Source organism: Pseudooceanicola sp. NS-SX8 (assembly GCF_057380755.1).
On the sequence record NZ_CM170819.1, the window covers coordinates 3,607,501 to 3,663,257 of the forward strand.

The following is a 55,757-nucleotide window of genomic DNA, read 5'->3' on the forward strand; positions in this document are numbered from 1 at the left end:
GAGAATTCGATCACGTCGATATGCAGGCCCATGGGTTCGGCCACCTTGGCGACCTCTTCCATGATCTCGCCGTGTTGGCCCGGGGAAACACCCACGCGGATATCCCAGTCCTCTGCTGCGGCGGCACCGGCGGTCAGCGCCAGGACGGAGGCAAGCGTCATCAGTTTTTTCATTCGAAGAACTCCTCTCTCGAAAGGGTTGGATCAGGCGCCGCGATTGCGGGGCGCCCGTTTGTCCACGCGGCGGGCAATCCATTCACCAATGGTCTGGACGAGCTGCACGAGGACGATGAGGATGAGAACGACCAGGCCCATGACTTCGGGCATGAAGCGCTGGTAGCCATAGCGGATGCCCAGATCGCCCAGGCCTTCGCCACCGACGGCACCGACCATGGCCGAGTAGCCCAGAAGGCTGACCACGGCGAGGGTCAGGCCAAGCGTGATGCCCGGCAGGGCTTCGGGGATCAGGACCTTGCGGATGATCTGCATCGGCGTCGCCCCCATGGAGCGCGCCGCCTCGATCAGGCCGCTGTCGACTTCGCGGATGGCGTTTTCCACCAGGCGGGCGATGAAGGGCACCGCGGCGATGGTCAGCGGCACGATGGCCGCCGTGGTGCCGATCGAGGTCCCCGCCACCAGTCGGGTGAAGGGAATGATCGCCACCACGAGAATGATGAAGGGCACGGAGCGGGTCGCGTTGACGATGATCCCCAACACCTTGTTCACCAGCGGCGCCGAAAGCAGTTCGCCCTTTTGCGAGCAGGCCAGGAAGACACCGATCGGCAGACCGCCAAGCGCCCCCAGCAGGGTGGAAACGGCGACCATGTATATAGTCTGCCAGGTCGCTTCCATCAGCATGTGGATCAGGTTAGCGGACATAGCCAAGAACCTCCGTGCGTTGTTTATGCTGCGCGAGGAAGGCGTGAACCTCTGACGCGCGGTCGGCCTCGACCGAGATCAGCAGGTTGCCGAAGGGGCGCGGGCCGATTTCCTCGATGGCGCCGGCGAGGATGTTCACCTGCAACCCGAGCTCTGCACTCATCCGTGCCAGCAGCGGGTCGGTGGCGTTTTCCCCGATGAAGGTGATGCGCAGCACTTCGCGTGCGGCACCTTCGGGCCTGTCGGGCAGCATCTGGCGGGCGATGAATTCCGGCACGGTCACCCCGGTCACGCTGGACAGGAAGCTTTTCGTCGTGGCGTGCTGCGGTGCCGTGAAGACATCGTAGGTAGGGCCTTCCTCGACGATATGGCCGCCGTCGATTACCGCGACATGGCTGGCGATATCGCGGACAACCGCCATTTCGTGCGTGATCAGCAAAATCGTCAAACCGAGGTCGCGGTTGATGTCGGCCAGCAGGCGCAGCACCGTTTCGGTGGTTTCCGGGTCCAGGGCCGAGGTCGCCTCGTCCGACAGCAGGACCTTGGGCTGGGTCGCCAGCGCCCGGGCGATGCCCACACGCTGCTTCTGCCCGCCAGACAGTTCGGCCGGATAGCGGTTGCGGAAGTCCTGCAGCCCGACGCGGGCAATCAGATCCTCCACCCGGGGTTTGATGTCACGCCCGGGGGTGCCCGAAATTTCCAGCGGCAGCGCGACGTTTTCATAGACCGTGCGGGAGGCCAGAAGGTTGAAGTGCTGGAAGATCATGCCGACCTCGCGGCGGATGCCGCGCAGCGCCGCGCCCGTGGCCGCGCCGACGTCGCGACCGCCGACCAGGACCTGGCCCGAGGTCGGCTTTTCCAGACCATTGACCATGCGAAGCAGCGTGGACTTGCCCGCGCCCGATCGGCCGATGATCCCGGTGATGGTGCCCGGTTCGACGCTCAGGGAGATGTCTTCCAGCGCCATGACGCTGCCGCCGCCCTTCTTGGGGAAGGACTTCCCGACCTTGTCGAAGGTAATGGCCGCGCCTGTCGTGGTGTCAGTCTGCATACCGCTTCGGTTGCCTCCGGTAATTCCTGTCGGTGAGCGGTAGATAGTAACAGCACGGAAGGAACAACCCCACGGCGGCGCAGAGAGGCAGAATTTTTACAATGCACCGGGCCTGCCGAAACATCAGGCTGCGGCGCGCAATGATGACAACTGCGGGGAGGAGGGGGTCAGCCGGCGCGCGCGCCCTTCCCCGCCGGCGGCGCGCAGGAGCCGCCCGGCACCAGGCGCGGGGCGATGATGTGGCGCCGGGGCGGGATCTGACCCGCCCGGTTCTCTATCCGGTCGAGCAGGAAGCGCGTCGCCATTTCGCCAAGCTCCTCTATCGACTGGCAGGCAGAGGTGATGCGCGGGGTGATGACATCCGCCCAGGGCACATCGTCGACGCCGACGAGGGAGATGTCATCGGGGCAGCGGAAGCCCAGTTCCTGGATCGCGCGCAGGGCGCCCAGGGCCATCATGTTGTTCGCCGCCAGGATGGCAGTTGGCCGGTCGGGGGCCGTCAGAAGCTGGGTCGTCATGTCGTGCGCGCGCTCACCGGAGTATTTCGCCTCGGCCAGCATGGCAGGATCGAGGGGCAGCCCGGCGGCGGAGAGCGCATCCTGGTAGCCCGCCAGCCGCAGCCCGGCGGCAGACATGCGAGGGTCCCCGCCGAGGAAGGCAATGCGTTCATGCCCCATGCGGATAAGGTAGTCCGTCAGCATGCGGGTGCCCTGCCGGTGGTTGGAGCCGACGAAATCCAGCCCCGCCCCCTCGACCTCCTGGTCGATGAGCACGACGGGCATGTCGAGGTCCCGCAGGTAGGCGGCGAAATCCTCCCCGGTGGAGAGCGGCGCCATGATCACGCCGCCGACCTGGTTGCGGCGCAGTTGCGACAGGACCTGCCGTTCACGCTCCGACTGGGAATTGGTGTCGGCCACCACGAGGATGTAATCCTGCTGAAAGGTGTGCGTCTCGATCTGGCGCAGCAGCCGCCCGAAGAAGGGGTTGCCGATGTCACCAAGGACAAGGCCCAGCATCTTCGAGTGACCGCGCTTGAGGCTCTGGGCGAGGGTGTTGGGGCGATAGCCCGTCTCCTCGACCGCCTGCAGCACCTTGCGGCGCGTCTCCTCGCTGACCGGTCCGGTCCCGTTGAGGGTGAAGGAGACCGTCGAAATGGCGACCCCGGCCCGCTTGGCCACATCCCGAATATTCGCCATTCCGCCCCCCCTGGTGCTGCGCTCGAATCAAACTAGCCAGCTCACCCGCGATATAAAAACGTTTTTACAAAATTCGGATACCCCACGCCCTTCGCAAAATCCAAACGCCCAGGTATGCGCACATTTTTTGCCCAAATTCTCGCAAGACCACGCGATCTCCGGCGTTAAGGTGGCTGTTTTATGCTGTTTTAGCGCAGTTTGACGTTGCGAGCTGCCCCGCCGAAACGGATGCCTCTTCCTATAAAAAGGTTTTTACAATCTCGCCGGTCCGCCCCAACCGGACCACATGACAGAGAGGTCACAATGACGAAACACGCGCTCCAATCCCGCTTCGCGGCGTCCCTGCTTCTGGGGGCCAGCCTGTTCGCGGCACCGGCCATGGCGGAAGACATCACGCTGAAGATGTGGACGCTGGACAACGCGGGCTACAAGGAATTCATCGCCGAAGCCGCCGCGAAATTCCAGGAAACCCACCCCAACGTCACGATCCAGCACCAGACCTTCCCGGGCGACCCCTACAAGACCGGCCTGCAGGTCGCGCTGGTGGGCTCCGACGGCCCCGACATCTTCTTCAACTGGTCCGGCGACGATGCAAAACGCCTGGCAGAAGACGGGCTGGCCCTGGACATCACCGACTACGCCAAGGCCGACGGCGGTTTCGCGACGTTCCTCGGCGCCGGCTGGCTGACCGCCTTCGAGGTCGACGACAAGCTTTACGGGGTGCCGGCGGACGCGGTGACGAAGTACTTCTTCTACAACACCGACTATTTCGCCGAACACGACCTTTCCACGCCGGAAACCTTCGATGACATGCTGGGCCTGTGCAAGGCCGTGCGCGAGATCGACCCGGACACCGTGCCGATGCCACTTGGCAACAAGACCCGCTGGAAGGCCGTCCACTGGATGACCACGCTGAACCAGCGCATGGTCGGCATCGAAGGCACTGCCGCCGACTACGACCTCTCCCGCCCGGCGGATGAGCTTTACACCGATCCCGGCTATACGGGCGCCTTCCAGAAGCTGCTGGACGCCCAGGAGGCCGGCTGCTTCGAGGATGCGCCGAACGCGACGGACTACGCCATCGCGGACATGATGTTCTCCAGCCAGGCGTCGCCGATGGAATACTGCGGCTCCTGGTGCACCACGAACCAGGCCAATGCCGGGTTCGAGAACTACGCCATGTTCCGCTTCCCCGCCGTGACCGACGGCAAGGGCGACCCCAATGCCAACTTCCTGGTGCCCGAAGGCTACCAGGTGAGCGCCAAGACCGCGCACCCCAAGGAAGCCGTCGAATGGCTGTCCTTCCTGGTCGACGCCGAAAACTCCGCCCGCTTCACCGAGCTGACCGGGCTGATGTCGTCCAACCCCGAAAAGCTGGACGAGGTCGAAGGCCTGTCCGACCAGTTCCGCTGGATCGCCGACGACGTCGCGACCTTCTCTGCCGGGGTGAACGTGCTTGACGTCCTGCTGCCCAGTGCCGTGGCCGAAGCCTACCTGAATGCCACCGTCGAAGTGCTGAACCACACCAAGACCCCGAAAGAAGCCGTGGACATGGTGCGCGCGGCCGCCCTCGAAGTTCAGGCTTCCAAGTAAGCCCTGCCCCGCGCTCACCGCCCTGCTTTGGCGGTGAGCGCTCCTTCCCAGGAACAAGATCCCCGATGCCCGCCAAAAGCCCTTCCAGAGCGAAAAGCGACCGCACGGCGAATATCGCCATGCTGCTGCCCATGCTCCTCCTGATCGTGGTGTTCATCCACGGCCCCGCCGTGGTGGCCTTCTTCGGCTCCTTCTTCCAGTTCTCGATCACATCGACCAACTGGACCTTCGTGGGCCTCGACAACTACCTGCGCGCCGCGAACGATCCCGTCTTCTGGATTGCCCTGAAGAACAATGCCTTCATCGTCGTGGGCTCCATCGTCACGCAGGTCGGCCTGGGCGCGATCTTTGCCGCGATCCTCGACCGGGGCGTCAAGCGCGGCAACACCGTCTACCGGACGATCATCTTCCTGCCCGTCGTGGTCTCCGCGATCGCCATTTCCTTCATGTGGCTGCTGATCCTGGATCCGAACTTCGGCCCGCTGAACGCCGTGGTGAAGGGCATGGGCCTGCCCACGCCCAAGCTGGGCTGGATGGGCGACCCCCATATCTCCATGTGGATCCTGATCCTGATTGCCGCCTGGCAGAATGTCGGCTTCCAGATGGTGCTGATCCTGGCCGGCATGCAGGCCATTCCCCAGAACCTTTACGAAGCTGCCGCGCTGGACGGATCGAAGGGGGCGCATGCCTTCTGGCACATCACCCTGCCCGGCATCCGCAACGTGCTGATCGTGGGCGCGCTGATTTCGCTCATCGGGGCGCTGAAGGTCTTCGACCTGGTCTTCGTCACCACCGGCGGCGGCCCCGCCAATGCCACCCAGGTGCTGGGCACCTACACCTACCTGCAGGCCTTCACCCTGGGGAACATGGGCTATGCCAACGCGATTTCCGTCGTGCTGCTGGTCATCGCCATGATCTTCGGCTGGCTGCAGATGCGCCTGTCGCGCCGGAGCTGACCCAATGACCGCTTCCCGTTTCAATATCGTCCGCATCGGGCTGCACCTGGTCATGACCATCTGGTCGCTCTTCGTGCTGATCCCGATCTTCATCATGCTGATTGCCGCCTTCAAGTCCCAGGCGGAGATCTTCATGAAACCGCTCGGCCTGCCGTCGAGCTTCGACTTCGCCGCCTTCGAACGCGCCTGGGGCGTGGGCATCGGCCGTTTCCTGTGGAACTCCACCCTGGTGACGACGCTGTCGGTGCTTGCCATCGTGATCATCTCGGGCCTCGGGGCCTTCGTGCTGGCCCGGTCCGAGAGCTGGTACATGAAGGCGCTCTACCTGCTGGTGATCGCGGGCTTCGCCGTGCCGGTGCAATCGGTGCTGGTGCCGCTCTACCAGATGATCTCCTCCGCCGGGCTGCTGAATTCGCGCTTCGCGATCGTGCTGCCGAACGCGGCCTACGGGATCCCCTTCACGACGATGCTGTTCTACGCCTTCTTCCTGGAATTCCCGCGGGAGCTGGAAGAGGCGGCGCGGCTGGACGGCTGTTCGCGGTTTCGCATCTTCATGAAGATCGTGCTGCCCCTGTCGGGCCCGGCCGTGGCTTCGGCCGCGATCTTCCAGGCGGTGTTCAACTGGAACGAATTCCTGCTGGCGCTGCTGCTGCTGACCGATCCGGAGGTGCGGACCCTGCCCGTCGGGATCTACGGCCTTACCGGGCAGTATTCGGCCGACTGGCCCGCCCTGATGGCAGGTCTTGCCATCGCAACGCTGCCCCTCGTCATCGTCTTCATCTTCGCGCAGCGCCACTTCGTGCGCTCGCTGACCGGCCTCGGAAAGTGATCATGCCCAGCCTTCAGCTCAGAAACATCATCAAGCGTTACAATGACTACCAGGCCATTCACGGCGTCAGCTTCGAAGCGGAGCCCGGGGAATTCGTCGTCATGGTCGGGCCTTCCGGCTGCGGCAAGTCGACCCTCCTGCGCTCCATCGCCGGGCTGGAGGAGGTCTCCGAAGGGGAAATCCTGCTGAACGGGCGCGACATCACTCATGTCGAACCCTCCCAGCGGGGGGTCGCCATGGTGTTCCAGAACTACGCGCTCTACCCGCATATGACGGTGGCGGAAAACATGGGCTTCGCCCTGAAGACCGCCGGGAAGCCCAAGGCGGAAGTCCGCGCCGCGGTAGAGGAAGCCGCCCGCATCCTGCGGATCACCGAACACCTGGACAAGAAGCCCAAGGCCCTGTCCGGCGGCCAGAAGCAGCGGGTCGCCATCGGCCGCGCGATCACCCGCGCCCCGGAGCTGTTCCTGTTCGACGAACCGCTGTCCAACCTCGACGCCGCGCTGCGCACGCAGATGCGGATCGAACTGGGTCGCCTGCATGCGGAGCTGAAGGCCACGATGGTCTATGTCACCCACGACCAGACGGAGGCCATGACCATGGCCGACCGCATCGTCGTGCTGAATGCCGGCCGGATCGAACAGATGGGCGCGCCGCTGGAGCTCTACAACCGGCCTGCGAACATCTTCGTCGCGGGGTTCCTGGGCGCGCCGCGCATGAACTTCATCACCGGCACCGTCACCGCGACGGCCCCCGGACAGGTCACCCTGTCCCTGCCCGGCCAGGACAGCCCGGTCACCCTGGACCTGGAGCCGGGCGCGCCGCTGCCGGCTACGGGTGCGGAGCTGCGCCTGGGCCTGCGCCCCGAAGCGATCTACGTCGGCGACGGCCCGGCCTCTGCCTCCCTCTGCATTCCCGCGAAGGTGGCCATCGTCGAAAGCCTGGGCCGCGAGACCGTCCTTTTCGCGGATGCGGGCCCGCTGCGCGCGATCGAGGGGGAAAGCCAGGACGGCTACCTGTCGATCCAGGCCCCCCGCCAGGTCACCGCGCGTCATGGCGACGCCCTGTCCCTTTCGGTCGATCCGACCGCCTTCTTCCTGTTCGACGCCGATGGCCAGACCATCCGTTTCGGCAAGTAATACCGTTTCAAGAAAGACCCCCATGCGTTCCCGCCAGATCCACCTTGATTTCCATACCTCCGGCCTGATCGAGGGTATCGGACAGAACTTCGATGCCGAAGCCTTCGCACAGGCCTTCAAGCAGGCCCACGTGAACAGCGTGACCGTCTTTTCCAAGTGCCACCACGGGCTGAGCTATCATCCGACCGAGGTCGGCCAGATGCACCCCGGGCTGGACTTCGACCTGCTGCGCGCCCAGATCGATGCGCTGCATTCGGTCGACATCAAGGCGCCGATCTACCTGTCCGCCGCCTGGGACGACTACGCCGCACGCACCCATCCCGAATGGCTGACTGTCGGCCTGGACGACAAGCATCACCGGTCGCCCAACGACCCGACCGGCTGGCTCTTCCTCGACTTCGCGTCGGGCTACATCGACTACCTGGGCCAGCAGGTCGAAGAGGTCATGCGCCGCTACCCCGATGGCGACGGCATCTTCATCGACATCTGCTTCAACCCACCTTCGGTGTCCGAGGCGGCCAAGGCCGCGATGACCGCGCGAGGCCTGGACTGGACCAACCCCGAACACGTCGAACAGCACGCGGCCCTGCTTGTGCCCCGCCTTTACGAGGCGGTGAACGAGGCCGTTCACAAGTACGATCCGGAGATGCCGATCTTCTTCAACTCCGGCCACATCCGGCGCGGCGACCGGGAGAAGGTTTCCTCCTACTTCACCCACCTGGAGCTGGAGAGCCTGCCGACCGCGGGCTGGGGCTATGACCACTTCCCGCTGTCCGCGCGCTACGTCGACACCCTGGGCATTCCCTTCCTGGGCATGACCGGCAAGTTCCATTTCACCTGGGGGGAGATCGGTGGCTACAAGCGGCCCGAGGCGCTGCGATACGAATGCGGGGCCATGCTGGCACAGGGCGCGCTGTGCTCCATCGGGGATCACCTGCACCCGACCGGGCGGATAGACGGATCGACGATGAACGTCATCAGCGCGGCCTACGCCCATGTCGAAGCCTGCGAACCCTGGATCGAGAAGACGGTGAACCGGGCCGACATCGCCCTGCTGTCCCGCGAAGCGGTGACCGGGACGAACCTGTCCGGCGCCCCGGAACGCAACCAGACCGCCGACGAGGGTGCCTCCCGCGTGCTGCTGGAAGGCGGTTTCTTGTTCGACGTGGTCGATACTGAAAGCGATTTCACCCGATATGCCCTGCTGATCCTGCCCGACAGCGTGCCCGTCGATGCCGCCCTGAAGGCCAGGATCGAGGCCTTCGCCGATGCAGGTGGTCGCGTTCTGCTCACCGGGTCATCGGGGATCGATCACGAGGCGGGTCCCGTCTTCGACATCGGCGCGACCTGGGAAGGCACCTCTGCCATGACGGGCGGTGACTACCTGAAGCCGGTGGCCGCGCTGCAGGCCGACGGGATCGACGAGCCGCATTTCATGTACCTGCCGTCGGAACAGCTGAAGCTGACGGATGGGACCAGCCTGGCCGACATCCACGATCCCTACATGGACCGGCGACGCGATCACTTCTCCGGGCATATCCACGCGCCCTGCCGGCTGGATCCCACGGGCTTTGCCGGCATCGTCGAGAAGGGCAGTTTCATCCAGGTCGCCCATCCGATCTTCACCGCCTATCACAAGACCGGCGCCGTTCGGATGCTGGAGATCGCGGAGAAGGTCATCGCACATGCCCTTGGCCGCGCGCCGATGGTGGCGACGAGCCTGCCGCGGGCCGGCCGGGTGACGCTGCGGGCGCAGCCGGATCAGGCGCGCGACGTGATGCACCTGCTTTACGCCACGCCGGCCCTGCGGGGGAACCTGATGGGCAACGAGATCCAGCCGATCCAGGACATTACCCCCCTGTCGGACATCGAGATCACCCTGACGCCGCGCGGCGCCGTCTCCTCCGTGACGATGGTCCCCGAGGGGCGCACCATCGACTTCGAGGCCACGGGCGACCGGATCTCCTTCACGCTGCCGCGCCTGGATGGGCACGGCATGGTCGAAATCGCCTACGCGGACTGAACTGCCAGGCGGGGATCGCCACCGGGCGATCCCCCTCCCTCCGGAGCTTCCCACATGACGAGTAACGCGCGTCAGCTGATGCTGACGACACTCTCCCTCGCCCTCGGTGCCTTTGCCCTGGGCGTGTCGGAGTTCGCAGCCATGGGCCTGTTGCCCTATTTCGCCGCCGACCTCGGGGTCAGCGAACCCAGGGCGGGCGAAGCGATCAGCGCCTATGCCCTGGGGGTCGTTGTGGGCGCGCCCCTGTGTTCGATCCTGGGCGCCCAGGTGCCGCGCAAGCGGCTGCTGATCCTGCTGGTGGCGGCGATCGGGCTGGGCAACCTGGCCAACGCCTTTGCCCCGACGATGACGAGCATGTCGGCGCTGCGGTTCATATCCGGCCTGCCCCATGGCGCCTATCTTGGGATTGCCGCGCTCTATGCGGCGGACTTCTGGCCTGCGGGGCGCAAGGCCGTGGGCGTGACGCGGGTGCTGATGGGGCTGACCGTCGCCAACGTGATCGGCGTGCCCGTCGCGGGGGCGGCGGGGCAGCTCTTCGGCTGGCGCTGCATGTTCGTGGTGGTCGCGGCGCTGGCCGGGCTGGCCTGCGCGATGATCTTCCGCTGGGCGCCCGAAGCGCCACGCCGCCCCCGGCAGCACCCGCTGAAGGAGCTGGGGGCGCTGATCAACCGCGATGTGCTGCTGGTTCTGCTGACCGGGGCCATCGGGTTTGGCGGCGTCTTTTCCGTCTACACCTACTTCAGTGCCGCGATCCTGGATATCGAAGGGGCGCCGGAATGGGCCATTCCGCTGGCGCTGTCGGCCTTCGGCATCGGCGGGATCCTGGGCAACCTGGTGGTCGGGCGGCTGGCGGAGTGGTCTCCGCTGGGCACGACCTTCCTCATCTACGCCTTCCTGGCCGTGGTCGCGCTCTTCTACGCGCTGGTCTTCGGCCACTGGCAGCTGATGATCCTGGCCGTTTTCCTGCTGGGGCCGAGCACCAGCATCTCGACCCCGCTGCACATGCGTCTGATGGCTGTTGCGGGGGATGCGCAGGGCATGGCCTCTGCCCTCAACCACGCCTCCTTCAACGCCGCCAATGCGATCGGCGCGCTCTGTGCGGGGCTGATGCTGTCCTCCGGTCACGGCTGGGGGATCACCGGCGTCGTGGGCGCCGGGCTGGCCTGTGCGGGGATCGTCATGGTCGGCATCACGCATCTGGCGGAGCGGGCCGCCCCGCGCAGAGGACCCGCAGGTATCTGAACGCTGCGACGACAAAAGGCCTCCCCCGGGGATCGGGAGAGGCCTTCTTTCAGGGATCCGCTGCGGTCACTGACCCAGTTCGGTGGCCACCAGATTGAGCCAGTAGGCAACCCCGATCGGGATCAGCGCATCATTGAAATCGTAGGTCGGCGTGTGAACGAAGGCCGCGTCAGGACCATCGCCGTTGCCGATCATGACATAGGCGCCGGGCACCTTTTCCAGCATGAAGGAGAAGTCTTCGGACCCGCCGGCCAGCGGCGCCTTGGGGTTGACCATGCCTTCCCCCACCGCGGCGGAGGCGGCGGCTGTCGCGCGCTCCACTTCCTCGGCCGTATTCACCAGGGGCGGATAGCGCCGCGTGTAGATCAGCCGGGCAGAAACGCCATGCGGCATCGCGCAGCTTTCGGCGAAGCTGCCGATGCACTGCTCCAGCGTGTCGCGCACCTCGGGCCGGTAGGACCGTGCGGTGCCGCGAACGACCACCCGCGACGGGATGATGTTGGGGCTGTCATAGGCCCCCGCATCAATATGCCCGACGGAGATGACCGCCGGATCCGTCGCCGGAACCTTGCGGGAAATGATCTGGGCCAACGAAGCGATGAACTGCCCCGCGGGGATGGTCGGATCGGTGGCCATGTGCGGCATGGCCCCGTGCCCGCCGGTCCCTTCGAAGATCACTTCCCAGGTATCGCCCGCCGACATGAAGGGCCCCGGGCGAGTGCCGACCCAGCCCAAGGGTTCCTTGGGCGCATTGTGCACCCCGTAGACAGCATCGCAGGGGAAGAGATCGAAAAGCCCGTCCTGAATCATGACACGCGCGCCGCCCAGCCCCTCTTCGGCGGGCTGGAAGATGAAATGCACGGTCCCTGCGAAATCGGGATCGGCGGCCAGCTTCTCCACCGCGCCCAGAAGCATGGTGGTGTGCCCGTCATGGCCACAGGCATGCATCTTGCCCGGCACTTCGGAAGCATAGGAAAGCCCGGTCTGTTCTTCGATATGCAGCGCGTCCATGTCGGCCCGCAGGGCGATGACCCGCTGCCCCGGTCGCTTGCCTTTCAGCGTCCCCACGACGCCGGTGCCACCCAGGCCGCGATGGATTTCCAGGCCCAGTTCGGTCAGCCGCGCGGCAACCAGATCGGAGGTGCGAAATTCCTCGAACGCGGTTTCGGGATGGCGGTGGATGTCCTGGCGCAGCGCGGTCAGTCGGTCGATGAAGTCCGTATCGGCGCGCAGGTCCTCAGGCGTGATCAGGGGCATGGGAAGGTCTTTCGGTCGTCTCTGCCACCGGTCCGGCCAGGCCGCGCGCGCAATGCGCCAGCCCATGCACGAAGATGGCGATGATGAAGATTGGCACGGTCACGGCGACGAAGATCGTCGGCATGTCGAAGGTCTCTGCCGAGGTGTAGAGATTGCGTGCCAGGAAGGAGCGGGCCGGGTTCATGCCGGGCCCGTAGAAGCAATAGAAGAGGATCGGCCCGAGAAAGGCCACGACAGCCGCACCGCGCAGCACCGCCGCCAGGGCCAGCACCGGGCGGGGGAAGGTCGCGGGCAGTTTCACCAGGCGCGGGTCGAACCCGGTGCGGAAGGAGATCGCCGCCCCCAGCAGACCGACCCAGACCATCGCGTAGCGCGCGGCCTCTTCCGTCCAGGCGGGGGGCGCGGCGAACCCGTAGCGCGCCACGACCTGCAGCGCGATGAAGCCGACCATCAGCACCAGGCCGACAAGGGCAATCAGGCGCAGCACCCGGTCGATGCCGTAGCTGAGGGCATCCAGGAAGTTTGCAAGGGATTTCATGTCAGGCTCCGCTGAAGGGGAACGGGAAGGAGGGGCGCGGCCCGTGCCGCGCCCCCGGTTCGATCACTCGACGAACTGCGAGATGAAATCGACGTCTTCCTGCGGTACGATCTGGTTCCAGACCGAGCGGGAGGCATCGACGAACTTCTGACGTTCGCCTTCTTCCAGCGGCGTGATCTCGATCCCGCCGTCCTGGATGGTCTGCTCGAAGTAGGGTGCCTGTTCGAGGGCCCATTCGCGGTTGACGGAGACACCGTGCGCGATGGCTTCGTCGACCCAGCCCTGCTCTTCCTCGGTCAGGAAGGCGTACCAGTCATCCGACAGCATGATGACCTTGGGCACGGGGCCCGCGTTCAGCGGCGTGAAGTAGTCCAGCAGTTCCACCTGGCCGGCCGCCACGACGGTGGAGGGCGGGTTGAAGTGGCCAACCGCCACACCGGTCTGCAGGGCGTTGGGGGTCTCTGCCCAGCTGACGACGGTGGGCTTGGCGCCCCATGCAGCCATGAAGGTCACCTGGTCGCCGTTCTGGGCGCGCAGGCGCATGTCGGCCACGTCCGCCAGGGTGGTCACCGGTTTTTCGGTGTTGAACAGGCCCAGGGTGCCGCCGCGCATGGCAAAGCCCGCGACCCGGATGCCCAGGCGGGAGGCTTCTTCGTTGATCCGGTCAAGCGCGCCGCTTTCCTCGACCATGCGGTCGAAGGAGGCTTCGTCGGAGGTCAGGAAGGGCAGGAAGAGGGTCGAAGCCCACTTGGAGGCCTTCATCAGGGAGCCGCCGTTGCCGACGTTCACGGCGATCAGCCCCTGGGAGGTCTGGTCGAAACGGTCGCTTTCCTTGCCCATGGTGTTGGAGGGGTGCACGGTGACGGTGACGCCGTGGGCCTCCAGGCTTTCGGCGAAGGCGTGGATGAAGACGTATTCCGCGTCGTTCTTCAGGTCTTCGGTCCCGGCGAAGGCGACAACGACGTCATCCATGGCCATCGCTGCGGTCCCGGTCAGCGCCGCAAGGCTGACGGTGGCGGCAAGAAGGGTCTTTTTCATCTGTTTTCTCCTGTTGGGTGGGTCAGTTGATGAGGCCGAGGTATCTCGGCAGGGTCAGGGAGATCGCGGGGACGTAGATCAGCACGCCCAGCAGGATCAGTTCGACCACAAGGAAGGGCAGCGTCGCGCGCACCAGGCGCCAGTAGCCGATATCGACCACGGTCGAGAGGATCAGCAGGACACCACCAAGCGGGGGCGTCAGCAGCCCGACGGTGAGGTTGAAGCCGATCAGGATGCCCATGTGCACCGGGTCGACGCCCAGGGCGATGGCCGGCGGGATCAGCAGCGGCCCCAGCAGGGCAACGGCCGCCTTCACGTCCATCACCATGCCGGCGACCAGGAAGATCAGGTTCAGCACGATCATGTAGCCGGTGGCGTTCAGGCCGATTTCCCCGATCAGTTCCGCCAGCTTGCGCGGCAGCTGCTCGACCGAGGTGAGGTAGCCGAAGGTCGCCACGGCCACGAGGATGATGAAGACCGCGCCCGAGAGGATCACCGTGCGGGTCAGCGCCTCATGCACGTCGCGCAGGGTCAGCTTGCCGTAGAACATCCCCACCGCAAGCGCCGCGATGGAGGCGACGCCCGCTGCTTCTGCGGGGGTCATGAAGCCGAAGAGGATCCCCGACAGGATGATCACCGGCAGCGACAGCGCGGGCAGCGCCTGCAGCAGGGAGGGCCAGAAGGCAGGGATCTCGGCCCCCTTGCCGCCGGGATGGCCGTGGCGATGCGCCATGTAGGCATTGACCACCATCAGCACCGCCGCCAGCAGCAGCCCCGGCACCACGCCCGCCGCGAAAAGCGCGACCACCGAGGTATTCAGCAGCGCACCGTAGAAGATCAGGATGATCGAGGGCGGAATGATCGGCCCGATGATCGACGAGGCCGCCGTGATCGCCGCCGCGTAGTCACGGGAATAGCCCTGGCGCTCCATCTCCGGGACCAGGGTATTACCCAGGGCCGCCGCATCGGCGGTGGCCGAGCCGGAGATCCCGGCAAAGAAGACCGAGGTCATGATGTTCACATGGGCCATGCCGCCCTTGAAGCGGCCCAGCATGGACAGGGAAAAGCGTATCAGTGCCTGGGTCACCCCGCCCCGGTTCATCAGCTCGCCCGTGAGGATGAACAGCGGCATGGCCAGGAAGGCGAAGACATCGAGCTGGCTCATGGCCCGCTGCGGCAATGCCGCGAGGTAGCGCGCCTGGTCCTGGGTGAAGAAGCCGACGATGGTCGCGCCACCGACGAAATAGGCGATGGCCGAGCCCGAGAGCAGCGTCGCGAAGAGAAAGAGGAAGGGTAAGATCGGCATCAATGTCTCCTTTGGGGGGAAACAAGGCAACTGACCGCCCATAGGCAATACGATAAATTTTGCAAACCCCATACGCAGGAGCTATGGCTTGCACTGAACATGCAGGGGAAATCGCGGCCAGCTGGCCCAACCGCCTGTCAAAAACACGCGGTTTCGGCAGGGGCAGCCCCGGGGCCCGCTTCGGCGTTTGATGAAGAAAGAGGCAGAGCGGAGACGAGATGGACGGCATCAACCTGCACAGGCTTCAGGTCTTTCGTACCGTTTTCGAAACCGACAGCGTCAGCGCGGCCGCCCGTCGCATGCGCCTGTCGCAACCCACGGTCAGCCGGCACCTGCAGATCTTCGAGGACGAGCTGGGGATCGTGCTGTTCCGCAATGTATCGGGACGGCTGGAACCCACCTGGGAGGCACAGCGCCTCTATGCCGAAAGCGGCGGTCTGTTCGAAAGGCTCAGCCAGGTGGAACAATCGGTCGACTCGATCCGGCGCGGCCAGCAGGAAGCCCTGCGGATCATGGGCACCGCCGCGCTGTCAGGGGCGGTGATGGCAGAGGCCGTCGGAACCCTCTACCGGCAGTTTCCCGACCTGGAGATCGTCGTGGATGCAGGCCGTCAGAGCCAGCAGTTGCCCGCGCTGCGCGAAGGATCCATCGACCTGGCGGTTGGCGGCGCCTGGGGCGGACGCCCGGAGCTGAAGCAATGGTCGATCGGCCAGATGCCCCTGGTCGCGGTCCTGCCCCCCGACCACCCCCGCGCCGACGAAGAGGTCTTTGACCTCGCCTGGCTGCACGATGCGGATTTCGTCAACCACAACGCCCATGCCCCCCTGGGATCCCTCGTGGCAGAGGAACTGGCACGGCGCGGCATCCTGCCCCGGCAGCGTCTGACCGCGCTCAGCATTCCCTTCGCGGTCAGCCTCGCCCAGGGCGCGGGGGCCTGCACCGTGGTGGACCAGATATCGGCCGCGTCGATCACCGACACCGGGATGCGGATCCTGCCGCTGTCGGTCAAACTTTCGCTGGAACTGACGGTGACGCAGTTGGCAGCCCGACCGGAACGCACCCCGGTTGTCACCTTCGTCACGGCCATGCGTCAGGCCTATGCAAGGCTTGCGGCGCGCGCCGCGGCGCGATGACCGCCGCGCAGCAGCGCCGAAAACGCCTTTCAGCACAGGTGGAAAGCTGGGCAGACTGTTCGGGCCCTCATTGCGGGCCGCTATTCCGGGCCGCCAGGATTGACCGTCAGGACCGGCGGGCCTTGATCAGGATCCGGGCGACCTCTGCCATGCGCACACGGGCCGCGCGCCGGGCCTCACTGTCCGGCAGGCGGGCGTCCAGCACCGCTTCAAGCTGCGCGCGCGCTTCCTGCTGGGTGACCCCCGCAAGGCTGAGCCCGCACCGCAGCCAGATCCCGTCGATCGCCGTGGTCATCAGGTCTGACATCAGTGCGGCGTCGTCTTCGGGCAGCAGGCTGCGAAGCGGGCCGATGAGATTGGAGCGCATGCGCGCATAGATCACCGTCTGGATCCGCTGGTAGGCGGGGACATGGGGCACCCCGGCGCAAAGCGCGATCCAGGCATGGGCCACCTCCGGCCGGAAGGAGGTCGGGGACAGGTTCGTTTCTACGACAGCATAGATACGTTCCAGCGGCGTCTGCGCCTCCCCCAGCAGCAGCACCGCTTCCTGCAGGAGCTCTGCATTGGCGTGGCGCAGCGCGGCTGCCAGCAGTGCTTCCTTGCTCTTGAAATAATGCAGGACATTGGCCTTGGACGCCCCGGCTTCCTCTGCCACGCGGGCCAGGGAGGTCCCCTCGTTGCCGTGTCGCATCAACGCGCGGTAGGCCGCAGCCGCATACTCCGCCCGCCGGAGCTTGGAGATATCTCTTCGACCCACCCTGGCTCTCCCCTTCGCGCGCCCTTGCTGGGCTCCTCCTAATTTAGATTGACTCAACGATCAATCTATTCGAGGCTTAAGTTGATAAACCATTCGGTCAATCTATAATCCAAAAGGATCACGAACGACATGAAACAGCTTCTCTGCTCCGCCGGCATTCTTGCCCTGACCGCTGCCCTGCCCGCCCAGGCCGACGAATGTTCCCTGGTCCGGCTGGCGGAGCCGGGCTGGACCGACCTGGCCCTGACCACCGCAGTCACGCAGGTGCTGCTTGAAGGCATGGGGCATGAGACGAAGACGGACGTCCTGGGCATCCCGGTGATCTACGAGGCGATGCAGCGCGGCGACCTGGACGTTTTCATGGGATACTGGGATCCCGCGATGGAGACATATTTCGACGCCTACCGGGAAAGCGGGGCGATCGAGACGATCCACACCAACCTGGAAGGTGCGAAATTCACCTGGGCCGTTCCTTCCTACGTCTACGAGGCCGGCGTGCATTCCTTCGCGGACCTGGCCGCCCATGAGGACGAATTCGACGGCAAGCTCTACGGGATCGAGCCCGGGTCGAACGAGATCATGCTGGATATCGTCAACAAAGGAGAGTTCGGGTTGGGCGACTGGGATGTCGTGGAAAGTTCCGAACAGGGGATGCTGTCGCAGGTCGCCCGCGAGGTCCGGCGCGAGAACTGGATCGTCTTCCTGGCCTGGGCGCCGCATCCGATGAATACCAACTTCGACCTCAAATACCTGGAAGGCGGGGATGCCTATTATGGCCCGAACTTTGGCGGCGCCACCGTCTCGACCCAGGCCCGGCAGGGCTATGTCAGCGAATGTCCCGAGGTCGGAAAGTTGCTGACCCAGCTGACCTTCGATGTCGACATGGAGAGCGAGGGCATGGGCTACATCCTGGATGACGGCCTGAGCGGGAAAGAGGCCGCGCGCAAGTTGATCGCGGCGCATCCCGAGGCGCTGGACGGCTGGCTGGATGGCGTATCTGCCATGGACGGCAGCGCGGCCCTGCCGGCAGTCAAGGCGGACCTGGGTCTTTGAGCAGCCCTTCGACGCAGGATCGGTTCGCGGATCTGAACGGGGGCCGGATCTGCTATCGGCAGGACGGCCCCATGTCGGCACCGGCGATCTTTCTGATCGCCGGCCTCGGCATGCAGCTGATCGAGTGGCCGAACATGCTGATCGAACGCCTCTCGCAGGACTTCCGCGTGATCCGCCTCGACAACCGCGACAGCGGGCTGTCGGCGCGGTACGGCACTTCTTATCCCGCTGTTCCCGAAGGCTTTTCCTGGTCCGGCAGCGCCCCCGCGCTTGCCCCCTACCGGCTGACCGACATGGCCGATGACGTGCTGGCGCTGGCAGACCACCTGGGTCTGGAGACCTTCGCCTGCGCCGGCTTTTCCATGGGCGGCATGATCGCCCAGCTCATCAGCATCCGCGCGCCGGACAGGGTACGTTGCCTGGCCTCCCTTTCCAGCACCGGCGGGCTGGCGACCGTGATGGCGACGGAGCGCTCCCGTCACCTGATGGAGCTCTTCTTCCTGCCCTTCCCCTCCGGCCCCGCGGCAGAGGAGGCGATCCGGGACAGCAACGCGCATTTCTCGCTGGGGCTGCTGCCCCGCCACAGCGAGGAGAACCGCCAGATCGCCCGGGCTCTTGCCGATCGCGCAGAGGACGACGGCGGCTACCTGCGACAGGCGCTGGCCATCACGACGACCCCGCCCTGGCAGGCAGCCCTGGCGGACCTGAAGGTGCCCGCCCTTTTCCTGCATGGCGACAAGGATCCCTGCATCCCGCCCGGCTCTGCCCGGACCATGGCTGCGCGGATGCCGCAGGCGCGTTATTCGGAGCTGTCCGGGTTGGGCCACTGGATTGATGCCGAAGCCTGCCGGCAGTGCATCGACTGGCTGGCCGCGCATGCAGGTTCCAGGACCCACTGACAGCAGATCGCCGGGGGCACAGGGTGGTGCCCCCGGGGGGGGCAAGCGCTTCATTCTCACCCCCGATACTGCCCCTGCACGTACGGGTGATAGGGAAACCCTTTCCCCTGAATAGATTAACGCCTCGTCGATTTCTGATAGCTTCGGGGGCCTAAGGAAGGGTGGCAGCCCGCTTCTGCACCGGGCACCAGGACAGGCCACCCACCTAAGCCAGAAAGGGGGGTACCCATGCGAGAACCGGGGGGAGCGGAGCTTGGGCCTGCAAATGAAGAAGACAATACGACAACACCTGACAGCAGCCTTTTCACCTTCATAGGGTCGGGCACGCTGTTCTCCGACATCGTGCTGCGCACGATCGAAACGGAGTTCGACGCCATTCGCGCCACGCGATGTCCCGACCTCCTGTCCTGGGCGCTGGTCACCCTGGACAACCGCCCCCGGGGCACGCCGCCCACGCGGCTTCTGGTGGTGGATGAGCGACAGGCGGACGACCTTTTCGCCTTCCTCCGACAACGCAGGGGAGAGATGCGTGCAATCCGCCTGGCCCTTGCGGTGCGCACCGATCAGGGGGCGGCGCTGCTGGCCCAGCACGAATGCCCGAACCTGGTGACATTCGGCATCAGCATCCTGCCGATGAACCTCAACCTCACGGCCTGGATCCAGCTACTGCGTTTGCTGAACTGCGGAGAACACTACCTGCCGTCCTGCGCTTTCGCCCTGGCCCCACCCCTGGCCCCACCCCATGCATCACCTGCCGATCCATCCGACGACCCGGAGGCCGCCATGCCCGGCAACGGGCGGGATCGAACAACGGATGATGCAATCACCAGCCTCACCCCGCGGGAGCAGGAAGTGCTGCGCCTTGTCGCCGCCGGAAGACCGAACAAGGTCATTGCGCGCGACCTGTCTGTCTCAGCACATACGGTAAAGCTCCATATCCACCGGATCATGGGAAAGCTTGGCGTCACCAACAGGACCGAAGCCGCGATCCGTTTCCTGCGGGAGAGTGCCGGGGACGGATCGACCGACAGCGGCGCGCACTCCGCCCCCAACGCCTGAGGCGCCCGGCCCGGGGCAAGGCGACCGCCCTGCCCCGGGCCGGATGCCGTGTTGCGGCGTGAAATGCTGCCGCGCAGCAGGCACAGCCGCCGGACAGCTGACCGGAAATCGGTCTGGTCTGACGGCCGAACTTCATGATTAGATTGGCGAATTACCTAGTATACGTCGGACTTCGATGGTCGGGAGCGGGGTCCGGTGGTTGTTTAACCTGTATCGGAGCTGTGAGATGACCTGCTCGAAGCCCATAACAATACGCCAGCTGGAGGTGCTCAACGGCATCGCCAGCGCCGGATCCATCCGCAAGGCCGCGAAACTCCTCGGCCTCACCCAACCCACGATCTCTGCGCAGCTTGCAAAGCTGGAAGGTGCCCTCGGCACCGAGCTGGTGAACCGCGACCATGGGCGCCCCGGCGTCCTGACCGGCGCCGGAGAGCTGTGGGCGCGCACCGCCAGCTGCGTCCTGACCGAGCTTGACGACGGGCGGAACCGGCACAGCGAACTCTTCGGGCAAAATCGCTACAAGATGAGCTTTGCCACCATCCCTTCCCACGCCGGGCGCGCCCTTGGCATTGCGGCGTCGGAAGCCCATGCGATGCCCGCCTTTTCGGAGTTCACGGTCAGCCTGGCGCCGTCCAGCGCGGCCTTGCTGGAATATATCGCGATCCGCAAGGCGCGGGTCGGCCTGCTGGCCATGACCGAGGGGATGAAACAGACCCACTCCCTCCTGTCGGAGGAGATCTACACGGATCGCATCCTCTGGGCCGTGCCCAGGTCGGTCGATCCCGCGCTTGTCCGCGATATCCTGTGCGGAGACTCCCGGCCCGCCAACCTGCCCCTTCCGCTGCAGAACCGCGTCGTGGTGCATGCCCCCCACGAATGGGCCGACACCAGCGCGACCTGGTACAGGACCAAGTTGTCCGCCGCCTCCCCCTACTACATGAGCGACCTGCACCTGGGCGCGGTCGAGATCGTGGCGGCAGGCCTGGCCACCTGCCACATCTCGATGACACTGCGGAGCAACCTGCCGGAACGGGTGCACGAAACGGTGGCCTTCTACGATACCGGCCTGACATCCCAGGCCATGGTCCTGGCCATCCCGCGCCACCTCATGGCGGTTCCCACCTTCGCAGGCTACTTCCGCAGCCTGACCCGCGCCCTGCGCGATCACTATGCGCGGACATTGCCCGCCGCGACCGCCTGCCCGGATCCAGTCCCCCTGCCCACGTGAAGTCGGACAACGTGAAACCCGCCCAAGTGGAACCGGCGCAAATGAAATCGCGCCGGGGATGAAACCGGCGCGATTGCGGATTGAAGTGCCCTGCCCCGGCCGGGACTACCGGGGCAGGACCGATGCAGCGATGAGGGGGCTATCACTGCATCTGCGAGCGACAGTAGCTGGCCACCTGCTCATCGCTGAACGGGGTGCCCCGCAGCTTTCGCGCGAGGATCGCGCCGTCTTCACGACGAGAGCAAGTCACGTAGCTCGAGAGCGGACGCGTCGCCCGAGTGGGGGCAGTACGCGGCGCCGTTGCCGCAAAGGACGCACGCTGCACCTGGATGGCCTGTCGCCGCTCGTTCGCGGAACAGACGCTGTCGGGCGGGATGGTGCCCACCTGCCGCAGGGCCAGGCAGGCCTCCGCATCGCGGCGGGCGATCATGATCAGGGCCGCACTGCCCTGCCCCATCTGCGCCAGCAGGCAGGCTTCGTCCACGCGGGAGTTCCCCCCGGCCGCAGCGCCACCGATCAGCGAGATGCCCACGCTCGCCGACAGCGAACACGGATGCCCGGACCCCATCGACGGCGGCTGAACGGCGGGCGCCGAGCGCACGGTGTAGCTGCCGCCATACCTGTGGTTCGTGGTGATCTCACCCGGCGTACTCTGGTCCAGGTAGATCTGGGCGTTGGAATGGCCGCCTCCCGCCGAGGCGTTTGAGGTGGTCGACACCTGGGCCGAACTGGCCGAGCTGGAGCTGGCGCCGCTGTTGGCGCTCTGACCGGCGGCGGTCGTGGCCAGCATGGCCGAGACACAGAGGGCGCCGGCGTTTGCCAGCAATTTGACGGGCACTTTCTGGATTGCGTTGAACATTGTTTCTCCTCCCCGAACGCAGAGGTCTGGGTTGAGGCCGGAGCAGTACGTTCGGATAGCTGCTCCGGCCAGCCTGGCCCGTCGGGACGAGGCCAGGCTCTGGCATCAGGCCCTAGAACATGATGCCAAGGCCGCCGAAGGCGCCGCTGCTGCTGCCATTGCCGGCGGTGTAACCACCGGATGCACCTGCCGCGCCCCAGCCGAAGGAACCGGCGGTCGAGGTGTTCTCAACTCCGCCGACCGCGATGGTCGAGGTGGTGGACCCGGAAATCGCACCGCCCGGGCCGAGAACCGTGTAGCCTTCCGCCGCGCCGGCGCTGGCCAGTTCCATGGAGCTGGAGTTGCTTGCCCCTGCCAGGCCACCGAAGGTACCCGCGCCCGAGTTGCCCGCGACGATCGCACCGCTCTCCGAGCCCGACCAGGTCCCCGTTCCCAGGACGACCTGCGCCGAGGCGGCGCCTGCGGTCAGGACTGCAGCAGATGCCACGATAAGGAAAAGTTTCATTTCAATCACTCCTGTTGGTTTCTGTTTCGCTCGGCTGAGCAGCCTCGGCCGAACCTGCGGACTGAGGTGTAAACCTCGAAATCAACTTACTTTTCCGGGGAAGCGACCAGCAATTCACGTGAAGTCCATTGTCCATTTCGAGGACAGGAAGCCGGTTTTGCGACCTGACGGAGTAAACCCATCGGCGCGGCGCGCGCGCGGGTCCTGCGCTTTCGATCTGGTCAGAACCGCAAAAAGCTACCCAAAGGGGTTACGTCGTGGCGATCTGGCCTGCTACCGGGGCAGGATCGGTCACGAAATGCCCCACGACCGGGCCATGGCCATGCCACAAAGCGACAGGCCCTTTCAGCTGCAATGCCGCCCAGTGTATTCTGGGGCCGTCGAACGCTGGCGCATTACATCCTGGTGCAACGAACCGTTCAGTTTTCCGAAGAGAAGGTACGCGGTTTCCTGTCGCAACTCCGGAACCGGGCCCTGAAAGCCGGAAGGGAAACCAGACGCGCGCACGTCCAGCACCTGCGGCAGAAATCCACGGAACGGAAGGCCAACCCTGTGGCCTGCCCCCGCTGCGGCGCGCCCATGTCCCAAAGGACCAACAAGCGGACGGGTCAGCAGTTCTGGGGGTGCTCCCGCTTCCCGAAGTGCAAGGGCACGAGAAAATCCATTTGACGGCCTTGCATCCGATGCAGTCTCCGCGCTTGGCATGTCCCAAGCTAAGGGCAGACAGGCGGAACAGCACGGAACCAAGTTTGGGATGCGGGCCCTGATCCCATGGCCTTGCGGAGAGGCGCAAAGCACAGCAGGCTCTCAAGCGACCGAGGTTCTCAACCTCCGAGCCTTCCTCTATACCGATCTGAGCGCCCTGTCCTGTCTCTGCGCGAGAGCAGTCATTGCCAACGAGGAATAGACCCGTGACCAGCACCGACACCGCAGATCTTGACCTGAGCAATCTTCAGGCCGAAATCGCGCACCGGGTGCTGACCATGGCGCAGGAGGGGCATTGGCAAGAGGGAGAACACGTCTCCGAGGTGCCACTTGCCGCAGCGCTCGGGACCTCCCGCACACCGGTGCGCCGTGTCCTGACAGTTCTGGCCCAGCGTGGCATCTTCTCCAAGGTTCCCAATGTCGGGTTTCGCTACTGCGGCTTGCCCGAACAGGACGAGGACATCGAGGCAATCCTTCCGAAGTCCGAAACCGAAACGCTCTACACCCGCGTGATGACCGCTCGGGCCACGGGCGAGATCCGGACAGAGGTTTCCGAGGCCGAACTGGCAGAGTTCTTCGGGACGACACGCGGCATGATACGCCGCGTGCTGATGCGCTTTGCCAATGCCGGACTGGCCGAGCGAAGGACCGGGCATGGCTGGCGTTTTGCCGAAACGCTGGACAACCCCGAGGCCATCAACGCCAGTTACGGTTTCCGCGTGATTATCGAATGCGGCGCGATGCGGGATCCGGGCTTCGTCGCAGATAGGGCGCAACTGCAGGAACTGCGGGCGCAGCAACAGCGGCTGATGGAAACGCCGGTCGCGCAGATCGCGGGCGGGGACTGGTTCGAGGCGAATGCGAACTTTCACGCCACCGTGGTGTCCTGGGCGCGCAACCGCTTCCTGAGCGAGGCAATCGAACGTCAGAACAGCCTGCGCCGCATGACCGAGGTGGCCGAATTCACCGAACTGAGCGACGCGCGGATCCGCAAGGCTGCGCGCGATCACCTCGCGATCCTGGACGCGGTGGAAGATGGCGACAGGGAAGCCGCCGCGCGGATCCTTGAACGCCATCTGAGCCGTACGCCCGGCGAGCCTGCCAAGCTGGACTAGCCGCCCAGCACCCTGGCGAAGAACGCCTTCGCCGCCGGCTGAATGCCGGTGCCCAGATGTGCCACCCCCGGCACGTCGCATCGTTCAGGCCGGGCGCCCAGCCCCCTCAGCGCCGTCTCCAACGCATCCAGGCGCGCGACCCGCGTCGGCCCGGCATCATTGGCCCCGTCGCACCAGAAATCGGATCCTGGCCGGATCGTGACGCCCTCGGGCGAGGTATCCTCGGCCCCGATCAGAAGCTGGATCGGCAGGTCGCGGATCAGCTCGGGGCGCAGGGGGGCGCCCAGAACCTCCTCCATGTCGCCGGTGCCGACCCACCAGCCGCGCGGATCGCCCGGCAGCGTGACCGTGCCCGGCGCCGCGATCGAGATCGCCCGCAGCCGGTCGGGATGGCGCATCAGGAACCGCATGGCGAACTGGCCACCGCCGGAAAACCCGTGCATCAGCACCCGGTCGGCCTGCAGCCGGAAGAGGCCCGCGACCTCCTCGATCATGCCCAGAAGCACCTCGTCATAGGCAATGCCCCCGTGCCGCATCAGCTTGTAATTGTTGAAATCATCTTCGCCGTTGATCCCGCAGGGAAAGAGCGGCGCCAGCAGCGCGCATTGATGCGCCTCGGCGAAGTCGATGAACTGGTCCCGCAGGGCCTGGGCATCGCGCAGGCTGTGGTGGATCAGAACGGCCAGGGGATAGCTGCGGGTGTCGTCGGCCTCATAGTCCCGGGGCATGTAGGTGCAATAGTGAAAGCGCGGATCGCAGCGCGCCGCGAACATGGCGCTGGCCGGCAGGCGATAGAAGTTCATCCGCGCCATCACGCCACCTCCTGCTGCACGTGGTCTGCCACCCGGGCCACCAGCCGGTCCATTGCGGCCCTGAACGCCGGGTAGTCGGTACTGCGCGCCCGGGTGCCCTCGTCCATGTAGAGCCTGCGGTTGATCTCGAACTGCACGGAATGGCGATGGATGGCGGGGTTGGAGTAGGCCTCGGTCAGCTCTGCGCCGCGGAAGGGTTTGTTCATCGCGACGCTGAAGCCTTCGGCCTGCAACTGCTCACGCAGCAGGGCGGTGAAATCGGCCCCAGCCGAAGTGCCGTGCATGTCGCCGATGCAGATGTCGGCCCGGCGAGCGTCCGGCCCGTCCGAGGACATCGCATGCCCGCCGTCGGTCATCGAATGGCAATTCAGGTGCCAGACCTTGCGATACTGTGCGAAGGCCCCGTCCAGAAGCTGACGCAGAGCGGCGTGGTAGGGCAGCCAGTACCGGCGTATCCGCGCCTCCGCCTCCGCCGGGCTGAGTGGCGCGTCATACATCGGCTGGTCCCCCCAGGCCTTCCGCCAGATCAGCCCCATGCCGCGCCGGGCGGTGTTGCTGTCGCGCACCGGATGCGGCCAGTCCCCCGCGATCAGCTGCGGGTCCATGTCCGACAGGGAGCGGTTCGGGTCCAGGAAACTGCGCGGAAACCGCGCCGCCAGCAGTGGCGCGCCGTACCCCGGAGCAGAGGAGAACAGGTCATCGACATGGGTGTCCGCCGAAATCCTCACCATCTCCGCACTCACTGCAGGGCGGAAATCGGCGGGCAACTCCAGCCCGCTGTGCGGACTGTCCAGCACCAGTGGGATCATGGGCGCGCGCGGGGCGGCGACCGACAGAACACCGTCGATCGAGGCAGGCATGGGGACCAGGGGCTGGGTCATTCGGATTTGTCCTTCGGGTCTGTCAGTGCGGCAATCCGGGCGTTTACCCCGGTGATGTCACCCAGTTTCTCGCCCGCCGCGAGGCGGGACATGGTGTGGGCGACACGGCCCTCGCGGGCAAGTCCCGCCCGGGCCTCTTCGGGTGCCTCGTCCGGCGGCAGAACCACCACGCCCGAGGCATCAGCCAGCACGATGTCACCCGGCAGCACCGGCACGCCGCCGCAGGCCACGGGACGGTTGAACGTACCGCCCAGTTCCAGCCGCCTTGTCGTGAGCGAGCTCACCCCCCGGCACCAGACCGGCAGGCCCTCGTCCAGGATCTCGGCCGCGTCGGTCACGGGGCCGTCGATGATCACCCCCGCAGCCCCCGCCAGCCGCGCCGCCCGCGCCACGGCGCCGCCAAGACAGGCGAAACGGTCGTCGCCCAATCGGTCCACCACCAGCATGTCTCCCGGCCGCAGCTGGCCGACCGCATGGTGCATCAGGGTCGAACACATCGCCGGCAGAGCCAGAGTGACGGCCACGCCTGCGCGCGACGGCTGCCTTTGATCCAGCGCGGCCACCCGCCGGTCGACCATTCCGGTCAGTCGTACATGGCCAAGGGTCGCCGTCTCGATCCTCTCCAGCGCCGCCAGGAGGGCGGGATCGGCTGCGGGCGGCATCGGGTCAATGCGATAGCGGCTCATGCGGGATCCTTCCTGTCGAAGATGGCGTGGGGCGGTTTCTGGCCCTGCATGTGCCTGACTAGCATCGAAAGGCGCGTCACCAGATCGGTGGTGATCCTTGCCCCCTTCTCGGCCGAGGCATCGGCTGCGCTGCCCCCAAGGCGCCCATCCGATGCGATTTCGGTGGCCTGTGCCGGCAGGTTCACCCGCAGCCCGTGAAAGTCGGCGCCGGAGACACCGCGCAGGGGCAGCCCCAGAAGCGTTCCCCGGGCGCCGCGTGGCCCCTCGGGCAGGTCCCGCACCTCGCCCGGCAGCAGATGCATTGCGACCGAGGTCACGGGTTCGGCGCCATGCCCCCGCACCGGTTCAGCGCCCAGGAGATCGGTCATCAACCCCGTAGGCACGGATGGCCACAGGTCGACCGAGGCCACCACGGCACCGGTGTCACGCCGCAGGGTTCGGCAGACCTGGGCGATCAGCGGCGCATTTGACGTATGCCCGTTCAGGATGAGAAGCCGGGTCAGCCCATGCTCCAGCAGGCTCGTCACCATGTCGGTGAGCAGCGCGGTAAAAGTCTCTGCCCGCAGTTGGATGCCCCCCGGGTAGTCCCGGAAGAAATCCGCATGGCCAAAGGGCAGGACGGGCGCAACCAGTGCTCCGGTCTCCTGCGCCACCAGTTCGGCAAGGCGATCGGCAAGACGGTAGTCTCCCATCGGGCAGCGTGGCCCCTGCCCTTCCTGCGATCCCAGAGGCAGCAGGATGACAGGATTGTCGGGCAGAACTTCCGCCATTTCGGCCTGGGTCATGCGGTCCAGTCGTTTCTCGGTCATCAGCTTACTCCGCCCGGATCAAGGGCCTGCACCACGTCCAGCCGTTGCCCGACCAGGTCCGGCAGGCGACGGACCGAGGAATTGACATTCACCTCTCGCTCCACCCGTAGCCTGCCGTCCTTCAACCAGCAGGACAGCCGATCCCGGAAGGCGGTCTCGACAAAGATCCAATCCAGGACCAGGCGTGTCCAGCCTTCGCTGTCCGCCCTGGTCCAGGCAGCCCAGGCGGTGACGCGAAAGCCCTCGCCCTCGGCCTCATAGGAATGGTGCAGCCGCGCACCGGTCATCGTCGTCATTGCTTCAATCCGCTGCCCCTGCCCCGCCAGAACCGAGTGGTGCCCCCGCGCGTCCTCCAACTCGAACAGCAGCCCGCCATGAGGGGCCTCCGAAAGGGAGACCGCGCGCACGCCCTGATCATTGCCCGCCATCACATAGCGCCCCTGCCAGGAAGCCGGGGCCTGCCCCGGCGGCGGCGGCGGTTCGACTTCTAGCTCGCCCAGGCGCGGGACCAGCGCCGCACCACGCCATTGCCCAAGGGCCGGGCGCAGTTCCTGCTGAAGCAGCTCCTTCAGGCGGCGATCCTCGTCGTCCATGCCGGCGGTGACGGCGACCACCGCGCGCTCCTTCTCGAAGACCAGGCACAGCTGGCCAAAGAGCCCGCTGGCGGAGTAGCTGTCGTTCGGCCCGCGCCACCATTGATACCCGTAGCCCTCACGCCGCTCGGCCCCCGTGCCCTCATGGGTTTCATCCGGCCCCAGGTAAGCCTCCCCCGTCAGCACGCCCAGGGAAACGTCGCGCAGCTGCATCCCGGTCGCGGCACGCACCCAGGCCTCTGACAGCAGCTGCTGCCCCTGCCAGCGCCCACCCTGCAGGTGCAGAATGCCCAGGCGGAGCAGGTCCTCGGACCGACACCACAAACCGTTGCCGCCGCTGTTCACGCCCTCCGGGCTGAGATCCCAGCGGAGGTCCCCGGAGATTCCCAGAGGGTCGAAGACCCTGCCCCTCAACAGGTCGTGGCAGGTCTTGCCGGTCACCCGCTGCACGATGGCGGAGAGCATGTAGCTGCAGGCGCTGTCGTAGACGAAGACTTCGCCCGGCAGATGATCCAGCGGCTGGCGCAGGAAATCCTCCGCCCAACTGGTGGTCAGCTTGCGCCAGGCGCCGCCCGAAATGCCCCGGCCATGGCCGCTGGTCATGGTCAGCAGGTGCCGCAGGCGCATCGCCTCGATGCCCTCCGCCGCACCGGAGCGAAACTCCGGGAAGAAGCTGATCACCGGGTCGTCCAGATCCAGCAGCCCGTCGTCCCAGGCCAGCCCCACGGCCATGGAGGTGACGCTTTTCGTCACCGAGTGCATCATGTGCGGACGCTGCGGGCCGAAGGGCTCCCAATAGGCCTCGCAGATCAGCGCGCCGTCATGCCAGACCAGCAGACTGTGCACCTCCAGCGCCTCGGCCTCTATCCGATCCAGCAGGTCCAGCAGGAGAGCGGGATCGGTGCCATGGGCTTCGGGGCGGCGGCGGATCAGACCGTCCTGCACCGTCATGCCCGGTCCTCCGCCGCGGCGAAACGCCAGCTGAGTTCGACGCCCGTGGCAGTGCGTTTCAGGGTCGGGATCGCCGACAGAAGTGCGCGGGTGTAGTCGCTTTCGGGCGCGTCGAAGATGCGGTTGCGCGGCCCCTGCTCGACGATTTCGCCGTCGCGCATGACCACAACGCGATCCGCCAGCTGCTCCACCACGCCAAGGTCGTGGCTGATGAAGAGGCAGGAGAAGCCGTGCCGCGCCTGCAGGTCGGCCAGAAGGTCCAGAACCTGCGCGCGCACCGTGACATCCAGCGCCGAGACAGCCTCATCCGCGATGACGAAATCGGGTTCCGAGATCACGGCACGGGCGATGGCCACCCGCTGGCGCTGACCGCCCGACATCTCATGCGGCAGGCGATCCAGATGTACCTCGTCCAACCCGACCTCGCGCAGGATGCGCAGGATGCGGTCGGACTTGTCGGCAGCAGTAATGTCCTGCCGGTGCCAAAGCGCCTCGGCCAGGATGCGCCGGATGGTGAAACGCGGATCGAGCGAGCCGTAGGGATCCTGGAAGATCATCTGGCAGTTCAGGCGGAAATCCATCCAGCCCGCCCCGCCACGCTGCACCGGCTGGCCACGAAACAGGATCTCGCCCCCTGTCGCGGGGATCAGCTGCGCCAGGGCGCGGCCCAGCGTCGTCTTGCCGGAGCCCGAGGCGCCGACCACGGCCACCACCTCGCCCCGGCGGACGGTCAGGCTGGCCCCCTTCAGCGCCCGCTTGCGGCTGGCGCGCCCCAGAAGTCCGGCCCGCGCCACGTAGTCCACCGCAAGTTCACGCAGTTCGACCAGCGGGACCTCGTCGTCGAAACTGCGGACGGGGCCGCGCTCGGGCATCGCCGCCAGAAGCTTACGGGTATAGTCATGGGCGGGGTTCGCAAGGATGTCGCTGGTCGCGCCCTGTTCGACCAGCTCGCCCTGGCGCATCACCATCACCCGTTCGCAGTAGCGCGCGACCATGGGCAGGTCGTGGCTGATCAGGATCAGCGCCGTGCCGTTCTCTCGCGTCAGCTCGACCATCAGCTCCAGCACCTCACGCTGAACCAGCGCATCCAGTGCCGTCGTCGGCTCATCCGCGATCAGCAGCGCCGGCTTCAGCAGCATGGCCGAGGCCAGCATGATCCGCTGCCGCATCCCGCCCGAGAACTCATGCGGGAAGTCGTTCAGCCGCTCGGCCGGAGCCGGGATGCCGACCCGTTCCATCATCGCGAGGATCCGCGCGCGCCGCTCGGCCCGGCCCAGCCTGGTATGGGTGCGCAAAGGCTCTTCCAGCTGGCGCCCGATGGTCATCGAGGGGTTGAGCGAGGTCATGGGTTCCTGGAACACCACCGAAACCTCTGCCCCACGCAACCGGCGCAGGTCACGCGGTGACATCTCTTCCAGCTCCTTGCCGCGGAACAGAATTGCCCCGCCGTGACGAACAATGGCGCCGGGCTGCAGCCCGATGATGGCGCGGCCCAGCATGGTCTTGCCCGAGCCGGATTCGCCCACCAGCCCCAGCATCTCGCCCGGGCGGATCTCGAAACTGGCGCCCTTGACGATGCGCGCCTCGGGTCGGCCGGCGATGCCCAGGTCCAGCGCCTCGACGCGCAGCAATGCGGTGTGATCGGTCATTTGAGGCCCCTCATGCGCGGGTCGAAGCGGTCACGGACGTAATCGCCGAAAAGGTTGATCCCCAGCAGGGTGAGGGCGATGCACAGGCCTGGGAAGATCCCCAGCCAGGGGGCCTGCGCCATGTAGGGGCGCGCGCCTGCCAGCATGTTGCCCCATGTGGGCGCGGGCGGCGGCACGCCGAGGCCCAGGAAGGACAGCGCGCTTTCCGTCAGCAGGACCGAGCCGAACATCGACGTGGCGATGACGATCACCGGCGCCAGGCAGTTGGGGATCACATGGGCCCTGAGAGTGTAGCTGGCGGGATGGCCCATCAGGCGCGAGGCCTCGATGAACTCCAGCTCGCGCAGCGACAGGACCGCGCCGCGCACCACCCGCGTGACACTGGGCATGTAGGCCAGCCCAAGCGCCAGCACGACGCCCCAGATGTTGGCCCCGGTGATCGACAGCAGCGCCAGCGCCAGCAGGATCGAGGGGAAGGCCAGCAGCGTATCGGTGAAGAGCATCACCACCCGGTCAACCCAACCACGGGCATAGCCCGAGACCGCCCCCAGGACGACGCCGAAGGCCACCGCCATGGTCACCGTCATCAGCGAGATCGACACGCTGGTCCGCGCGGCGGCCAGGAGGCGCGACAGGACATCGCGACCGAATTCGTCGGTGCCCAGAAAATGCGCCGCGCCGGGCGCCTGAAGCCGCGCGCGAAGGTCCAGCCCCAGCGGGTCATGCGGCGTCCAGAGCCAGCCCAGCAGGGCGGCGAGAAGGAAGAAGGCGATCAGCAGACCGCCGAGGTACTTGTTGGTGCGGCCCAGGCTCATGCGGTCTTAACCCTCGGATCGAAGAGCGGATAACAGAGGTCGACGATCAGGTTGACGACCACGTAGGTGACGGCGACGAAGAGCAGGCAGCCCTGCAGCACCGGGTAATCGCGGCCATAGATCGACTCGACGATCAGGCGGCCGAGGCCGGGGATGGTGAAGACCGTCTCGACCACGGCAACACCGCCCAGCAGGTTGCCCAGGATCAGGCCCAGCAGGGTCCATGTCGGCCCGAAGGCATTGCGGAAGACATGGCGGCGCAGCACCTGGCCCTCGGTCAGGCCCTTGGCACGGGCATGGGTCACGTAGTCCAGCCGCAGCACATCCAGGGTCGACGCGCGCGCCATCCTGACAAGGATGCCCCCCTCATGCAGGACCAGCGCCGCGACCGGCATCACCAGGTAGACGGCCCCGGACCAGAAATCATCGACCGGGGAGACATAGCCGATCACCGGCAGCCAGCTCAGCTTCAGCCCGAAGAACAGGAGCAGCATCAGCCCCATCCAGAACGTCGGGATGGACATCAGCGCGGTGGCGCCCACGACAACGCCCAGGTCAAAGGCCGAATTCTGGCGCCAGGCGGCCAGCATCCCCAGCGGCACCGCCAGCACGGTGGCCAGCGCCACCGCCACCAGCACCAGTTGGGCGGTCACGGCAAAGCGTTGCAGCACCAGCGGCAGCACCGATTGCCCCGTGGTGATGGAGCGTCCCAGGTCGCCCTGGAACACCCCCTGCAGCCAGAGCAGGAACTGGACCGAGATCGGCCGGTCCAGCCCCAGGTGGCTGCTCATCGCCGCATAGGCGGCTTCATCGACATTGTCGCCCAGCATCAGGCTGACGGGATCCCCGGGGATCAGCCGGATCAGCGTGAACACCGCCAACGATACGAGGAAGAGGGTCGGTATCGCTGACAGAAGTCGCGACAGTACAAATCTGGTCATCTTGGTCCCCGGGGATCCGTCACTGCAGGCTTACTTCTCGACGCTCACGCCCCAGAGGCGCGCGAAGCCGTTCCAGGTGGCATAGCCCTGCACGTAGGAGGCGCTGACCGAAACGTTGAGGTTGTTGGCCAGCATGATGAAGGGCATCTGTTCAAGGTAGAGCTCATGCAGCTGATCGAAGAGCGCCTGGCGTTCCTCGCCGTCAGGCGTCTGCATCACCTCTGCCACCAGGGCGATTGCCTGCGGGTCATCCCAGATGGCGCTGCCGCGATCTTCCTTCGAGCCTACGACGGCACTGTAGGCCAGCACGGGATCGGCCCGGTTGGAATAGTTGAAGGCGGACATCTGGAAGGCCCCGCTGCGGAACTTGTCCAGCTGGGTTGCCCATTCCAACACCTCGATCTTCGCATTGATGCCGACCATCTGCAGCATGGCCTGGGCCAGGACGGCGACGTTCTCATTGATCGGGTTGCGGCGGTTGGTCTGGATCAGGATCTCCTGTCCGTCGTAACCTGCGGCCTTCAGCAGGGCGGGCACCTCGCCGGGCGCATAACCCACGTTCTTCGCCTGCACATCGTCGTAATAGTAGGACCCCACCGGCACCAGCGAGGCATTGGCCGTGCCCAGCCCGTTGGTGGCCACGTCAACCAGTTGGGGAATGTCCAGCGCCTTGGTGATCGCCAACCGCATCTCGGGCGAGGACAGCACCGGGTCCGCCGTTTGCAGCAACAGGGTGATCATGCCGCCATGGGGTGCGGACTTGACCGTAAATGCGGGATCATCCTTCAGCTCTGCAACTTCCGAGGTGGACAGGTAGGGCACGACGTCCAGGTCACCGCTTCGCAGCGCCGCGACGGCAGTGGCGCGGTCCGGTGTGACCACCAGGTCCACCGCGTCGACCAGCGCCGCCTTGTGGCCTGCAAAACCGTCAATTTCGCCGTCCAGAGGCTGATAGTCCGCGAACCGCGTCAGCTCCAGCGATTGCCCCCGCTTCCAGTCGCCGAACGCGAAGGGGCCGGTGCCGACCGGGTGATCCCAGGTCCCATCCGCCGCGAAGCTGGAAGCGGCCATGATGGCCATGCCGCCGCACTGGGACTGGGCACCATACTTGAGGAACATCGCCTCCGGCTTGTCCAGGGTGATGACGACGGTGTCGGGCGACGGCGCCGTGATCGAGGTGATGGCCGCGCCACGGCTCCCGTCGAAGAAGCCGGCGCAGTTGAATTCTGGCGCCGCCAGCAAGGCCTCCCAGCTGGCCTTGACCGCCTCGGCGGTGACCGGCGTTCCGTCATGGAACAGCCGCCCCGGCCGCAGCCTGAAGGTATAGGCGGTCCCGTCGTCGGAGAGGGTCCAGCTTTCCGCAAGCATCGGAACGATATTGCCGCGTTCACCGAAGGCCACGAGGCCCTCACCCACGTTCATCGCCACCATGTCCGACAGCGCGTCGCGGTTCACGCCGGGACGCGAACTTCGGATGTCGGAGGAAAGCTGCACCTTCAGCGTCTCGGCTGCCGCGTGGCCCGCGCCAAGCACGGTCAGGGCCGCGCAAAGCGTCGGCATCAGTCTGTTTGCAATTGTCATGTCGGGCTCCCTGTCAGGATGTCTGTTCTGGTGTCTTCGTATTGTTTTTTGGTTCTTCATAATACAATATGGGAATCAACCCGAAGGTCAAACGAAAAATTTCGCCTCATTTTCAGAGCCCTACAGGAAAGCAGGGCAATCTGGCTGAGAAGGCGGTGCGATCCAGGGGACTGCAAAACAGGGCTTTCCAGCCCGATACAGAGAGGGATTCCAATGCGGATCGCCATGCTTCAACTGAACGCGCGGGACGACAAACCCGCCAATATTGCCCGGATCCGGGACCTGTTCCGTGCCCATATCCAGAAGGGTGGCGTCGATCTCGTCATCGCGCCGGAATATGCCACCTTCCTGGGCGGCTCGCGGGCGGAGCAATGGGCCGCCGCAGAGACCTTTCCCGAAGGCGAGGCCTATCGCGCCCTTCAGGCGCTGGCGAAAGACTACGGCGTGACCTTCCATGCAGGCTCGATGCACGAGGCCTGCGGCGATCAGGTCTTCAACACCAGCGTGGTCTTCGGACCGGACGGCACCGAGATCGCACGCTACCGCAAGATCCACCTTTTCGATGTCGAAACGCCCTCGGGCCATGTCTTCCGGGAATCCGACACGATCACCCGCGGCAACAGCGTGGTCAGCTATCCCCTGGGCCACCATCGGATCGGTTGCGCCATCTGCTATGACCTGCGCTTCGCCGAACTGTTCCTGGCGCACATGAAGCAGGGCTGCGACGTCATCGTGCTACCTGCGGCCTTCAACATGGAAACCGGCAAGGACCACTGGGAGGTGCTGCTGCGCGCCCGAGCAATCGAGACGCAAAGCTACGTCATCGCGCCCGGCCAGATAGGCCAGCACCCCGAACCGGCGGGCGAACGCGCCTGCTACGGCAATTCCATGGTGATCGACCCCTGGGGTCAGGTCATCGCCCGCGCCTCGGCAATCCCCGGCGTGACCTTCGCCGATCTCGACTTTTCCTACCTGGCGCAGGTGCGCGGCACCCTTCCCTCCAACTCTCACCACGTGATGGCCTCCTGATGCTGACCGATTTCGCCTTCTGGATGAGCACCCCGAACCTCGACCTGCTGGAGATGGCCGCGACCGCAGGCTTCCGCCGCGTGGTGCTGGACATCGAGCACAACGGCTTCTCCCCCGACCGGCGCGAGGCCCTGATCGTGGCCGCCCGCGCCCTGGGCATTTCGGTCTGCGCCAAGATCGAAGCCCCCGAACCGGTATGGGTCCAGCGCGCCGCGGACCTTGGCGTTGACGCCGTCATCATTCCTCACGCCGGGACCTTTGCCCAGACGGAGGCCGCGCTGCAGACCTGCAAGTTCCCTCCCCTTGGCACGCGCAGCTATGCCGCCGGACGCTCGGCCCGGTTCCGCGCCCCGGACAAGGACTACTTCGCCCGTCAGAACCGAGAAGTTCTGTGCCTGCCGATGATTGAGACCGCCGAAGCCTTCGCTGACGTCGATGCCATTCTCGCCAGCCCGCTGGTCGATGGCATCTTCGTGGGCCCCTTCGACCTGGCCCTGACACGTGGCCGCGCCACCTATGCCTTTGGCGATGCCGACCGCGCCGATATCGCCCATCTTGCCGCCCGCGCTGCCGCCGCCGACAAGCCATGGTGGATGCCGACCTGGCGGCCGGAGGAACAGGCCTTCGCATCCGCGAACGGAGCCGCCGTCCGCGTCGTCGCAGCCGAACATCAGCTGCTTTCGCTGGGAATGGAGAAGGTGCTGGAAACACTCGCCAGGTAGTCCAGCGACCCGCGCGCGGCAAACCGCGCCTCCTCCCGAGGAGGCCGCGACAAAAGCCCGCCCTGCAAGGGTATCCAGGCGCGATCATCTCGCGCCTGGTCGCATTCAGAACCGCTTGTCGAGAGAGATGGAGATCGTCCGGCCCGGCGCCCCGTAATTGGCGTTGCCCAGCACATCCGCATAGGCCAGGTCCGTGACGTTATCCACGGCAAAGCTGACCTGCGTGCTGTCGTTGATGGCATAGCTGCCGAAGAGGTCGTAGACGGTGAAGCCCTGGACATCCGACTGGTAGCCCGCCGTGCCGCCGTAGATGGAATCCGAGGCGTAGGTTACCCTTGCCCCAAGGACCAGCCGCTCATCCATGAAGCGCATGCCACCTTCCAGCGTCGCCTTATGCTTGGGCGGCACGTAGACGAACATTCCACCTTCGGTTTCGATCCATACTGACCCGAGGATCGCGACTGGATAGGTGTAGAGATACGAATAGGTCGTATCAATATTGGCATCGACATAGGAATAGGTGCCGCCGAGGAAGAACCGGCCGCTGTCGTAGTTCGCCTCCAGTTCAAAACCGTCGAAGGTACTTGTGCCGGAAGAGTTGTTGTTGAAGTAGGCCCCGGAGTCATTGTCATACCAGAGCGAAATGTAGTTATCGACCTCGCGGTGATAGGCCGAGGCTTTCAGGCGCAGGCTGTCTCCTTCGACAAAGGCATTGTCACGGCTGAAGTTCGCACCGATCTCATATGTACGGGATGTTTCCGGCAGCAGGTCCGGATTGGGCAGGTAGAACTGCCCCGAGGAGCCGATATGGCTGCCCCCCATGCCGCTCTCCATCAGCGCTGGCGGACGATAACCCTCGGTATAGGAGAACCACGTGTCGATTTCCTCCGTCGGTTCGAACGTCAGCCTGAGCGAGGGCAGCCAGGCCGAGCCGGAGCTCTTGATTGCCTCGTCGTAGTAGGCGCTGGTGCTGTCGTCATAGATCATCGCCGTCGCGTCGAGGTCATAGGCGTCGCGACGCAGGCCCGCACTGAGGGTCAGCTTGCTGCTCAGCTCCAGATCGGCAGAGGAAAAGATGCTGTAGACGTTCCGCGTCCCCTCGGGCATCGATCCGGCGAACCAGGAGCCCTGCGGGTCGTCGGTGGATGTCTCTCCGACCGAATCCGTGGTGGTATTGTCCTGGAAGGCCTCGAACCCGTAGTTCAGCGTCAGGGCATGACCGCGCAGGTCCAGCAGGCTGGTGTTGTCCGCCGAGACGCCATAGCTCAGCATCTCGTAGTCCACGTCGAAGGCATCGTAAGAGGTTCGGGCCGGACGATACTGGTCGATATGGGTGCGGTTGGCCCAGATGTCCGCCTTCAGATCCACCAGTGGGGATTCGGGGTCATATTCATAGGCCGCGCGCAATGTGTTGTTCGTGGTGTCGTCAGTATCGACGTACTCGCCCGTGCCGGTGCCGTATTCGCCGCTGAAGCCCAGCCAGCTGAGGGTCAGCTTCTGATCCTCATCGGGGGTCAGCTCGATCTTGGCCAGGCCGGAAAGCGTTTCGGAACTGGTGTAGTCGGCCGGTTCGTCGATCATGCCGTTGTAGTTCTGGATCTCTCCGTTGTGGCCGATATCGTAGTCGCCCAGCTTGCGGCGGCTGATGCCGGCGGTCACGGCGATCTGGTCCGACAGGCGCTTTGCCCAGAAGGCGGATCCGGCGAAGTCGTAGGCGTTGGTGCCAGTCGACATGACGACCTGCGCGCCCTGCGTCTCTCCCTCGTCGATCAGGTCATCCGCACCGACGGTGCGGAAGTTCACCTGCCCCGCCAGCGACCCCGCCCCGCCACGCCCGGAGGAGACGGTCTTTTCAACTTCGGCGGACCGGAACATCGCGGGGTCGAGGTAGACCATGCCGGTGGAGCCGTGGCTGGACAGCTGGAAGTTCTGCCGGACCCCGTCGATCGAGGTGGTCACGCGGGTCTGGTCCTGCAGGCCGCGCAGGTTGATGTTCAACCCGGGATCCTGGGGATTGTCCGCCGTGTAGGCGCCGGCAACGTCGTCGATCAGGTCGTTGGCGTGTCGGACTTCCGAAGAGGTCATGGTCTCGCGGGCGACCATGCTGATGCTTGCCGGAGCGTCATAGATGTGGTCCGAAGCCCCCTGGAACCCGGGCCCATCGGTGCTGCGTACGGGAATGGTCACATTGATGGCCGGCAGCGGTATCGATCCGTCTTCGACCTCCGCTGCGGCGCCGGCCGTCAGGATCGTATAGGCCCCCGAGGTCGAAACCCGGAAGCTCAGCCCGCTTGGCGCGAGCAGAATGCTCAACGCCTGCCGGGGCGACATGGTGCCGGACAGCGCGGCACTCGTTTGATCCTCCAACAGGCGCTGGTCCGCAAAGACCTGCAGCTGGCTGGCCGCAGAGAAGGCCACGAGGGCAGAACTCAGGGGCTGTGCGGGGATGTCGAAGCTGAGCGCCTCCGCATCCTCGGCGAGGGCAAGCGCCGGGTTCAGAAAATCGGTGAAGGTCGTGCCGCAGGCCAGGGCGGCGCAGATCGCCAGCATGGACGCCCGCCTTCTGGGGCGATGAATGTCAAAGGGGTGCAAGGTCATGTGAAGTGTTGTTCCTGTCCGGATATCCGAGTGTGGATGTCTCGGGCCGAGGTATCGTCCGGCCCTTGCTTTCTAGACACCCGGGACAGGCAGGGGCATTAAGCGGGACACGGAAAAATCTTTGCACCTGCCCTAACTGCGGACGATGGCGATGCCGGCCGGCATCTCGACCAGATCCAGCCCCAGGCCGGAGGTCACGACCCGCAGCGCCGCATCAGGCTTGCCCGCGTCGAAGACCGCAGTGACAGGAATGCTGGCAATGGATTTCTCCAGGCAGAGGATATGCCCGCCGCGATAGCGTTCCAACTGGGCAAAGACCTCTGACAGCGGGGCGTTTTCAAACACCAGCCGCCCATCACGCCAGGCCCCGATGTCCTGCGGGTTGACCCGTTCCGGGCGCCCCAACCCGTCCGACGTGAAAGAGGCAAGCCACCCCGAGTGCAGCTCCGTGCTATTGGGGGCTGATTTCACCTGAAGTATGACCTGATCCCGCGCCACCGCAAGCGTCGTGCGATCAGGCCAGAGCGCGACCTCGAACGCGCAGTCACTGCAGCGCAGGACCGCGCCCCGAACCTCGATCCGAAGCGGGCCCTCTGCAGCGCCTTGTTTCTCGACGTCGAAGAAGGCGCTCCCCCTGCGCAGGGCGGCACGGCGCCCGTCGGCGTCCGCTTCCAGGGTCGAGCGCGCGCCCAAGGTGAGCCTGCTCCCATCTGCCAGGCGAAGGCGCCGGACCTCTCCCGTCGCCGTGCGTATGGCGGTGCCGGGCCGCAGGAATTGCCAGCCTCCGGCCGCGAGCACGCCCAAGCCGCCAAGACCGGCCACGAAACCGCGCCGCGACACCATCCGATCACGGCGTCGCATGGCCTGAAGTTCGGCCCGAGCGGGTTCGAAACTGTCCCACAACAAAAGCGCCTCCTCCCACGCGGCCGCATGGCCGGGGGAGGCCGCGATCCATGCGTCGAAGGCATCCTGCAGATCCGGCCCGGCGCGCTCATCGCGGAGCCGAACCAACCACTCCAGCGCCGCGCGCAGCACCCTGTCTCCGTCCTGCTCGCGCGGCGGGTTCTTGAGGCTGAGGTTCATAGCGTACGCCTCAGGTCCGCCAAGGCATTGACGATCTGGACCATGACAGTGTTTCGGGAAATGCCCAGGCGGTCGGCGATCTGATCATAGGTCAGATCCTCGAAGCGATGCAGCACGAAGATCTCCCTCCGCCGTGGGGGCAGTTCAAGGATGGCCTGTAGAACCTGCTGAAGGGTTTGCCGGGCGATCAACCTATCGTCGGCGCCCGGGTCAGCCGCGGCCAGTGCTTCGATCACGCTGTCTTCGACCGACACCTCTATCCCCATGCGGATGTGGCGCAGATGGTTCAGGGCCAGATTGCGCAGAATACGGGTGAGATAGGCCTGGGAATGCCGGATCCGCGTCTGCCCCTGCCCCTGCGATGTCATGAGCCGGACAAAAGCATCATGCACCAGCTCCTCCGAGGTCGCCTGATTACCCGTCAGACGTTGGGCAAACCGCTGAAGCCGATCCCGTTCCGACATGTAGAGAGAGCCGATAGCAGTCGTAGCAGAAGCCATGCGCAAAACCCGCCAAGTTCCGGTTAGGTGGTTCGCTGCATCAGGCGTAGCTGAGAATTGGATATTTCAAGGCAGGACCACAATCAAGGCACCGGGAAGAGTTGAGCTGCGATGGTCCTTCAATCCGGTCAGAGAGCCGCTTCACCGGGCTGTCCTGTTCCGTATTGGGAAAGTCGGCGCAGACAGTTGCCCCAGAGGTTGACCGAACAGGGATCAGTTCTGGCAAATACGGGCGGGCACCAGCCGCCTCTACAGACGTTGTCACGTCTGTCATCTATCACGATCCAATGACAGTAATTTTGCGTGCCACTGACGCTGACTTTGTGCGCCGCGAGCAGCAGCGCTTGCAGGGTGAGTGGTACTTATTCAGATCGCGCGGCACACGCCGTTCGAAGTAGAAGTTACCGCGTTTGTTGAATGGATCCCGGACCGAAACTTCATACGCCATGTCCTACCACGGGGCTCCTTCGCAGAATTTGCGAGGCGTATCAACACGTTGACCTGAGAAGTGGTGCCCCCACACGGACTCGAACCGCGGACCCACTGATTACAAATCAGTTGCTCTACCAGCTGAGCTATAGGGGCAGTGCTGGCCGTTTACTTGGAACCTCGCCCGCGTTCAAGAGGATTGGAACGGTTCCGCAACGGTCTCAGCGGTTCGCACGGGCCAGCAGCGCCACCGCGCAAAGGCCCACGAAGATCACCACCAGGGCCGCCGGGGCCGCTTCGCCCAACTGCTCCAGGCTCGCCTTCTCGTAGACCCGGGTGGCCAGGGTGTCATAGTTGAAAGGGCGCAGGAGAAGCGTCGCCGGAAGCTCCTTCACGCTGTCCACGAAGACCATCAGCAACGCGGAGGCAAGCGAACCGCGGATCAGCGGGAAGTGGATTTCCCGCAGCACCGATGCCCTGTTGCGCCCCAGGGACCGGGCCGCCATGGGCAGCGACGGCGGTATCCGCCCCATGGCACTGTCAGCCGCCCCCTGGGCGATGGCGAAGAACCGGACCGAATAGGCCAGCACCAGAGCAAACCCCGTCCCGGTCAGCAGCAGCCCCGGGTCGCGTCCGGTCGCAAGGAAGATCGCGTCGGCGACGCGGTGATCCAGCCCCGCCAGCGGGATCAGGATGCCCACGGCCAGAACCGCCCCGGGCGCGGCGTAGCCGATCGTGGTGACCGGCATCAGTAGGCGCGGCAGTGCCGCACCCGACAGGCGGACACCATAGACCAGGAAGACCGCCGCCCCCACGGTGACCAGCGCCGCCAGGCCGCAGACCGTCAGCGTGTGCCGCAGCGCCTTCAGCAACCCGGGGTCGGACCAGGCCGCCGCCTCGTTCAGCGCGTGGGACGCGATCACCGCCCCCGGCAGGATGAAACCCATGGCGAATGGCAGCGTACAGGCCAGCGTCGCCAGCCAGGCACCGGCCCCGCGCAATTGCACCGGCACGATCGGTCGGTGCCGGCTGGACAGGTTGTAATAGCGAAGGCGCCTCCGAGAGGATTTCTCCAGCAGGACGAGGAACACCACGAGGCCCAGGATGACACAGGCGATCTGCGCAGCCCCCCCGGCATTGTAGCTTTGCAGCCAGACGGAGAAGATGCCCGTGGTCAGCGTCTGCACCGCGAAATAATCCACCGTGCCGAAATCGTTGACCGTTTCCATCATCACGATGGCGACGGAGGCCGCAATGGCGGGGCGCGCCAGCGGCAGACCGACGGTCAGGAACCGCCGCAGGGGCCCGCGTCCCAGGGACATGGCGACCTCTTCCGCGCCGCCCGACTGTTCCCGGAAGGCGGCACGGGACAGCAGGTAGACATAGGGGTATAGCGAGGCGGAGAGGACGATGATCGCCGCCCCGATGGAGCGGACCTCAGGGAACCAGTAGTCCCGGGCGGAGGACCAGCCGAACAACTGGCGCATCCCGCTTTGCACCGGGCCCGCGTATTCCAGGAAATCGACCAGGGCGTAGGCGCCGACATAGGCCGGGATCGCCATGGGCAACAGCAGCAGGTATTCGAGCCAGCGATGCGCCGGGAAGCGGTAACGGGTCACCAGCCAGGCCGCGCCGGTGCCCACGGCCCCCGTCAGCGCGCCGACCGCCGCCATCAGGATCAGCGAATTGCCCAGGTAGCGCGGTAGGGTCGTCGCGACCAGGTGGGGCCAGATGTTCTGCTCCGGCCAGAGGGCCGTCCAGATGACCGACAGGATCGGGAACAGCACCACAAGCGCGATGAGAACCGCCCCAGCGGACCACGGGGAGAACCGCAGGCGAAAGCGGCGGTCGGAGGAAACTGCGGGGGAACTAGGCTGACTGTGCGGCATGAAGACTGGTTGCCCGAAACCGCTTTGCCTGTCCAGATACTCGGGTGTATAGACCCGGATGGCCAAGCGGGGGTGAAACCATGAAGATCGTTCTCCATGCGGGCGTTCACGCGACGGACGAAGACCAGCTGATCAAGTGCCTGCTGAAGAGCCGGGACGCCCTGCACGAACAGGGGATCGCGATCCCGGGCCCGTCCCGCTACCGACGCGAACTGCGCGATGCGCTGCGCCAGCTGTCCCTTCACGCCCCCGAACCCGGGGCCCGAGATGCCTTCCTGCGCCAGATCCTGGACCACGACACCCCGGACAGGCTCGTCCTGTCCAACGACAATTTCTTCTGCGTCCCCAAGCTGGCCCTGCATCAGGGCAAGCTCTACGCCCATGCGGAGACAAAGCTGGCCGACCTGCGCGAATTCTTTGCCGGGGACGAGCTGGAGCTGTTCCTGGCGATCCGCAACCCCGCGACCTTCCTGCCGGATGTCTTTGCCCTGTCGCCGCAGGAAAGCTTCGATCAGTTCCTCTTCGGGGCCGATCCGATCACGCTGCGCTGGTCGGAGATGATCCACCGCATCCGGGAAACCCTGCCGGAGCTGAAGCTGACCGTCTGGTGCAACGAAGACGCCCCGCTGGTCTGGGGAGAGGTGCTGCGACGTCTCGCAGGCCTGCCGGAAGGGCATGTCATGGAAGGGGAATTCGATCTTCTGGGCGGCATCATGAAACCGGAAGGGATCAAGCGCCTGCATGATTTCCTGGCGGCCCATCCCGGCATGACCGAAAGCCAGCGCCGCCGCGCCGCCGTGGCCTTCCTCGACAAGTTCGCGATAGAAGACGCGCTGGAGGAGGAGCTTTCGGGCACCGACTGGGACGCGTTGATGATCGACATGCTGACGGAACTCTACGAGGAAGACGTCTACGACATCGAACGCATTCCCGGCGTCACCCTCATCCTGCCCTGATCCGCGGCATGCTTGCCGACAGGCCGGGCCGGTGGTGTCCGAGGTCGGACCGGGCTTTTCCCGGCCCCCTCGGCACCCGGCATCAGTGCATGCCGAGCGCTTCCTTGTACATTTCCAGAACCGCCTCTTCTTCGGCGATATCATCGGGCTCGCGCTTGCGCAGTGCGATGACCTTGCGCAGGACCTTGGTGTCGTAGCCCCGGCCCTTGGCCTCCGCCATGACTTCCTTCTGCTGGTCCGCGATGTCCTTCTTCTCGGCTTCCAGCCGTTCGTACCGCTCCACGAACTGGCGCAGTTCGCCGGCAGTGACGCGGTAGTTGGCGTCCGCCTTGCTCTCTTCGTCTTCCATCATCTCTTTCGCCTCCTGACGGCCTTTGGGCAGGTTCACTTGCTAGCCGTCGCGCCCCCCTGCCGCAAGCCCATTCGCGGGGCTGGGCGGCTGCATGCTTGCAACGGGACTGCGGCTCGTTTACCCGCGATGCGACAAACCGCGAGGAGAGACGGAATGGATATCGTGATCTGGGCAGGCGCCGCCGTTTCGGTGATCGGGCTGGTGATGCTGGTCACCTCGATCGTGAAGGTCGCCCGCGGCAAGGCCGCGAACCTTGACGATGCCGCCCTCCGGCAGGTCATCCAGCGCGCCATGCCGCTGAACATGGGCGGCCTCGCCCTGTCGGTGGTCGGATTGATGGCGGTAATTTTCGGCATCTGGCTGGGCTGAGACCTGCCGATCCTGCCCTGAGCCTGCCCTGACAGCGCCGCCCGCCCACGCGCAGCCAGCATAGTCACAACAAGTCCGATTCGAGGGATGGCAGCCTGTCTGCGCCGCCCGGGCCCGCCGCATTGCGGCATCAGGGGCCTCTGGTGGCGCAACCCGCCCGAATGCGGATTGCGCCGGTCCGGGCCGAAGCCCGCAAGGCCGGCCGTCAGATCGGCATGTTGTCGAAGCGGCTTTCGATCGCCTCGTTCGTCAGGTCTTCCTGAAGCTGGCGCAGGGTCGCCGGCACGCCGACCCCCTTGCGTGCGAAGTCGCCCACGAGTTCATGCAGTTGCGGCAGGTGACGGTGACGGTTCCCCGGGCGCGTCCCGGCAATCATGCTCGACACATGAGCCATCTTGCGCTCCAGTTCTTCCGACGAAATCGGCTGCATCCTTGATCCTCCCGAGTTGGGGAAAGCCGCTGCATTGCAGCATAGACGTCTGGCTTTCCGGCTCCGTACCGGGCCGACGCTCCTCCCAAGCGGGCCCACGTCAACTATAGCGGAAGCCCGGCGAGGCGACCAAGGTATTTGACGCCTCTCGCGGCAACAGGTCGCTATCCTCCCAATGCCCGTTTTCCCTGTGCCCCCGGATGCCGGGATCACTGGACAGGCGGGGGCCTGCCGCTCTATCAAATTCGCATGAACATTCGCCCCATCACCCCGCTCTATGCCGTCTCCCCGCAGATCGATCCGGCCGACCTTCCGGCCATCCGTGATGCCGGGTTTGTCCGCGTGATCTGCAACCGTCCGGATGCCGAGAACCCGCCGCACCTGCAGGCCGCCGCCATGGCGCGGGCCGCGGAAGCCGCCGGGATCGACTTCGTCGTCCTGCCGCTGACCCATGACACGATGACCCCCGACAACGTCGCCAGGCAGATGGATCTGGCCACGGCCGACGGGCCCGTCCTGGCCTACTGCGCTTCGGGCACCCGTTGTTCCGTCGTCTGGTCCCTGGCCAAGGCCAGCAGCGGCGACCTGACTGTTGCCGAGATCCTGGAAACAACTGCAAAGGCCGGCTACGACCTGTCCGGCCTGCGCCCCCGGCTGCAGCAGCTTTCCGAGGGCTGAGCCACCAGATCGCGCATGCCCCGGGCCGCAGGACACCGGGGCATCGCCTGCGATCATTCCTCCAGATCGGGCAGGTCGGGCAGATCCGCCATGGACATGGCCGGGAAATCACCGTCACCATCCAGTTCGGGCAGATCGGACAGATCCGGAAGATCGCCCATGGCGGGGAATGCCTCATCCTCGCCTCCCGCCCCCTCGTCCTCCATCGCGGACATGTCAGGCAGGTCTCCCAACTCCGGCAGGTCCGAGAGATCCGGCAGATCCTCCGACATGGCAAAGCTCGGCTCTTCCGCCTCTTCGACATGATCGAATCCCGGTCCGTCATCGGCGGCCATGGGCAAGCCCGCAAGGGCACCGCCCCCGTTTCCGGGACGTTCCGCCGCCTCCCTCGCCTCGGCCAGTTCCTCCATGGTCAGGCGCACGGCGCGAAAGCCGTTCATCTGCCCCAGCCGAACCTTGCCCAGGCACAGGGTGCGGCCTGCCTCGCCCCGCGTCTCCAGGCGTGTCTGGCTCAGCGCTTCCCGGGGGATCGGCACCACGTCCCCGACCTTCAGCGCGCTGACCTTGGCAAAGGGCATGGTCATCCGTCGCAGGACCGCATCGATCGTGGCCGGCGCGGACATCACCGCCTCCCCCACCGTGGCCCCGCCTCCGGACGCGCCCTCGACGTCCTCCTCGATCTGGACATTGCTGCGATCGGGCAGCGCCAGCAGCATCTGGCCCTGCCGCGTGTTGCCGAATTCGACATGCAGCCGGAAGACATGGAAATCCGGGGTTTCCAGCGCCAGCGTCAGCAACCGGACGCTCTCTATCCGGACGCCGAAGCTGAACCCCGTCATCCAGGAGGCATTCCGCTCCCCCTCCAGCATCATCGCGATCCGCAGGAAGACATCGTCGATCATCGGGCCGACAAGGGCCGCGTCGGTCGCCGTGGTGGCCCGGGAGTCCGGCTCCAGCGGCGACACCCGACCCATCGTGCTCTGCTCCACCAAGGCAGAGGTCGCCATGAGATCCAGCATCATCGCGCCGGGCAGCCGCCCCGCGCCATCCAGCAGGACCAGCAGGGCCTCATCCGAAAGCTCTTCCTCCAACGCCTCGGCCGACATGAAGTCATACCGGCACGACAGGACCACCAGGGACATGTCCAGCATTTCGTCAGCACTCTTGGCAAGCGCCAGCCGCAACGCCTTCTCGGGCGACATGGCCCGGGCCTGGTAGGTCTCTTTCGCCACTGTCGCCTTGCGGCGCAGGACGGGGTTCAATTGACTGGTTGCCATGCTTCCGCCACCGCCATTCGCGGGTATCTCACACGGTTCTAGGCGTCAGATGGTTACCATTGCATTTAACGATGGCCGCTCACTGTGCGGCAAGCACATCCGCGGCGGGCAAAACAACCCGAAACGCGGCGCCTCTCTGGCCCGGCAGGTAGGACACCGTCCCCCCAAGTCGCGCCATGATTTCGCGGCAGATCGCCAGGCCCAGCCCTGCCCCGCCGGCCTTCTGCTCTCCGATGCGGGCGAATTTCTCGAAGATCAGCGCCTGCTGGTCCGTTTCGATGCCCGACCCGTTGTCGATGAAATCCACCATCAGCTGCCCCTCGGCCCGGCGCACGGCGATCCGCAGGCTCGGCTGCGCCGCATCGCAGTACTTCCGCGCATTGGCGATCAGGTTGATGAAGACCTGCGAAAGGCGGTCCCCGTCCGTCTCCAGCCAGACCTCCTCCTGCGCGGGCGCGCGCCGCAGCAGCAGGTCAGAGGCCTCCGCCCCCGTGGCATCCACCGCCTGGTCGATCACGTCGCGCAGGCGGACCCGGGCCAGGTTCAGGCTCACCTGCCCATTCTCCAGCACCGACAGATCCAGCAGGTCATCCAGCAACCGGGTCAGCCGCAGCGCCTCGTCATGGATGATCTGGGCATATTTCCCCTTCTGCGGGCCGGTCAGGTCCGGCGCATCGCGCAGGATCTCCGAAAACGCCCGGATGGAGGTCATGGGCGTGCGCAATTCGTGGCTGATCTGGCTCAGGAAGGCATCCTTCTGCACCGAAAGCTGGGTCAGCTTTTCGTTCGCCAGCCGCAGCTGGCGGGCGGTGCGGGTCAGCTCGGCCGACTTGGCCTCCAGCTGGCTGGAATATTCCATGATCTGCGCGGTCTCATCCGCCACCGCCATCAGATCCTCGACCGAAACCGCCGCGCGGCCGACGATCTGCCCCACCATGGCATGGGCCGTGGCCGCGCCGACAGAGCCCGACAGCTCGCGCTCCAGCACCTGCAGGAACTCGCCCGTGGGTTCGGGCAGATAGCCCTGCACGCCCTGCCGCGCGGCCTCCCTCTGGAACAGCTTCTGCGCCTCCCGCGCGCCCAGCAGGCGCTGCGCCATGACCATCAGGTCCTCTGACTGCGCCGCACCACCTTCCCAGCCCTTCGGACTGGCCGAATGCTGGAAGATGTTCACGAACTGCGCCCCCTGCAGCCGCTCCATCGGCGAGGGGAAGGAGAAGAGCGATACCACGACGAAGAGCCCTGCGTTGATCAGCATCGACCACAGCACGCCATGCACCAGCGGATCCAGCCCCTCGATCCCGAAGAGCGCGTAGGGCCGCAGCCAGCTGATCCCCCAGGGTCCCTGCTGCATCACCTGCGCGGGCAGGATCACCCCCTCCCCGAAGGAGGGCAGGAACAGGCACCAGAGCCAGATCACGAACCCCGCGCCCAGCCCCGCCAGCGCCCCGTTCCGCGCGCCCCCGCGCCAGAAGATGCCCCCCAGCAACGGCGGCAGGAACTGCGCCACGCCGGAGAAGGAGATCAGCCCGATGGAGGCCAGCGCCGCCCCGCCCCCGGAAATCCGGTAGTAGAGGTAACCCAGGAACAGCACGCCCACGATGGACAACCGCCGCGCCAGGATGACCACGTGGCGCACGTCGCCCGACACCATTGCCCCCTTGCCCGGCTCCAGCTTCAGCCAGATCGGCATGACGATATGGTTCGACACCATGGTCGACAGGGCAATGGCCGCCACGATCACCATCGAGGTGGCAGAACTGAAGCCGCCGATGAAGGACAGCGTCGCCAGCCCGGTCTGGCCGCCCTGCAGCGGCAGGGTCAGCACGAACATGTCCGGGTTCGACCCGGCCGGCAGCATCGCCAGCCCCGCCACCGCGATCGGCATGACGAAAAGGCTCATCAGCATGACGTAGAGGGGGAAGGCCCAGGAGGCGGTGCGCAGGTGCGTCTCCGTCTCGTTCTCCACCACCAGCACCTGAAACATCCGCGGCAGGGTGATGAAAGCGGCGGCAGCCAGGAAGATCAGACCTGACCAGCGGCCATCGGCCATCTCCCACCGGCCCAGCCGGGCCGAGGCGTCAATCCGCGCCAGCGTCTCTCCCACGCCGCCGCCCAGCCCCCAGACCACGTAGATCCCCACCGCCAGCAATGCGCAGAGCTTCACCACCGCCTCCACCGCGATGGCCATGACGACGCCGTGGTGGCGTTCGTTGGCATCCAGGTTGCGCGTCCCGAAAAGCACGGTGAAGAACGCCAGTCCCGCCGCGACCCAAAGCGCCGTCGTCTCGCTGCCCGCCCCCAGCCGCGCGGTGGGATCCGCCTCCGCGAAGACGGCAAAGCTCTGCGTCACCGACTGCAGCTGCAGGGCGATATAGGGCGTCGTGCCCACCACGGCGATCAGCGTCACCGCCACCGCCAGCCCGTTCGACTTCCCGAAGCGGGAGGAGATCAGGTCGGCGACCGAGGTGATCCGCTGGCTCCGCCCGATGCGCACGATCTTCCGAAGCGCCCAGAACCAGCCGATCATCACCAGCGAGGGCCCGATGTAGATCGTCAGGTATTCCAGGCCCGACCGCGCGGCGTATCCGACGGCCCCGTAAAAGGTCCAGGCGGTGCAGTAGATCGACAGCGACAGCGTGTAGACCGCGGGCGAGCGCAGCCAGCCCGTTCGCCCCCGCTTCGCGGCCCGCTCCGCCCCGAAGGCCACAAGGAACAGCGCCGCACCATAGGCGATGCAGACCCCCACCAGCATGTTGAGAGAGGCCATCACCGCGCGCCCGCTCCGCCGGGGCCGCCGTCTTCATCCTCCGCCTCTCGTGCGGCCTGCGCGCCCTGCCCCGGCAAGGGCAGCGCCTGCACCCTGCGCGGTTCGACAAAGGTGATGGGTTCGTCCACCGCCGCCGGGCGCGTGGCATCCGCCGCCTCGATCTCCTTGACCGAAACCCTGCGCACCAGCAGGAATGAGGCCAGCGCCAGCCCGGCCCAGGTGGCGAAGATGTAGATCATCGCATGCGAGGTCGCCATGCCCTGCCCGGCGTCACCCTCCCCCCGTTCCGGCCAGAGCAGCGGCACGGCCAGCAGGATCACCCCCAGCACCGGCAGCAGCCGGGTCGCATCGATCAGGCGGCGCTGCCGGTAGCCCTGGCGTTCCAGAAAGACCGGGCGGGTCTGCGGCGGGCTCATGCGCCGACCAGCGCGTTGACAGCCTCCAACACCTCGGCGTTGGAAAAGGGCTTGGACATGAACAGGCTCGCCCCGATCTCCTCCGCCAGGGCGCGGTCCTTGGTCTGGCCCCGCGCGGTCAGCATCAGCACCGGCAGGTTTCCGGTGACGTCACTGGCCCGCAGGTCGCGCAGGATGTCGTAGCCCGACCGCCCCGGCAGCATCACGTCCAGGATCACCAGGTCGGGATTGCGCGCCGCCACGGCCTCCACCGCGTCCACCCCGTTGGAATGGCTGGCCACGCGCCAGCCATCCCGCGACAGGATGAAGGTGATGGCTTCGATGATGTTCGGCTCGTCTTCTATGACGAGTACGGACTTGCCCATTCGGTCCTCCCCTCCCTGCAGAGCAATGCCGGAAGGTTCTAGCAGCCTTTCCGCCTTCGATGAAAGCATCATGTGCACCGGCTTCGCAACCACCGCGTGACGCGGCGGGCCGGGCCGGGGTGCACCGAACGGGCCAACCGGTGGAGGGCGCCCCCCGGGCCGGGATCACGCGCTGGCGCGGCGGCTCAGCAGAAGCAGCAGGCCAAAGCCGATCATCCCCGCGCCCGACACCCGGTTGAACAGGTGCAGATGCCGCCCTGCATGGCGCGCGGCCAGCCGTCCCACCAGGGCGTAGACGGCAATCGCGCAAAGCTCCAGCGCCAGGAAGATCGCACCAAGGGTCAGGTAGCTTTCGCCATAATGGGCGGGCACGACGAATTGCGGAAAGAAGGCCGCGAAGATCAGGATCGCCTTGGGATTGCCCAGGGCGACCAGCGCCTCCCGCCGGAAGGCCGTGCCCAGGTCCGGCGCCGCGGCAATCGCGCTCTCGCCCCTGCCCGACAGCAGCAGGCGCAGGCCGAGCCAGATCAGATAGGCCGCCCCCACCAGCTTCACCGCCGTGAAGAGCAGCGCCGAGGTCTGCAGCAGCAGGCCCAGCCCCAGCCCGGCCAGCGCGATCATCGGCACGAAGGCCAGGATCCGCCCGACACCTGCCCGCAGCGCGAAGAGCGTGCCGCGCGTGGCGCCATTGCCCAGGGCCATCAGGTTGTTGGGGCCGAAGGCCAGGTTCAGGGCGAAACAGGCGGGAATGAACAGCAGCAGGTCGGGCATCGGATCCTCCGGGAAACCGCGCCACAATGCGCCTGCCCCGCCGGGCGTCAAGCCCGCAGGAGAACGGCCGCGCCCGAAACGCGGGCTCAGGCACCGGATTCGGCCATGATCGACGGCTCCCGCCGGCCCCGGCAATCGGCCTTGGGGCAGATCCGGCAGGTCACGCCCACGCGCGGCAGGCTGCTTTCCGGGCCCGTCGCCGTGCCGGGCTGGATCAGCATATGCGCCTCGAACGTGGGATCTCGGTTGGCCACCTGCGGCCCGGCGGGCTGGGCGATGGCATGGGTCAGGAACACGCCTTCCGACCGCCCCGCCAGCCGGATCACGCTGGCCATGGGCATCATCGGGCGGCTCAGCGCCTGGAACAGCGGCCAAAGCGGACAGGCCGCGCCGAACCGCGGCAGCGGGAAGTGATCCAGCGGCTTGCGGAAGGTCAGCGTGCCCGAGGCATCGCAGGCCACCAGCCCCAGAGGCGCCCGCCCCTTCTCCGCCAGCACCGCCACCGGCAGGGTCGCCAGCCGCCGCATCATCCGCCCCGGATCCACCCCGAACCGCGCCGCCAGCGCCACCGGATCCAGCGGGCCCTCGGCAGGCAGCGCCGCCGCGACCACATCTACCGGCAGCATCTCCGCATCCCGGGCGTAGCGTTCCAGCGCCCGATGCGCCATCAGCCGCCCCGCCCCCGATCCCAGCCTGTCACGCGCCGCCTCCAGCAGCGTTTCCAGCGCACCGGGCCCCGCCCCGCCTTCCAGCTCCGGGAAGTGGAACCCGTGATCCGACAGAAACCCCTCCACCTCATCCTGCGGAGAGGCAATCGCCGCCTCGCTCGTCTCGCCCTCGTCCAGTTCCTCCACCAGACGCCGCGCGCCTTCTGCCAGGCGTGCGCTGTCCTCGTGGATATTCCGGTGGAACCGCTCTCGCCACTCCGGCTCCAGCGCCGTTTCCCCCACCAGGATCTCGGCCGAGGCATGGATCGCGGTCACCGTCGACAGCACCTCGTGCAACGAGGCCGCAAGATGCGGATCATGGGTCAGGCGGTCGGTCAGCGCTTCCACCGCCTGCTGCAGCGCGCCCAGCCGCTGCCCCTGCACGGCCACCAGCCGCGCCCAGCCGGGAAAGCGCCCCACGAATTCCTCGATCCGCTCCAGGTCGGCGCCCGCCTCGGGCCGGTCCGCCGCCGCCTGCCGCAACTGCGCCAGCAGGGCCGCCTCCGCCCCCTCCGACAGGGCCGAGGGTTCGACGCCCAGCGCCTCCGCCAGAGACAGCAGCAATTTCCCGCCGATTCTGCGCCGATTGTGCTCGATCAGGTTGAGGTAGGAGGCCGAAATCCCCGCCCGCCGGGCCAGTTCCGCCTGCCGCATCCCCAGCAGATTCCGCCTTTCGCGAATACGGGTACCCGTAAGACTTGCGGTTCTTGCTCTGTCAGGCATCGAATTTCCCTGCACTTTCAACGAATTTCTGCGGCGCAAAAAAATTAATTTACTGATACCGCATCTGCATAGTCGATCAATTTACAAAAAAATCAAGCAATCAAAGTGACTTGTTGCTAGGTTTTCCAACTGTCTGCCATGATATCTTTGCATCGTCGTCCCAGCGTGCTGCGCTGGAACACGTTGAAGTGGCCGGGCGGAGGAGGTCCGGCTGCACAATCCTAGGGAGGTTATCCATGACGAACAGACTGACCCGTCGCGGGCTGCTGAAAACCGGTGCCGTGGGCGGCGCCGGACTAGCCCTGCCGACCATCTTCACCAGCGGCGCAAGCGCTTTTACCAACGAACCCATGGGCGGCACCGTCACCCTTGGCTTCAACGTCCCCCAGTCCGGCCCCTACGCCGATGAAGGGGCCGACGAACTGCGGGCCTACATGCTCGCGGTGGAGCATCTGAACGGCGAAGGTGACGGCGGCATGCTCACCACCTTCAGCTCCAAGGCCCTCGAAGGCTCCGGCATCCTGGGCAAGAAGGTCGAATACGTGACCGGCGACACCCAGACCAAGTCGGACGCGGCGCGGGCCTCGGCCAAGTCGATGATCGAAAAGGACGGCGCGGTGATGATCACCGGCGGCTCCTCTTCGGGCGTCGCGGTGGCCGTGCAGGGCCTCTGCCAGGAAGCGGGCGTCATCTTCATGGCGGGCCTCACCCACTCCAACGACACCACCGGCAAGGACAAGAAGGCGAACGGCTTCCGCCACTTCTTCAACGCCTACATGTCGGGCGCCGCGCTGGCGCCGGTGCTGGCCAAGCAGTACGGCACCGACCGCAAGGCCTATCACCTGACCGCCGACTACACCTGGGGCTGGACCCAGGAAGAGTCGATCAAGGCCGCGACCGAAGCGCTTGGCTGGGAAACCGTCAACACCGTCAAGACGCCGCTGTCGGCCACCGACTTCAGCTCCTACATCACGCCGGTCCTGCAGACCGACGCCGATGTGCTGATCCTGAACCACTACGGCGGCAACATGGTCAACTCGCTGACCAACGCCGTGCAGTTCGGCCTGCGCGACAAGATGGTCAACGGCAAGAAGTTCGAAATCGTCGTCCCGCTCTTCTCGCGCCTGATGGCACGTGGCGCGGGTGAGAACATCAAGGGCATCCTCGGCTCCACCAACTGGCACTGGTCCCTGCAGGACGAAGGATCCAAGGCCTTCGTCAAGAGCTTCGGCACCAAGTACGGCTTCCCGCCGTCCCAGGCCGCGCACACCTGCTACGTGCAGACCCTGCTCTACGCGGATGCAGTGCAACGTGCCGGATCCTTCAACCCCTGCGCCGTGGCAGAGGCCCTCGAAGGGTTCGAATTCGACGGCATGGGCAATGGTCCGACGCTCTACCGCGCAGAAGACCACCAGTGCTTCAAGGATGTGCTCGTGGTGCGCGGGAAAGAGAACCCGACGTCGGAGTTCGACCTTCTCGAAGTGGTCGAGGTCACCCCCGTGGGCCAGGTCACCTACGAGCCGGATCACCCGATGTTCGCCGGTGGCGCGCTCGGGTCCTGCAACCCCGGCGCCTGACCGGACAGTTCGGGCGGCGACCCGCGCCGGATAATACGCACCGACGCTATACCGACGTAATACCGACGTTGGACCGACGTGCCATTTCGGCCCCGTTTCCGCCCCAGTTCCTGTCATCCGGGCCGCGCCTTTCCGGTGCGGCCCTCCCCCTCTCCCGCAGGGGTTCCGGCCCGTTGCCGGCCCCTGGCAGAGCCCCCGACAGAGCAAAGGTAGGGCCATGGACGCTATCATCCTTCAAATCCTCAACGGGTTGGACAAGGGCAGTGCCTATGCACTGATCGCCCTTGGCCTGACCCTGATCTTCGGCACGCTCGGCGTGGTGAACTTCGCCCATGGCGCGCTGTTCATGATCGGCGCCTTCTGTGCCGTGACCCTCAACAAGTTGCTGAACCTGTCGTTCGAAACCGTGGATCCCACGCGCACGGACTTCCTGGGCAACCCCTTGAAAGTAAAGACGCCCTATGTCGAAAGCTGGTTCGGTCCGGAGTTCGGTCATGCCATCATCGACTGGTCCGTACCGCTGGCGATCCTGTTCTCGATCCCGATCATGATCGCCATCGGCTTCATCATGGAACGCGGGCTGATCAAACATTTCTACCGCCGCCCCCATGCCGACCAGATCCTGGTGACCTTCGGCCTGGCCATCGTGCTGCAGGAACTGATCAAGCACTACTACGGCGCCAATCCCATCCAGACCCCCGCCCCGGATGCCTTCCGTGGCTCCTTCGACTTCGGCCTGCTGCTGGGTTTCGACGCGAATACAGTGATTTATCCCTACTGGCGCATGATCTACTTCGCCTTCGCGGCGGTGATCATCGGCGGTGTCTTCGCCTTCCTGCAGTTCACCACCTTTGGCATGGTCGTCCGCGCCGGCATGGCGGATCGCGAAACCGTCGGCCTGCTGGGCATCAACATCGACAAGCGCTTCACCATCATGTTCGGCCTGGCCGCCGCCGTCGCGGGCCTAGCAGGCGTGATGTACGCCCCAATCAATTCGCCCAACTATCACATGGGCATGGATTTTCTCGTCCTCAGCTTCGTCGTCGTCGTGGTTGGCGGCATGGGCTCCCTGCCCGGCGCGGTCGCCGCGGGCTTCCTGCTCGGCATCCTCGAAAGCTTTGCCTCGATGAACGAGATCAAATCCATCATCCCCGGCATCGACCAGATCATCATCTACGTCGCCGCCATCATCATTCTGCTGACCCGTCCCCGTGGCCTCATGGGCCGCAAGGGCGTGATGGAGGACTAAGCCCATGCTGGGACTGAACAAAAAGGACTTCACCCTTCTGCTGATCGTGGGAGCGCTGGTCGTCTTCGCGCCCTTCATCCTCAACCCCTTCCCCGCCGACAGCGCGATGGCGCAGTTCAACGCGGGCTACCCGGACCTGATGCAGCGCTTCGTGATCTTCGGGATCTTCGCCATCGGCTTCAACATCCTCTTCGGCCTGACCGGATACCTCTCCTTCGGCCACGCGGCCTTCCTGGGCGTGGGCTCCTACTCCGCCGTCTGGATGTTCAAGCTGCTGTCGATGAACATCATCCCGGCGATCATCCTTTCGGTCATCGTCTCGGGCCTCTTTGCGCTGCTGATCGGCTACGTCAGCCTGCGACGCACCGGGATCTACTTCTCGATCCTGACGCTGGCCTTTGCGGAAATGTCCTTCCGCCTTGCCTACTCGGTGCTGACGCCCATCACCAACGGCGAAACCGGGCTCCAACTGACGCTCGAAGATCCCCGTATCCTGGGGGCCAGCGCGACGGCCACCGGCGGCATCCCCGTGACCAACGTCTTCGGCCTGGAAATGCGCGGAACCGAAGTCCTCAACCTCGGCGGCTGGTCCTTCCAGTTCAACAACGGCTACTACATGTGCGCCATTGTCCTCCTGGTTGCCTTCTACATCGCCATCCGCATCTTCCGCTCGCCCTTCGGGATGATGCTGCGCGCGGTGAAGTCGAACCAGCAGCGGATGAACTACACCGGCCTGAACACCAAGCCCTACACCCTTGCCGCCTTTGTGATTTCCGGCATGTATGCCGGG

General features: G+C 65.7%; 53 protein-coding genes and 1 tRNA gene (2 of these 54 only partly in view). 21 read left to right on the forward strand and 33 right to left on the reverse strand.

Translation table 11 applies throughout. The features are described 5' to 3' along the window. The 4 genes from AC2IR1_RS16495 to AC2IR1_RS16510 all read right to left on the reverse strand — a co-directional run. Positions 1–173: the 5' end (the start) of a MetQ/NlpA family ABC transporter substrate-binding protein gene (locus AC2IR1_RS16495; RefSeq protein ID WP_486473057.1), read on the reverse strand. Its footprint begins 607 nt before the window's first position; only the first 173 of its 780 coding nucleotides appear in the window; the start codon lies at positions 171–173; its stop codon lies beyond the left edge, outside the window. A gap of 30 nt (positions 174–203) precedes the next feature. Continuing rightward, entirely contained in the window at positions 204–878 is a 675-nt protein-coding gene (locus tag AC2IR1_RS16500; protein ID WP_486473058.1) for a methionine ABC transporter permease, read from the reverse strand. After that, complete coding sequence (locus tag AC2IR1_RS16505) at positions 868–1,929, reverse strand: methionine ABC transporter ATP-binding protein (protein WP_486473059.1); 1,062 nt, start codon at positions 1,927–1,929, stop codon at positions 868–870. The genes AC2IR1_RS16500 and AC2IR1_RS16505 overlap by 11 nt, the downstream gene beginning before the upstream one ends. A 167-nt stretch (positions 1,930–2,096) precedes the next feature. Next, on the reverse strand, positions 2,097–3,125 hold the full coding sequence (locus AC2IR1_RS16510; protein ID WP_486473060.1) for a LacI family DNA-binding transcriptional regulator: 1,029 nt from the start codon (positions 3,123–3,125) through the stop codon (positions 2,097–2,099). Between the two features lie 303 nt (positions 3,126–3,428). On the opposite strand from AC2IR1_RS16510, the gene AC2IR1_RS16515 reads away from it, so the two are divergent. From AC2IR1_RS16515 to AC2IR1_RS16540, 6 genes are all read left to right on the forward strand, one after another. Further along, entirely contained in the window at positions 3,429–4,718 is a 1,290-nt protein-coding gene (locus AC2IR1_RS16515) for an ABC transporter substrate-binding protein (RefSeq protein ID WP_486473061.1), read from the forward strand. A 65-nt stretch (positions 4,719–4,783) separates the two neighbouring features. Further along, positions 4,784–5,674 (forward strand): carbohydrate ABC transporter permease, encoded by an 891-nt coding sequence (locus AC2IR1_RS16520; protein ID WP_486473062.1) that lies wholly within the window; start codon positions 4,784–4,786, stop codon positions 5,672–5,674. A gap of 4 nt (positions 5,675–5,678) precedes the next feature. Then, the gene (locus tag AC2IR1_RS16525; protein ID WP_486473063.1) at positions 5,679–6,503 is read left to right on the forward strand and encodes a carbohydrate ABC transporter permease; all 825 of its coding nucleotides are present in this window, start codon (positions 5,679–5,681) and stop codon (positions 6,501–6,503) included. A gap of 2 nt (positions 6,504–6,505) precedes the next feature. Beyond that, positions 6,506–7,642: an ABC transporter ATP-binding protein gene (locus tag AC2IR1_RS16530; protein ID WP_486473064.1), complete on the forward strand. Its 1,137-nt coding sequence runs from the start codon at positions 6,506–6,508 to the stop codon at positions 7,640–7,642. 22 nt (positions 7,643–7,664) lie between these two features. Beyond that, a complete protein-coding gene (locus AC2IR1_RS16535) occupies positions 7,665–9,665 on the forward strand; it encodes an alpha-amylase family protein (protein WP_486473065.1) in 2,001 nt (666 codons plus the stop codon). 54 nt (positions 9,666–9,719) lie between these two features. Then, positions 9,720–10,907: an MFS transporter gene (locus AC2IR1_RS16540; RefSeq protein WP_486473066.1), complete on the forward strand. Its 1,188-nt coding sequence runs from the start codon at positions 9,720–9,722 to the stop codon at positions 10,905–10,907. 66 nt (positions 10,908–10,973) lie between these two features. Here AC2IR1_RS16540 and AC2IR1_RS16545 read toward each other — a convergent pair whose 3' ends face one another. The 4 genes from AC2IR1_RS16545 to AC2IR1_RS16560 form a co-directional block, all read right to left on the reverse strand. After that, positions 10,974–12,164 carry a M20 aminoacylase family protein gene (locus AC2IR1_RS16545; protein WP_486473067.1) on the reverse strand — a complete coding sequence of 397 codons (1,191 nt, stop codon included), beginning with the start codon at positions 12,162–12,164 and terminating at the stop codon, positions 10,974–10,976. Continuing rightward, positions 12,145–12,702, reverse strand: coding sequence for a TRAP transporter small permease (locus AC2IR1_RS16550; protein WP_486473068.1), 558 nt, complete (start codon positions 12,700–12,702; stop codon positions 12,145–12,147). Before AC2IR1_RS16550 ends, AC2IR1_RS16545 begins: the two co-directional genes overlap by 20 nt. Positions 12,703–12,765: 63 nt before the next feature. After that, positions 12,766–13,740: a TRAP transporter substrate-binding protein gene (locus tag AC2IR1_RS16555; RefSeq protein ID WP_486473069.1), complete on the reverse strand. Its 975-nt coding sequence runs from the start codon at positions 13,738–13,740 to the stop codon at positions 12,766–12,768. Between the two features lie 22 nt (positions 13,741–13,762). Then, positions 13,763–15,046 carry a TRAP transporter large permease gene (locus AC2IR1_RS16560; protein WP_486473070.1) on the reverse strand — a complete coding sequence of 428 codons (1,284 nt, stop codon included), beginning with the start codon at positions 15,044–15,046 and terminating at the stop codon, positions 13,763–13,765. 218 nt (positions 15,047–15,264) lie between these two features. Between AC2IR1_RS16560 and AC2IR1_RS16565 the strand changes: the two genes are divergently transcribed. Further along, positions 15,265–16,179 carry a LysR family transcriptional regulator gene (locus AC2IR1_RS16565; RefSeq protein WP_486473071.1) on the forward strand — a complete coding sequence of 305 codons (915 nt, stop codon included), beginning with the start codon at positions 15,265–15,267 and terminating at the stop codon, positions 16,177–16,179. A 106-nt stretch (positions 16,180–16,285) separates the two neighbouring features. Here AC2IR1_RS16565 and betI read toward each other — a convergent pair whose 3' ends face one another. Further along, positions 16,286–16,936 carry a transcriptional regulator BetI gene (gene betI / locus AC2IR1_RS16570; RefSeq protein ID WP_486473072.1) on the reverse strand — a complete coding sequence of 217 codons (651 nt, stop codon included), beginning with the start codon at positions 16,934–16,936 and terminating at the stop codon, positions 16,286–16,288. Between the two features lie 129 nt (positions 16,937–17,065). Here betI and choX point away from each other — a divergent pair, with 129 nt between their 5' ends. The 4 genes from choX (at position 17,066) to AC2IR1_RS16590 (ending at position 21,175) form a co-directional block, all read left to right on the forward strand. Beyond that, the gene (gene choX, locus AC2IR1_RS16575; RefSeq protein WP_486473073.1) at positions 17,066–17,989 is read left to right on the forward strand and encodes a choline ABC transporter substrate-binding protein; all 924 of its coding nucleotides are present in this window, start codon (positions 17,066–17,068) and stop codon (positions 17,987–17,989) included. Positions 17,990–18,060: 71 nt separating this feature from the next. Next, positions 18,061–18,888 (forward strand): alpha/beta fold hydrolase, encoded by an 828-nt coding sequence (locus AC2IR1_RS16580; RefSeq protein ID WP_486473074.1) that lies wholly within the window; start codon positions 18,061–18,063, stop codon positions 18,886–18,888. Between the two features lie 228 nt (positions 18,889–19,116). Then, positions 19,117–19,947, forward strand: a complete 831-nt coding sequence (locus tag AC2IR1_RS16585) for a helix-turn-helix transcriptional regulator (protein WP_486473075.1) — start codon at positions 19,117–19,119, stop codon at positions 19,945–19,947. Between the two features lie 226 nt (positions 19,948–20,173). Further along, positions 20,174–21,175 (forward strand): LysR family transcriptional regulator, encoded by a 1,002-nt coding sequence (locus AC2IR1_RS16590; RefSeq protein WP_486473076.1) that lies wholly within the window; start codon positions 20,174–20,176, stop codon positions 21,173–21,175. 142 nt (positions 21,176–21,317) lie between these two features. Here AC2IR1_RS16590 and AC2IR1_RS16595 read toward each other — a convergent pair whose 3' ends face one another. After that, a complete protein-coding gene (locus AC2IR1_RS16595) occupies positions 21,318–22,034 on the reverse strand; it encodes a hypothetical protein (RefSeq protein WP_486473077.1) in 717 nt (238 codons plus the stop codon). 112 nt (positions 22,035–22,146) lie between these two features. Then, positions 22,147–22,539 (reverse strand): hypothetical protein, encoded by a 393-nt coding sequence (locus AC2IR1_RS16600; RefSeq protein ID WP_486473078.1) that lies wholly within the window; start codon positions 22,537–22,539, stop codon positions 22,147–22,149. A 354-nt stretch (positions 22,540–22,893) separates the two neighbouring features. Between AC2IR1_RS16600 and AC2IR1_RS16605 the strand changes: the two genes are divergently transcribed. Beyond that, the gene (locus tag AC2IR1_RS16605; protein WP_486473079.1) at positions 22,894–23,208 is read left to right on the forward strand and encodes a topoisomerase DNA-binding C4 zinc finger domain-containing protein; all 315 of its coding nucleotides are present in this window, start codon (positions 22,894–22,896) and stop codon (positions 23,206–23,208) included. A 242-nt stretch (positions 23,209–23,450) separates the two neighbouring features. Further along, positions 23,451–24,359 carry an FCD domain-containing protein gene (locus AC2IR1_RS16610; protein ID WP_486473080.1) on the forward strand — a complete coding sequence of 303 codons (909 nt, stop codon included), beginning with the start codon at positions 23,451–23,453 and terminating at the stop codon, positions 24,357–24,359. Here the strand turns inward: AC2IR1_RS16610 and AC2IR1_RS16615 are convergent. Genes AC2IR1_RS16615 through AC2IR1_RS16655 form a run of 9 tightly spaced genes read right to left on the reverse strand, consistent with a single transcriptional unit; the run spans position 24,356 to position 34,077 of the window. After that, positions 24,356–25,171: an alpha/beta hydrolase gene (locus AC2IR1_RS16615; RefSeq protein ID WP_486473081.1), complete on the reverse strand. Its 816-nt coding sequence runs from the start codon at positions 25,169–25,171 to the stop codon at positions 24,356–24,358. The two genes, AC2IR1_RS16610 and AC2IR1_RS16615, sit on opposite strands and share 4 nt — an antisense overlap. Further along, the gene (locus AC2IR1_RS16620; protein ID WP_486473082.1) at positions 25,171–26,052 is read right to left on the reverse strand and encodes an N-formylglutamate amidohydrolase; all 882 of its coding nucleotides are present in this window, start codon (positions 26,050–26,052) and stop codon (positions 25,171–25,173) included. Before AC2IR1_RS16620 ends, AC2IR1_RS16615 begins: the two co-directional genes overlap by 1 nt. Continuing rightward, positions 26,049–26,738 carry an RraA family protein gene (locus AC2IR1_RS16625; protein WP_486473083.1) on the reverse strand — a complete coding sequence of 230 codons (690 nt, stop codon included), beginning with the start codon at positions 26,736–26,738 and terminating at the stop codon, positions 26,049–26,051. The genes AC2IR1_RS16620 and AC2IR1_RS16625 overlap by 4 nt, the downstream gene beginning before the upstream one ends. After that, a complete protein-coding gene (locus tag AC2IR1_RS16630; protein ID WP_486473084.1) occupies positions 26,735–27,547 on the reverse strand; it encodes a creatininase family protein in 813 nt (270 codons plus the stop codon). The genes AC2IR1_RS16625 and AC2IR1_RS16630 overlap by 4 nt, the downstream gene beginning before the upstream one ends. Continuing rightward, positions 27,547–29,091 (reverse strand): serine hydrolase domain-containing protein, encoded by a 1,545-nt coding sequence (locus AC2IR1_RS16635; protein ID WP_486473085.1) that lies wholly within the window; start codon positions 29,089–29,091, stop codon positions 27,547–27,549. Before AC2IR1_RS16635 ends, AC2IR1_RS16630 begins: the two co-directional genes overlap by 1 nt. Further along, positions 29,088–30,740 carry an ABC transporter ATP-binding protein gene (locus AC2IR1_RS16640; RefSeq protein ID WP_486473086.1) on the reverse strand — a complete coding sequence of 551 codons (1,653 nt, stop codon included), beginning with the start codon at positions 30,738–30,740 and terminating at the stop codon, positions 29,088–29,090. The genes AC2IR1_RS16635 and AC2IR1_RS16640 overlap by 4 nt, the downstream gene beginning before the upstream one ends. After that, the gene (locus tag AC2IR1_RS16645) at positions 30,737–31,555 is read right to left on the reverse strand and encodes an ABC transporter permease (RefSeq protein ID WP_486473087.1); all 819 of its coding nucleotides are present in this window, start codon (positions 31,553–31,555) and stop codon (positions 30,737–30,739) included. Before AC2IR1_RS16645 ends, AC2IR1_RS16640 begins: the two co-directional genes overlap by 4 nt. Further along, the gene (locus tag AC2IR1_RS16650; RefSeq protein ID WP_486473088.1) at positions 31,552–32,496 is read right to left on the reverse strand and encodes an ABC transporter permease; all 945 of its coding nucleotides are present in this window, start codon (positions 32,494–32,496) and stop codon (positions 31,552–31,554) included. The genes AC2IR1_RS16645 and AC2IR1_RS16650 overlap by 4 nt, the downstream gene beginning before the upstream one ends. Positions 32,497–32,526: 30 nt before the next feature. Further along, positions 32,527–34,077 carry an ABC transporter substrate-binding protein gene (locus AC2IR1_RS16655; protein ID WP_486473089.1) on the reverse strand — a complete coding sequence of 517 codons (1,551 nt, stop codon included), beginning with the start codon at positions 34,075–34,077 and terminating at the stop codon, positions 32,527–32,529. Between the two features lie 225 nt (positions 34,078–34,302). Here AC2IR1_RS16655 and AC2IR1_RS16660 point away from each other — a divergent pair, with 225 nt between their 5' ends. Together AC2IR1_RS16660 and AC2IR1_RS16665 are read left to right on the forward strand one after the other, a co-directional pair. After that, entirely contained in the window at positions 34,303–35,106 is an 804-nt protein-coding gene (locus AC2IR1_RS16660) for a carbon-nitrogen hydrolase family protein (RefSeq protein ID WP_486473090.1), read from the forward strand. Then, positions 35,106–35,828 (forward strand): HpcH/HpaI aldolase family protein, encoded by a 723-nt coding sequence (locus AC2IR1_RS16665; protein ID WP_486473091.1) that lies wholly within the window; start codon positions 35,106–35,108, stop codon positions 35,826–35,828. The genes AC2IR1_RS16660 and AC2IR1_RS16665 overlap by 1 nt, the downstream gene beginning before the upstream one ends. A gap of 105 nt (positions 35,829–35,933) precedes the next feature. Here AC2IR1_RS16665 and AC2IR1_RS16670 read toward each other — a convergent pair whose 3' ends face one another. The 5 genes from AC2IR1_RS16670 to AC2IR1_RS16690 all read right to left on the reverse strand — a co-directional run bounded on the left by AC2IR1_RS16670 (position 35,934) and on the right by AC2IR1_RS16690 (position 42,327). Continuing rightward, on the reverse strand, positions 35,934–38,378 hold the full coding sequence (locus AC2IR1_RS16670; protein ID WP_486473092.1) for a TonB-dependent receptor: 2,445 nt from the start codon (positions 38,376–38,378) through the stop codon (positions 35,934–35,936). A gap of 180 nt (positions 38,379–38,558) precedes the next feature. Then, on the reverse strand, positions 38,559–39,509 hold the full coding sequence (locus tag AC2IR1_RS16675) for a FecR family protein (RefSeq protein ID WP_486473093.1): 951 nt from the start codon (positions 39,507–39,509) through the stop codon (positions 38,559–38,561). Further along, positions 39,506–40,009 carry an RNA polymerase sigma factor gene (locus AC2IR1_RS16680; protein WP_486473094.1) on the reverse strand — a complete coding sequence of 168 codons (504 nt, stop codon included), beginning with the start codon at positions 40,007–40,009 and terminating at the stop codon, positions 39,506–39,508. The genes AC2IR1_RS16675 and AC2IR1_RS16680 overlap by 4 nt, the downstream gene beginning before the upstream one ends. Before the next feature lie 509 nt (positions 40,010–40,518). Then, positions 40,519–40,594, reverse strand: a tRNA-Thr gene (locus tag AC2IR1_RS16685). A 65-nt stretch (positions 40,595–40,659) separates the two neighbouring features. Continuing rightward, the gene (locus AC2IR1_RS16690; RefSeq protein ID WP_486473095.1) at positions 40,660–42,327 is read right to left on the reverse strand and encodes an ABC transporter permease; all 1,668 of its coding nucleotides are present in this window, start codon (positions 42,325–42,327) and stop codon (positions 40,660–40,662) included. An 80-nt stretch (positions 42,328–42,407) separates the two neighbouring features. Between AC2IR1_RS16690 and AC2IR1_RS16695 the strand changes: the two genes are divergently transcribed. Continuing rightward, the gene (locus tag AC2IR1_RS16695; protein ID WP_486473096.1) at positions 42,408–43,283 is read left to right on the forward strand and encodes a hypothetical protein; all 876 of its coding nucleotides are present in this window, start codon (positions 42,408–42,410) and stop codon (positions 43,281–43,283) included. A gap of 82 nt (positions 43,284–43,365) precedes the next feature. Here the strand turns inward: AC2IR1_RS16695 and AC2IR1_RS16700 are convergent, their stop codons facing one another. Continuing rightward, on the reverse strand, positions 43,366–43,635 hold the full coding sequence (locus AC2IR1_RS16700; RefSeq protein WP_486473097.1) for a DUF2312 domain-containing protein: 270 nt from the start codon (positions 43,633–43,635) through the stop codon (positions 43,366–43,368). Between the two features lie 153 nt (positions 43,636–43,788). On the opposite strand from AC2IR1_RS16700, the gene AC2IR1_RS16705 reads away from it, so the two are divergent. Continuing rightward, entirely contained in the window at positions 43,789–44,004 is a 216-nt protein-coding gene (locus AC2IR1_RS16705) for a hypothetical protein (protein ID WP_486473098.1), read from the forward strand. A 205-nt stretch (positions 44,005–44,209) separates the two neighbouring features. Here AC2IR1_RS16705 and AC2IR1_RS16710 read toward each other — a convergent pair whose 3' ends face one another. Further along, positions 44,210–44,434 carry a hypothetical protein gene (locus AC2IR1_RS16710; RefSeq protein ID WP_486473099.1) on the reverse strand — a complete coding sequence of 75 codons (225 nt, stop codon included), beginning with the start codon at positions 44,432–44,434 and terminating at the stop codon, positions 44,210–44,212. Positions 44,435–44,683: 249 nt separating this feature from the next. Here AC2IR1_RS16710 and AC2IR1_RS16715 point away from each other — a divergent pair, with 249 nt between their 5' ends. Further along, entirely contained in the window at positions 44,684–45,112 is a 429-nt protein-coding gene (locus AC2IR1_RS16715) for a protein tyrosine phosphatase family protein (RefSeq protein WP_486473100.1), read from the forward strand. A 53-nt stretch (positions 45,113–45,165) separates the two neighbouring features. Here the strand turns inward: AC2IR1_RS16715 and AC2IR1_RS16720 are convergent, their stop codons facing one another. From AC2IR1_RS16720 to AC2IR1_RS16745, 6 genes are all read right to left on the reverse strand, one after another. Continuing rightward, positions 45,166–46,389, reverse strand: coding sequence for a FliM/FliN family flagellar motor switch protein (locus AC2IR1_RS16720; RefSeq protein ID WP_486473101.1), 1,224 nt, complete (start codon positions 46,387–46,389; stop codon positions 45,166–45,168). Between the two features lie 79 nt (positions 46,390–46,468). Continuing rightward, positions 46,469–49,159 (reverse strand): ATP-binding protein, encoded by a 2,691-nt coding sequence (locus AC2IR1_RS16725; RefSeq protein WP_486473102.1) that lies wholly within the window; start codon positions 49,157–49,159, stop codon positions 46,469–46,471. Then, a complete protein-coding gene (locus AC2IR1_RS16730) occupies positions 49,159–49,575 on the reverse strand; it encodes a hypothetical protein (RefSeq protein ID WP_486473103.1) in 417 nt (138 codons plus the stop codon). The genes AC2IR1_RS16725 and AC2IR1_RS16730 overlap by 1 nt, the downstream gene beginning before the upstream one ends. Beyond that, on the reverse strand, positions 49,572–49,940 hold the full coding sequence (locus AC2IR1_RS16735) for a response regulator transcription factor (protein ID WP_486473104.1): 369 nt from the start codon (positions 49,938–49,940) through the stop codon (positions 49,572–49,574). The genes AC2IR1_RS16730 and AC2IR1_RS16735 overlap by 4 nt, the downstream gene beginning before the upstream one ends. Positions 49,941–50,105: 165 nt before the next feature. Continuing rightward, positions 50,106–50,711 (reverse strand): LysE family translocator, encoded by a 606-nt coding sequence (locus AC2IR1_RS16740; protein WP_486473105.1) that lies wholly within the window; start codon positions 50,709–50,711, stop codon positions 50,106–50,108. Between the two features lie 86 nt (positions 50,712–50,797). After that, the gene (locus AC2IR1_RS16745; protein ID WP_486473106.1) at positions 50,798–52,072 is read right to left on the reverse strand and encodes a short-chain fatty acyl-CoA regulator family protein; all 1,275 of its coding nucleotides are present in this window, start codon (positions 52,070–52,072) and stop codon (positions 50,798–50,800) included. Positions 52,073–52,377: 305 nt separating this feature from the next. Here AC2IR1_RS16745 and AC2IR1_RS16750 point away from each other — a divergent pair, with 305 nt between their 5' ends. From AC2IR1_RS16750 to AC2IR1_RS16760, 3 genes are all read left to right on the forward strand, one after another. After that, positions 52,378–53,718 (forward strand): substrate-binding protein, encoded by a 1,341-nt coding sequence (locus AC2IR1_RS16750; protein ID WP_486473107.1) that lies wholly within the window; start codon positions 52,378–52,380, stop codon positions 53,716–53,718. A gap of 217 nt (positions 53,719–53,935) precedes the next feature. Further along, positions 53,936–54,967 (forward strand): branched-chain amino acid ABC transporter permease, encoded by a 1,032-nt coding sequence (locus AC2IR1_RS16755; protein WP_486473108.1) that lies wholly within the window; start codon positions 53,936–53,938, stop codon positions 54,965–54,967. Positions 54,968–54,971: 4 nt separating this feature from the next. Further along, on the forward strand, positions 54,972–55,757 hold the 5' portion of the coding sequence (locus AC2IR1_RS16760; RefSeq protein ID WP_486473109.1) for a branched-chain amino acid ABC transporter permease. The gene runs 411 nt beyond the window's last position; only the first 786 of its 1,197 coding nucleotides appear in the window; it begins with the start codon at positions 54,972–54,974; its stop codon lies beyond the right edge, outside the window.

Coding starts and splice junctions, on each gene's coding strand:
- AC2IR1_RS16500 (WP_486473058.1), bottom strand. CDS start 878: ATGTCCGCTAACCTGATCCACATGCTGATGGAAGCGACCTGGCAGACT.
- AC2IR1_RS16505 (WP_486473059.1), bottom strand. CDS start 1,929: ATGCAGACTGACACCACGACAGGCGCGGCCATTACCTTCGACAAGGTC.
- AC2IR1_RS16510 (WP_486473060.1), bottom strand. CDS start 3,125: ATGGCGAATATTCGGGATGTGGCCAAGCGGGCCGGGGTCGCCATTTCG.
- AC2IR1_RS16515 (WP_486473061.1), top strand. CDS start 3,429: ATGACGAAACACGCGCTCCAATCCCGCTTCGCGGCGTCCCTGCTTCTG.
- AC2IR1_RS16520 (WP_486473062.1), top strand. CDS start 4,784: ATGCCCGCCAAAAGCCCTTCCAGAGCGAAAAGCGACCGCACGGCGAAT.
- AC2IR1_RS16525 (WP_486473063.1), top strand. CDS start 5,679: ATGACCGCTTCCCGTTTCAATATCGTCCGCATCGGGCTGCACCTGGTC.
- AC2IR1_RS16530 (WP_486473064.1), top strand. CDS start 6,506: ATGCCCAGCCTTCAGCTCAGAAACATCATCAAGCGTTACAATGACTAC.
- AC2IR1_RS16535 (WP_486473065.1), top strand. CDS start 7,665: ATGCGTTCCCGCCAGATCCACCTTGATTTCCATACCTCCGGCCTGATC.
- AC2IR1_RS16540 (WP_486473066.1), top strand. CDS start 9,720: ATGACGAGTAACGCGCGTCAGCTGATGCTGACGACACTCTCCCTCGCC.
- AC2IR1_RS16545 (WP_486473067.1), bottom strand. CDS start 12,164: ATGCCCCTGATCACGCCTGAGGACCTGCGCGCCGATACGGACTTCATC.
- AC2IR1_RS16550 (WP_486473068.1), bottom strand. CDS start 12,702: ATGAAATCCCTTGCAAACTTCCTGGATGCCCTCAGCTACGGCATCGAC.
- AC2IR1_RS16555 (WP_486473069.1), bottom strand. CDS start 13,740: ATGAAAAAGACCCTTCTTGCCGCCACCGTCAGCCTTGCGGCGCTGACC.
- AC2IR1_RS16560 (WP_486473070.1), bottom strand. CDS start 15,046: ATGCCGATCTTACCCTTCCTCTTTCTCTTCGCGACGCTGCTCTCGGGC.
- AC2IR1_RS16565 (WP_486473071.1), top strand. CDS start 15,265: ATGGACGGCATCAACCTGCACAGGCTTCAGGTCTTTCGTACCGTTTTC.
- choX (WP_486473073.1), top strand. CDS start 17,066: ATGAAACAGCTTCTCTGCTCCGCCGGCATTCTTGCCCTGACCGCTGCC.
- AC2IR1_RS16580 (WP_486473074.1), top strand. CDS start 18,061: ATGTCGGCACCGGCGATCTTTCTGATCGCCGGCCTCGGCATGCAGCTG.
- AC2IR1_RS16585 (WP_486473075.1), top strand. CDS start 19,117: ATGCGAGAACCGGGGGGAGCGGAGCTTGGGCCTGCAAATGAAGAAGAC.
- AC2IR1_RS16590 (WP_486473076.1), top strand. CDS start 20,174: ATGACCTGCTCGAAGCCCATAACAATACGCCAGCTGGAGGTGCTCAAC.
- AC2IR1_RS16595 (WP_486473077.1), bottom strand. CDS start 22,034: ATGTTCAACGCAATCCAGAAAGTGCCCGTCAAATTGCTGGCAAACGCC.
- AC2IR1_RS16600 (WP_486473078.1), bottom strand. CDS start 22,539: ATGAAACTTTTCCTTATCGTGGCATCTGCTGCAGTCCTGACCGCAGGC.
- AC2IR1_RS16605 (WP_486473079.1), top strand. CDS start 22,894: ATGCCGCCCAGTGTATTCTGGGGCCGTCGAACGCTGGCGCATTACATC.
- AC2IR1_RS16615 (WP_486473081.1), bottom strand. CDS start 25,171: ATGGCGCGGATGAACTTCTATCGCCTGCCGGCCAGCGCCATGTTCGCG.
- AC2IR1_RS16620 (WP_486473082.1), bottom strand. CDS start 26,052: ATGACCCAGCCCCTGGTCCCCATGCCTGCCTCGATCGACGGTGTTCTG.
- AC2IR1_RS16625 (WP_486473083.1), bottom strand. CDS start 26,738: ATGAGCCGCTATCGCATTGACCCGATGCCGCCCGCAGCCGATCCCGCC.
- AC2IR1_RS16630 (WP_486473084.1), bottom strand. CDS start 27,547: ATGACCGAGAAACGACTGGACCGCATGACCCAGGCCGAAATGGCGGAA.
- AC2IR1_RS16635 (WP_486473085.1), bottom strand. CDS start 29,091: ATGACGGTGCAGGACGGTCTGATCCGCCGCCGCCCCGAAGCCCATGGC.
- AC2IR1_RS16640 (WP_486473086.1), bottom strand. CDS start 30,740: ATGACCGATCACACCGCATTGCTGCGCGTCGAGGCGCTGGACCTGGGC.
- AC2IR1_RS16645 (WP_486473087.1), bottom strand. CDS start 31,555: ATGAGCCTGGGCCGCACCAACAAGTACCTCGGCGGTCTGCTGATCGCC.
- AC2IR1_RS16650 (WP_486473088.1), bottom strand. CDS start 32,496: ATGACCAGATTTGTACTGTCGCGACTTCTGTCAGCGATACCGACCCTC.
- AC2IR1_RS16655 (WP_486473089.1), bottom strand. CDS start 34,077: ATGACAATTGCAAACAGACTGATGCCGACGCTTTGCGCGGCCCTGACC.
- AC2IR1_RS16660 (WP_486473090.1), top strand. CDS start 34,303: ATGCTTCAACTGAACGCGCGGGACGACAAACCCGCCAATATTGCCCGG.
- AC2IR1_RS16665 (WP_486473091.1), top strand. CDS start 35,106: ATGCTGACCGATTTCGCCTTCTGGATGAGCACCCCGAACCTCGACCTG.
- AC2IR1_RS16670 (WP_486473092.1), bottom strand. CDS start 38,378: ATGCTGGCGATCTGCGCCGCCCTGGCCTGCGGCACGACCTTCACCGAT.
- AC2IR1_RS16675 (WP_486473093.1), bottom strand. CDS start 39,509: ATGAACCTCAGCCTCAAGAACCCGCCGCGCGAGCAGGACGGAGACAGG.
- AC2IR1_RS16680 (WP_486473094.1), bottom strand. CDS start 40,009: ATGGCTTCTGCTACGACTGCTATCGGCTCTCTCTACATGTCGGAACGG.
- AC2IR1_RS16690 (WP_486473095.1), bottom strand. CDS start 42,327: ATGCCGCACAGTCAGCCTAGTTCCCCCGCAGTTTCCTCCGACCGCCGC.
- AC2IR1_RS16695 (WP_486473096.1), top strand. CDS start 42,408: ATGAAGATCGTTCTCCATGCGGGCGTTCACGCGACGGACGAAGACCAG.
- AC2IR1_RS16700 (WP_486473097.1), bottom strand. CDS start 43,635: ATGATGGAAGACGAAGAGAGCAAGGCGGACGCCAACTACCGCGTCACT.
- AC2IR1_RS16705 (WP_486473098.1), top strand. CDS start 43,789: ATGGATATCGTGATCTGGGCAGGCGCCGCCGTTTCGGTGATCGGGCTG.
- AC2IR1_RS16710 (WP_486473099.1), bottom strand. CDS start 44,434: ATGCAGCCGATTTCGTCGGAAGAACTGGAGCGCAAGATGGCTCATGTG.
- AC2IR1_RS16715 (WP_486473100.1), top strand. CDS start 44,684: ATGAACATTCGCCCCATCACCCCGCTCTATGCCGTCTCCCCGCAGATC.
- AC2IR1_RS16720 (WP_486473101.1), bottom strand. CDS start 46,389: ATGGCAACCAGTCAATTGAACCCCGTCCTGCGCCGCAAGGCGACAGTG.
- AC2IR1_RS16725 (WP_486473102.1), bottom strand. CDS start 49,159: ATGGCCTCTCTCAACATGCTGGTGGGGGTCTGCATCGCCTATGGTGCG.
- AC2IR1_RS16730 (WP_486473103.1), bottom strand. CDS start 49,575: ATGAGCCCGCCGCAGACCCGCCCGGTCTTTCTGGAACGCCAGGGCTAC.
- AC2IR1_RS16735 (WP_486473104.1), bottom strand. CDS start 49,940: ATGGGCAAGTCCGTACTCGTCATAGAAGACGAGCCGAACATCATCGAA.
- AC2IR1_RS16740 (WP_486473105.1), bottom strand. CDS start 50,711: ATGCCCGACCTGCTGCTGTTCATTCCCGCCTGTTTCGCCCTGAACCTG.
- AC2IR1_RS16745 (WP_486473106.1), bottom strand. CDS start 52,072: ATGCGGCAGGCGGAACTGGCCCGGCGGGCGGGGATTTCGGCCTCCTAC.
- AC2IR1_RS16750 (WP_486473107.1), top strand. CDS start 52,378: ATGACGAACAGACTGACCCGTCGCGGGCTGCTGAAAACCGGTGCCGTG.
- AC2IR1_RS16755 (WP_486473108.1), top strand. CDS start 53,936: ATGGACGCTATCATCCTTCAAATCCTCAACGGGTTGGACAAGGGCAGT.